The 57443-nt window shown below is 36.2% G+C and carries 75 protein-coding genes, 3 pseudogenes, 1 riboswitch and 1 other annotated feature (1 of these 80 only partly in view); of the genes and pseudogenes, 76 read left to right on the top strand and 2 right to left on the bottom strand.

Annotated elements, in window-relative coordinates; genetic code table 11:
• From sigH to SPD45_RS07430, 68 genes and pseudogenes are all read left to right on the top strand, one after another.
• Positions 1–505, top strand: partial view of an RNA polymerase sporulation sigma factor SigH gene (gene sigH, locus SPD45_RS07755; RefSeq protein ID WP_336267186.1) — the 3' portion only. The gene continues 134 nt to the left of window position 1, outside the view; only the last 505 of its 639 coding nucleotides appear in the window; its start codon lies beyond the left edge, outside the window; the stop codon is at positions 503–505.
• A gap of 175 nt (positions 506–680) precedes the next feature.
• A complete protein-coding gene (gene rpmG / locus SPD45_RS07750) occupies positions 681–845 on the top strand; it encodes a 50S ribosomal protein L33 (protein ID WP_336267168.1) in 165 nt (54 codons plus the stop codon).
• 27 nt (positions 846–872) lie between these two features.
• Positions 873–1055 carry a preprotein translocase subunit SecE gene (gene secE / locus SPD45_RS07745; protein ID WP_336267167.1) on the top strand — a complete coding sequence of 61 codons (183 nt, stop codon included), beginning with the start codon at positions 873–875 and terminating at the stop codon, positions 1053–1055.
• A gap of 124 nt (positions 1056–1179) precedes the next feature.
• Entirely contained in the window at positions 1180–1716 is a 537-nt protein-coding gene (gene nusG, locus SPD45_RS07740; RefSeq protein WP_336267166.1) for a transcription termination/antitermination protein NusG, read from the top strand.
• Between the two features lie 185 nt (positions 1717–1901).
• Positions 1902–2327, top strand: coding sequence for a 50S ribosomal protein L11 (gene rplK / locus SPD45_RS07735; protein WP_336267165.1), 426 nt, complete (start codon positions 1902–1904; stop codon positions 2325–2327).
• 67 nt (positions 2328–2394) lie between these two features.
• Positions 2395–3087 (top strand): 50S ribosomal protein L1, encoded by a 693-nt coding sequence (rplA, locus tag SPD45_RS07730; protein WP_336267164.1) that lies wholly within the window; start codon positions 2395–2397, stop codon positions 3085–3087.
• A gap of 45 nt (positions 3088–3132) precedes the next feature.
• Positions 3133–3271 (top strand) — a sequence feature (ribosomal protein L10 leader region).
• 51 nt (positions 3272–3322) lie between these two features.
• Complete coding sequence (gene rplJ / locus SPD45_RS07725) at positions 3323–3820, top strand: 50S ribosomal protein L10 (RefSeq protein WP_336267163.1); 498 nt, start codon at positions 3323–3325, stop codon at positions 3818–3820.
• A 41-nt stretch (positions 3821–3861) separates the two neighbouring features.
• Positions 3862–4227, top strand: coding sequence for a 50S ribosomal protein L7/L12 (gene rplL, locus SPD45_RS07720; RefSeq protein ID WP_336267162.1), 366 nt, complete (start codon positions 3862–3864; stop codon positions 4225–4227).
• A 105-nt stretch (positions 4228–4332) separates the two neighbouring features.
• Entirely contained in the window at positions 4333–4944 is a 612-nt protein-coding gene (locus tag SPD45_RS07715) for a class I SAM-dependent methyltransferase (protein WP_336267161.1), read from the top strand.
• 385 nt (positions 4945–5329) lie between these two features.
• Positions 5330–8866: a DNA-directed RNA polymerase subunit beta gene (gene rpoB, locus SPD45_RS07710; protein WP_336267160.1), complete on the top strand. Its 3537-nt coding sequence runs from the start codon at positions 5330–5332 to the stop codon at positions 8864–8866.
• 133 nt (positions 8867–8999) lie between these two features.
• The gene (gene rpoC, locus SPD45_RS07705) at positions 9000–12605 is read left to right on the top strand and encodes a DNA-directed RNA polymerase subunit beta' (protein WP_336267159.1); all 3606 of its coding nucleotides are present in this window, start codon (positions 9000–9002) and stop codon (positions 12603–12605) included.
• A gap of 202 nt (positions 12606–12807) precedes the next feature.
• Complete coding sequence (locus SPD45_RS07700) at positions 12808–13062, top strand: ribosomal L7Ae/L30e/S12e/Gadd45 family protein (protein ID WP_336267158.1); 255 nt, start codon at positions 12808–12810, stop codon at positions 13060–13062.
• Positions 13063–13190: 128 nt separating this feature from the next.
• Positions 13191–13601 (top strand): 30S ribosomal protein S12, encoded by a 411-nt coding sequence (rpsL, locus tag SPD45_RS07695; protein ID WP_336267157.1) that lies wholly within the window; start codon positions 13191–13193, stop codon positions 13599–13601.
• Positions 13602–13644: 43 nt separating this feature from the next.
• Positions 13645–14115: a 30S ribosomal protein S7 gene (rpsG, locus tag SPD45_RS07690; protein WP_336267156.1), complete on the top strand. Its 471-nt coding sequence runs from the start codon at positions 13645–13647 to the stop codon at positions 14113–14115.
• A gap of 39 nt (positions 14116–14154) precedes the next feature.
• Positions 14155–16233: an elongation factor G gene (gene fusA, locus SPD45_RS07685; protein ID WP_336267155.1), complete on the top strand. Its 2079-nt coding sequence runs from the start codon at positions 14155–14157 to the stop codon at positions 16231–16233.
• A gap of 82 nt (positions 16234–16315) precedes the next feature.
• A complete protein-coding gene (gene tuf / locus SPD45_RS07680; protein ID WP_336267154.1) occupies positions 16316–17506 on the top strand; it encodes an elongation factor Tu in 1191 nt (396 codons plus the stop codon).
• 424 nt (positions 17507–17930) lie between these two features.
• A complete protein-coding gene (gene rpsJ / locus SPD45_RS07675) occupies positions 17931–18260 on the top strand; it encodes a 30S ribosomal protein S10 (RefSeq protein ID WP_336267153.1) in 330 nt (109 codons plus the stop codon).
• 26 nt (positions 18261–18286) lie between these two features.
• Positions 18287–18919, top strand: coding sequence for a 50S ribosomal protein L3 (gene rplC, locus SPD45_RS07670; protein WP_336267152.1), 633 nt, complete (start codon positions 18287–18289; stop codon positions 18917–18919).
• Positions 18920–18945: 26 nt separating this feature from the next.
• Complete coding sequence (gene rplD / locus SPD45_RS07665) at positions 18946–19572, top strand: 50S ribosomal protein L4 (RefSeq protein ID WP_336267151.1); 627 nt, start codon at positions 18946–18948, stop codon at positions 19570–19572.
• The gene (gene rplW, locus SPD45_RS07660) at positions 19572–19859 is read left to right on the top strand and encodes a 50S ribosomal protein L23 (RefSeq protein WP_336267150.1); all 288 of its coding nucleotides are present in this window, start codon (positions 19572–19574) and stop codon (positions 19857–19859) included. The genes rplD and rplW overlap by 1 nt, the downstream gene beginning before the upstream one ends.
• Positions 19860–19888: 29 nt before the next feature.
• Positions 19889–20719, top strand: coding sequence for a 50S ribosomal protein L2 (gene rplB / locus SPD45_RS07655; protein WP_336267149.1), 831 nt, complete (start codon positions 19889–19891; stop codon positions 20717–20719).
• Between the two features lie 41 nt (positions 20720–20760).
• On the top strand, positions 20761–21039 hold the full coding sequence (rpsS, locus tag SPD45_RS07650) for a 30S ribosomal protein S19 (protein ID WP_336267148.1): 279 nt from the start codon (positions 20761–20763) through the stop codon (positions 21037–21039).
• A 20-nt stretch (positions 21040–21059) separates the two neighbouring features.
• Positions 21060–21422: a 50S ribosomal protein L22 gene (gene rplV, locus SPD45_RS07645; protein ID WP_336267147.1), complete on the top strand. Its 363-nt coding sequence runs from the start codon at positions 21060–21062 to the stop codon at positions 21420–21422.
• Positions 21423–21425: 3 nt separating this feature from the next.
• The gene (gene rpsC, locus SPD45_RS07640) at positions 21426–22067 is read left to right on the top strand and encodes a 30S ribosomal protein S3 (RefSeq protein WP_336267146.1); all 642 of its coding nucleotides are present in this window, start codon (positions 21426–21428) and stop codon (positions 22065–22067) included.
• Between the two features lie 17 nt (positions 22068–22084).
• Entirely contained in the window at positions 22085–22519 is a 435-nt protein-coding gene (gene rplP / locus SPD45_RS07635) for a 50S ribosomal protein L16 (protein WP_336267145.1), read from the top strand.
• Positions 22509–22709, top strand: a complete 201-nt coding sequence (gene rpmC, locus SPD45_RS07630) for a 50S ribosomal protein L29 (protein ID WP_336267144.1) — start codon at positions 22509–22511, stop codon at positions 22707–22709. Before rplP ends, rpmC begins: the two co-directional genes overlap by 11 nt.
• Positions 22710–22733: 24 nt before the next feature.
• The gene (rpsQ, locus tag SPD45_RS07625; RefSeq protein WP_336267143.1) at positions 22734–22997 is read left to right on the top strand and encodes a 30S ribosomal protein S17; all 264 of its coding nucleotides are present in this window, start codon (positions 22734–22736) and stop codon (positions 22995–22997) included.
• Positions 22998–23033: 36 nt separating this feature from the next.
• Entirely contained in the window at positions 23034–23402 is a 369-nt protein-coding gene (rplN, locus tag SPD45_RS07620) for a 50S ribosomal protein L14 (RefSeq protein WP_336267142.1), read from the top strand.
• Between the two features lie 52 nt (positions 23403–23454).
• Positions 23455–23766 (top strand): 50S ribosomal protein L24, encoded by a 312-nt coding sequence (rplX, locus tag SPD45_RS07615; RefSeq protein WP_336267141.1) that lies wholly within the window; start codon positions 23455–23457, stop codon positions 23764–23766.
• A gap of 22 nt (positions 23767–23788) precedes the next feature.
• Positions 23789–24328, top strand: coding sequence for a 50S ribosomal protein L5 (gene rplE / locus SPD45_RS07610; protein ID WP_336267140.1), 540 nt, complete (start codon positions 23789–23791; stop codon positions 24326–24328).
• A 30-nt stretch (positions 24329–24358) separates the two neighbouring features.
• Positions 24359–24544, top strand: a complete 186-nt coding sequence (locus SPD45_RS07605; protein WP_336267139.1) for a type Z 30S ribosomal protein S14 — start codon at positions 24359–24361, stop codon at positions 24542–24544.
• A gap of 29 nt (positions 24545–24573) precedes the next feature.
• Positions 24574–24972, top strand: a complete 399-nt coding sequence (rpsH, locus tag SPD45_RS07600; protein WP_336267138.1) for a 30S ribosomal protein S8 — start codon at positions 24574–24576, stop codon at positions 24970–24972.
• Positions 24973–25003: 31 nt separating this feature from the next.
• Positions 25004–25543, top strand: a complete 540-nt coding sequence (rplF, locus tag SPD45_RS07595; protein WP_336267137.1) for a 50S ribosomal protein L6 — start codon at positions 25004–25006, stop codon at positions 25541–25543.
• A gap of 33 nt (positions 25544–25576) precedes the next feature.
• Positions 25577–25939: a 50S ribosomal protein L18 gene (gene rplR / locus SPD45_RS07590; protein WP_336267136.1), complete on the top strand. Its 363-nt coding sequence runs from the start codon at positions 25577–25579 to the stop codon at positions 25937–25939.
• A 21-nt stretch (positions 25940–25960) separates the two neighbouring features.
• Complete coding sequence (rpsE, locus tag SPD45_RS07585) at positions 25961–26464, top strand: 30S ribosomal protein S5 (RefSeq protein WP_336267135.1); 504 nt, start codon at positions 25961–25963, stop codon at positions 26462–26464.
• A gap of 13 nt (positions 26465–26477) precedes the next feature.
• Positions 26478–26660: a 50S ribosomal protein L30 gene (gene rpmD / locus SPD45_RS07580; protein WP_336267134.1), complete on the top strand. Its 183-nt coding sequence runs from the start codon at positions 26478–26480 to the stop codon at positions 26658–26660.
• A 27-nt stretch (positions 26661–26687) separates the two neighbouring features.
• The gene (gene rplO, locus SPD45_RS07575) at positions 26688–27128 is read left to right on the top strand and encodes a 50S ribosomal protein L15 (RefSeq protein ID WP_336267133.1); all 441 of its coding nucleotides are present in this window, start codon (positions 26688–26690) and stop codon (positions 27126–27128) included.
• The gene (gene secY / locus SPD45_RS07570; protein ID WP_336267132.1) at positions 27128–28420 is read left to right on the top strand and encodes a preprotein translocase subunit SecY; all 1293 of its coding nucleotides are present in this window, start codon (positions 27128–27130) and stop codon (positions 28418–28420) included. The genes rplO and secY overlap by 1 nt, the downstream gene beginning before the upstream one ends.
• 39 nt (positions 28421–28459) lie before the next feature.
• Positions 28460–29101 carry an adenylate kinase gene (locus SPD45_RS07565; protein WP_336267131.1) on the top strand — a complete coding sequence of 214 codons (642 nt, stop codon included), beginning with the start codon at positions 28460–28462 and terminating at the stop codon, positions 29099–29101.
• Positions 29102–29127: 26 nt separating this feature from the next.
• Complete coding sequence (locus SPD45_RS07560; RefSeq protein WP_336267130.1) at positions 29128–29448, top strand: KOW domain-containing RNA-binding protein; 321 nt, start codon at positions 29128–29130, stop codon at positions 29446–29448.
• On the top strand, positions 29441–29659 hold the full coding sequence (gene infA, locus SPD45_RS07555; protein WP_336267129.1) for a translation initiation factor IF-1: 219 nt from the start codon (positions 29441–29443) through the stop codon (positions 29657–29659). The genes SPD45_RS07560 and infA overlap by 8 nt, the downstream gene beginning before the upstream one ends.
• A 34-nt stretch (positions 29660–29693) precedes the next feature.
• The gene (rpmJ, locus tag SPD45_RS07550; protein ID WP_110396535.1) at positions 29694–29807 is read left to right on the top strand and encodes a 50S ribosomal protein L36; all 114 of its coding nucleotides are present in this window, start codon (positions 29694–29696) and stop codon (positions 29805–29807) included.
• 23 nt (positions 29808–29830) lie between these two features.
• Positions 29831–30196 carry a 30S ribosomal protein S13 gene (gene rpsM, locus SPD45_RS07545; RefSeq protein ID WP_336267128.1) on the top strand — a complete coding sequence of 122 codons (366 nt, stop codon included), beginning with the start codon at positions 29831–29833 and terminating at the stop codon, positions 30194–30196.
• 21 nt (positions 30197–30217) lie between these two features.
• A complete protein-coding gene (gene rpsK, locus SPD45_RS07540) occupies positions 30218–30610 on the top strand; it encodes a 30S ribosomal protein S11 (RefSeq protein ID WP_336267127.1) in 393 nt (130 codons plus the stop codon).
• Positions 30611–30783: 173 nt separating this feature from the next.
• A complete protein-coding gene (locus tag SPD45_RS07535; protein ID WP_336267126.1) occupies positions 30784–31728 on the top strand; it encodes a DNA-directed RNA polymerase subunit alpha in 945 nt (314 codons plus the stop codon).
• Between the two features lie 37 nt (positions 31729–31765).
• The gene (gene rplQ, locus SPD45_RS07530) at positions 31766–32170 is read left to right on the top strand and encodes a 50S ribosomal protein L17 (protein WP_336267125.1); all 405 of its coding nucleotides are present in this window, start codon (positions 31766–31768) and stop codon (positions 32168–32170) included.
• 222 nt (positions 32171–32392) lie between these two features.
• Positions 32393–33229 (top strand): energy-coupling factor ABC transporter ATP-binding protein, encoded by an 837-nt coding sequence (locus SPD45_RS07525; protein WP_336267124.1) that lies wholly within the window; start codon positions 32393–32395, stop codon positions 33227–33229.
• Positions 33205–34059, top strand: coding sequence for an energy-coupling factor ABC transporter ATP-binding protein (locus SPD45_RS07520; protein ID WP_336267123.1), 855 nt, complete (start codon positions 33205–33207; stop codon positions 34057–34059). The genes SPD45_RS07525 and SPD45_RS07520 overlap by 25 nt, the downstream gene beginning before the upstream one ends.
• A 15-nt stretch (positions 34060–34074) precedes the next feature.
• Positions 34075–34872, top strand: coding sequence for an energy-coupling factor transporter transmembrane component T family protein (locus tag SPD45_RS07515; RefSeq protein ID WP_336267122.1), 798 nt, complete (start codon positions 34075–34077; stop codon positions 34870–34872).
• A gap of 15 nt (positions 34873–34887) precedes the next feature.
• Positions 34888–35637 carry a tRNA pseudouridine(38-40) synthase TruA gene (gene truA, locus SPD45_RS07510; RefSeq protein WP_336267121.1) on the top strand — a complete coding sequence of 250 codons (750 nt, stop codon included), beginning with the start codon at positions 34888–34890 and terminating at the stop codon, positions 35635–35637.
• 138 nt (positions 35638–35775) lie between these two features.
• Positions 35776–36213: a 50S ribosomal protein L13 gene (gene rplM / locus SPD45_RS07505; protein ID WP_336267120.1), complete on the top strand. Its 438-nt coding sequence runs from the start codon at positions 35776–35778 to the stop codon at positions 36211–36213.
• 18 nt (positions 36214–36231) lie between these two features.
• Positions 36232–36624 carry a 30S ribosomal protein S9 gene (gene rpsI, locus SPD45_RS07500; RefSeq protein WP_336267119.1) on the top strand — a complete coding sequence of 131 codons (393 nt, stop codon included), beginning with the start codon at positions 36232–36234 and terminating at the stop codon, positions 36622–36624.
• 314 nt (positions 36625–36938) lie between these two features.
• Positions 36939–37001, top strand: a complete 63-nt coding sequence (locus SPD45_RS14410) for a tetracycline resistance efflux system leader peptide (RefSeq protein ID WP_012779615.1) — start codon at positions 36939–36941, stop codon at positions 36999–37001.
• A 33-nt stretch (positions 37002–37034) separates the two neighbouring features.
• Complete coding sequence (gene tet(L) / locus SPD45_RS07495; RefSeq protein ID WP_001574277.1) at positions 37035–38411, top strand: tetracycline efflux MFS transporter Tet(L); 1377 nt, start codon at positions 37035–37037, stop codon at positions 38409–38411.
• A gap of 435 nt (positions 38412–38846) precedes the next feature.
• Entirely contained in the window at positions 38847–39443 is a 597-nt protein-coding gene (locus SPD45_RS07490; RefSeq protein ID WP_336267118.1) for a hypothetical protein, read from the top strand.
• 51 nt (positions 39444–39494) lie between these two features.
• Complete coding sequence (locus SPD45_RS07485; RefSeq protein WP_336267117.1) at positions 39495–40289, top strand: SMI1/KNR4 family protein; 795 nt, start codon at positions 39495–39497, stop codon at positions 40287–40289.
• A gap of 306 nt (positions 40290–40595) precedes the next feature.
• A complete protein-coding gene (locus SPD45_RS07480; RefSeq protein WP_336267116.1) occupies positions 40596–40781 on the top strand; it encodes an antitoxin VbhA family protein in 186 nt (61 codons plus the stop codon).
• Positions 40782–40784: 3 nt separating this feature from the next.
• On the top strand, positions 40785–41489 hold the full coding sequence (locus tag SPD45_RS07475; protein WP_336267115.1) for a Fic/DOC family protein: 705 nt from the start codon (positions 40785–40787) through the stop codon (positions 41487–41489).
• A gap of 527 nt (positions 41490–42016) precedes the next feature.
• Positions 42017–42778, top strand: a complete 762-nt coding sequence (gene aadD1, locus SPD45_RS07470; RefSeq protein ID WP_001014230.1) for an aminoglycoside O-nucleotidyltransferase ANT(4')-Ia — start codon at positions 42017–42019, stop codon at positions 42776–42778.
• 216 nt (positions 42779–42994) lie between these two features.
• On the top strand, positions 42995–43399 hold the full coding sequence (gene bleO, locus SPD45_RS07465) for a bleomycin binding protein (RefSeq protein WP_001242578.1): 405 nt from the start codon (positions 42995–42997) through the stop codon (positions 43397–43399).
• 411 nt (positions 43400–43810) lie between these two features.
• Positions 43811–44539 carry a Fic family protein gene (locus tag SPD45_RS07460; protein ID WP_336267114.1) on the top strand — a complete coding sequence of 243 codons (729 nt, stop codon included), beginning with the start codon at positions 43811–43813 and terminating at the stop codon, positions 44537–44539.
• Between the two features lie 126 nt (positions 44540–44665).
• Positions 44666–45553, top strand: a complete 888-nt coding sequence (locus SPD45_RS07455) for a helix-turn-helix transcriptional regulator (protein WP_336267113.1) — start codon at positions 44666–44668, stop codon at positions 45551–45553.
• A 473-nt stretch (positions 45554–46026) separates the two neighbouring features.
• A complete protein-coding gene (locus SPD45_RS07450) occupies positions 46027–46293 on the top strand; it encodes a CPCC family cysteine-rich protein (RefSeq protein WP_336267112.1) in 267 nt (88 codons plus the stop codon).
• Positions 46294–46673: 380 nt separating this feature from the next.
• Positions 46674–46844: a hypothetical protein gene (locus tag SPD45_RS07445; RefSeq protein WP_336267111.1), complete on the top strand. Its 171-nt coding sequence runs from the start codon at positions 46674–46676 to the stop codon at positions 46842–46844.
• Between the two features lie 157 nt (positions 46845–47001).
• Complete coding sequence (locus tag SPD45_RS14405; protein WP_442962003.1) at positions 47002–47163, top strand: hypothetical protein; 162 nt, start codon at positions 47002–47004, stop codon at positions 47161–47163.
• Positions 47164–47649: 486 nt separating this feature from the next.
• Positions 47650–48237: a hypothetical protein gene (locus SPD45_RS07440; protein WP_336267110.1), complete on the top strand. Its 588-nt coding sequence runs from the start codon at positions 47650–47652 to the stop codon at positions 48235–48237.
• Between the two features lie 123 nt (positions 48238–48360).
• The gene (locus SPD45_RS07435) at positions 48361–48921 is read left to right on the top strand and encodes a hypothetical protein (RefSeq protein ID WP_336267109.1); all 561 of its coding nucleotides are present in this window, start codon (positions 48361–48363) and stop codon (positions 48919–48921) included.
• A 152-nt stretch (positions 48922–49073) separates the two neighbouring features.
• Positions 49074–49253, top strand: a pseudogene (locus SPD45_RS07430) (IS30 family transposase); the annotation flags it as partial.
• 14 nt (positions 49254–49267) lie between these two features.
• Here the strand turns inward: SPD45_RS07430 and SPD45_RS14400 are convergent.
• Positions 49268–49525, bottom strand: a complete 258-nt coding sequence (locus SPD45_RS14400) for a hypothetical protein (protein WP_442962001.1) — start codon at positions 49523–49525, stop codon at positions 49268–49270.
• Between the two features lie 643 nt (positions 49526–50168).
• Here SPD45_RS14400 and SPD45_RS07420 point away from each other — a divergent pair.
• Genes SPD45_RS07420 through SPD45_RS07410 form a run of 3 tightly spaced genes read left to right on the top strand, consistent with a single transcriptional unit; the run spans position 50169 to position 52961 of the window.
• Complete coding sequence (locus SPD45_RS07420) at positions 50169–51152, top strand: dipeptidase (protein WP_336267108.1); 984 nt, start codon at positions 50169–50171, stop codon at positions 51150–51152.
• Between the two features lie 5 nt (positions 51153–51157).
• On the top strand, positions 51158–52387 hold the full coding sequence (locus tag SPD45_RS07415) for a DUF819 family protein (RefSeq protein WP_336267107.1): 1230 nt from the start codon (positions 51158–51160) through the stop codon (positions 52385–52387).
• Positions 52388–52421: 34 nt separating this feature from the next.
• On the top strand, positions 52422–52961 hold the full coding sequence (locus SPD45_RS07410; protein ID WP_336267106.1) for a helix-turn-helix domain-containing protein: 540 nt from the start codon (positions 52422–52424) through the stop codon (positions 52959–52961).
• A 224-nt stretch (positions 52962–53185) separates the two neighbouring features.
• Here the strand turns inward: SPD45_RS07410 and SPD45_RS14395 are convergent.
• Positions 53186–53305, bottom strand: a pseudogene (locus SPD45_RS14395) (hypothetical protein); the annotation flags it as partial.
• Positions 53306–53719: 414 nt separating this feature from the next.
• Here SPD45_RS14395 and SPD45_RS07405 point away from each other — a divergent pair.
• The 5 genes and pseudogenes from SPD45_RS07405 (at position 53720) to SPD45_RS07385 (ending at position 57443) form a co-directional block, all read left to right on the top strand.
• The gene (locus SPD45_RS07405; protein WP_336267105.1) at positions 53720–54118 is read left to right on the top strand and encodes a disulfide bond formation protein DsbD; all 399 of its coding nucleotides are present in this window, start codon (positions 53720–53722) and stop codon (positions 54116–54118) included.
• Between the two features lie 465 nt (positions 54119–54583).
• A riboswitch (SAM riboswitch) is annotated at positions 54584–54683 on the top strand.
• A gap of 108 nt (positions 54684–54791) precedes the next feature.
• Complete coding sequence (locus SPD45_RS07400) at positions 54792–55901, top strand: 5-methyltetrahydropteroyltriglutamate--homocysteine S-methyltransferase (RefSeq protein WP_336267104.1); 1110 nt, start codon at positions 54792–54794, stop codon at positions 55899–55901.
• Between the two features lie 225 nt (positions 55902–56126).
• Positions 56127–56310, top strand: a pseudogene (locus tag SPD45_RS07395) (transposase); the annotation flags it as partial.
• Positions 56311–56374: 64 nt separating this feature from the next.
• Positions 56375–56530 carry a hypothetical protein gene (locus tag SPD45_RS07390; protein WP_336267103.1) on the top strand — a complete coding sequence of 52 codons (156 nt, stop codon included), beginning with the start codon at positions 56375–56377 and terminating at the stop codon, positions 56528–56530.
• A 385-nt stretch (positions 56531–56915) separates the two neighbouring features.
• Positions 56916–57443 (top strand): hypothetical protein, encoded by a 528-nt coding sequence (locus tag SPD45_RS07385; protein WP_336267102.1) that lies wholly within the window; start codon positions 56916–56918, stop codon positions 57441–57443.

Raw genomic sequence — 57443 nt, 5'->3', positions numbered from 1 at the left:
GAATGCGTATTTTTTAGTCGGTAGTGAACGAGAAGATGTCGTACAAGAAGGATTTATCGGATTATTTAAAGCGATTTATGATTACGATAAAAATAAACGCTCCTCATTTAAAACATTTGCAGAATTATGTATTACGAGACAAATTATTACGTCGATAAAGTCAGCTACACGAATGAAACATTCACCATTAAATTCGTACATATCGATTTATAAACCAGTTTCGGATGATGAACAAGACCGTACATTGCTTGATACGATCGTCGATGATGGGGCATATGATCCGAAAGATTATGTATTGACAAAAGAAAAACTACGGACATTAAAAGTCGAATTATTGAAAGCGCTAACTAAATTGGAGTGGAGTGTTTTGACACTTTATTTACAAGGATTTTCGTATGAAGAAATCGCATCTGCTTTGACGCGGACAGAGAAATCGATAGACAATGCATTGCAGCGTGTAAAAAAGAAAGTCGAACAAATAGAAGCAATACGAGAAAAAGAATAATTGTTTATTTTATGTACAGAAGCGTTTGTTATAGTGGAATGTATATAGCAAAAATTTTTCACAAATAATACAAGCCATTTTTCATACTATACTACATATACGAAACGAGGGCCGCACCCATTATTTCGTTGACAATGATTGCAATATCGTGCTACATTGGAATAAGAAAAAGCTTATGTTGGTGAGTAAAATGAATAGTAAAGTGATCTTAGCATGTACAGAATGTTCAAGTAGAAACTATACAACGAACAAAAACAAATTGACAAGCCCTGAAAGACTCGAAGTAAAAAAGTATTGTAAACAATGTAAAAAACATGTTTTACATAAAGAAACGAAATAGTGGCTTAGTTGGAGGAAGAAAGCGAATATGGTTAATTTTTTAAAAAACGTCTCACGTGAAATGAAAAAAGTTACATGGCCGAAAGGACCTGAACTAGTTAGTTATACAATAACGGTTATCGTAACGGTAGCGTTTGTCGCATTGTTCTTCGCAGTAATTGATCTAGGTATTACACAGTTATTAAATAATGTACCTTTTTTTAATAAATGATGATAAAACTGTGCTATAATATAAATATTGATGATGACGCATGTAAAACCCGGCTCTAAGAACGGGTTTTTAATATGGTCTTTTTTTGTATTTCATCAAATGTTGAAAGGAGGAAACAAAAACAATGGAAGCAAATTGGTATGTAATCCATACTTATTCAGGTTATGAAAACAAAGTGAAAATGAATTTAGAAAAACGAGTAGAAACGATGGGAATGGAAGATAAAATCTTCCGAGTCATTATACCTGAACAAGAAGAAACGGAAATTAAAGATGGTAAAAAGAAAGTGTCGATGAAAAAATCATTCCCTGGTTATGTATTAGCAGAGATGATTATGACGGATGACTCTTGGTATGTTGTGCGAAATACACCGGGTGTAACAGGGTTTGTCGGGTCAAGTGGACAAGGGACAAAACCAACACCACTTTTACCACATGAAGTAGATGAATTATTGAAGAAAATTGGCATGGACAAAAAAGTAGTGAAAGTTGATTTTGAATTAAAAGAAAATGTTAAAGTAACAGCTGGTCCATTCGCAGATAGTATGGGAACTATAGAACATATTGATGCAGATAAACAGACATTAAAAGTTCATGTAAATATGTTCGGTAGAGAAACACCTGTAGAATTAGAATTTTCTCAAGTTGAAAAATTAACTTAATTTCCTTTTAATTCTTGCATTACATCTATATATATGGTATAGTTTTTTGGGTATATAAAAGATACTTACATTTTAAGTATATGGCATCATCAATTAATGTGATGCCTTTACCTGAGTGGGAGGGAACTTCTTTTATAAAGAGCGACCCAATTACCACATCACGGACTAGTTAGGAGGTGTGTTTCGTGGCTAAAAAAGTAATCGATATTGTTAAATTACAAATCCCTGCTGGAAAAGCAAACCCGGCACCACCGGTAGGACCTGCATTAGGTCAAGCTGGTATTAATATCATGGGATTCTGTAAAGAGTTCAACGCACAAACACAAGATAAGGCTGGTTTAATTATTCCAGTTGAAATTACGGTGTTTGAAGATCGTTCGTTTACATTTATTACAAAAACTCCACCAGCTGCAGTTTTATTAAAGAAAGCAGCAGGGATTGATAAAGCATCAGGAGAACCGAACAAAACGAAAGTTGCGACGGTTAAACGTGATACTGTAAAAGAAATCGCAGAATCAAAAATGGAAGATTTAAACGCTGCTGATGTTGAAGCAGCTATGCGCATGGTTGAAGGTACTGCTCGTAGTATGGGAATTACGATCGAAGACTAATTCGACGTATCAGTGCCTGAAACGTGGGAGGTATAACCGTTACTACCACATTGAAGGAGGAAAAACATTGAAAAAAAGAGGAAAAAGATATCAAGAAGCTGCAAAGCTTGTTGACAAATCGAAACAATATGATATTGCTGAAGCAGTAACTTTATTAAAAGAAACTGCAAAAGCTAAATTTGACGAAACTGTTGAAGTTGCTTTCCGTTTAGGTGTAGACCCTAAGCATGCTGACCAAAACATTCGTGGTGCTGTTGTGTTACCACACGGTACTGGTAGAACTCAGCGAGTTTTAGTTTTCGCTAAAGGTGAAAAAGTTAAAGAAGCTGAAGCTGCAGGAGCAGATTACATTGGGGATGCAGATATCATCCAAAAAATCAATGATGGTTGGTTCGATTTTGATGTGATCGTTGCGACACCAGACATGATGGCTGAAGTTGGTAAATTAGGACGTGTATTAGGACCAAAAGGTTTAATGCCAAACCCTAAAACTGGAACAGTGACATTTGAAGTTGAAAAAGCTGTTCAAGAAATTAAAGCTGGTAAAGTTGAATACCGCGTAGATAAAGCGGCTAACTTACATGTACCAGTTGGAAAAATTTCTTTCGACAACGACAAGTTAGTTGAAAACATTGAAACAATCATTGAGACGATCGTTAAAGTGAAACCTCAATCTTCAAAAGGTACTTACTTACGTAACGTATCTATTACATCTACAATGGGCCCTGGCTTAAAAGTAGATGCATCTAGCTTTATGTAAAAGTTGTTGACAATGGACAGAAATTAGTATATATTAATTTTTGGTACAATAAAATATGTTATACCGTAGACAGTAGGTGCGATGTTGCTTAATTTCCTACCGAGGTGTTTTATTACTTTTTATGAATATTTGCTCATAAATAATAATGCCTCCATGTCTAAATGGAGGCTTTTTCTATAGTAAGAAACAAAAGGCTAACGTGTATAACGTGAAGAAAATAATAGGAGGTGTAGCAATGTCAGTTATCGAAGCGAAGAAACAAATCGTGGAAGAAATTTCAGAGAAGTTTAAAGATAGTCAATCAGCTGTTTTAGTTGATTACCGTGGTTTAAACGTTGCTGAAATCACGGCATTAAGAAAAGAGTTACGTGATAACAACATCGAATATAAAGTGTACAAAAACACTTTAACTAGACGTGCAGTAGAAAGTGCTGAATTAAGTGAGTTAAGCGAACAGTTAGTTGGGCCTACTGCTGTAGCGTTCGGTAAAGATGATGTTGTAGCTCCAGCGAGAATTCTTCACAACTTCTCTAAAGATCATGAAGCTTTAGAAATTAAAGGTGGAGTAATCGAAGGTAAAGTTGCGACACTTGATGAAATCAAGGAATTATCAACATTACCAGATCACGACGGACTTGTATCTATGTTACTAAGCGTGTTACAAGCGCCAATCAGAAACTTAGCGTACGCTACAAAAGCGATCGCAGACCAAAAAGAGGAAGCAGGAGAGTAATTCTCGCTTCGTAAAAAAACATTATTAGGAGGAAATAACAGATGACTAAAGAACAAATCATTGACGCGGTTAAAGAAATGTCTGTTTTAGAATTAAACGAATTAGTTAAAGCAATTGAAGAAGAATTTGGAGTAACAGCTGCAGCTCCAGTTGCAGTAGCAGGTGCAGCAGGCGGTGCTGAAGCTGCTGAAGAAAAAACTGACTTTGACGTAGTATTAAAAGACGCAGGTGCTTCTAAGATCAAAGTTGTTAAAGCAGTACGTGAAATTACTGGTCTTGGATTAAAAGACGCAAAAGACTTAACGGACTCAGCTCCTAAAGCTATCAAAGAAGGCGTAGCGAAAGAAGAAGCTGAAGAAATGAAAGCTAAATTAGAAGAAGCTGGAGCAACAGTAGAATTAGCGTAATTTAAAAAGAAAAGCTCGTCATATTATTGGCGGGCTTTTCATTTCTATTAAAACCTCACATAATTATTTCTCCACAAAATTATATGTAAGTAGGTGTTCAAGCGAATGTCTGATCACTATTATTCAAATCACCCACAATCAGAAGTAATAACAGAGACGAAAGAATATCGTTTACGTCATCATACGCTAAAGTTAACGTCTGGCACTGGTGTGTTTTCTAAAAAAGGTATTGACTTCGGTTCACAAGTGTTAATGGAAACATTTGAACCGCCGTCTATTTCTGGTGACTTTCTAGATTTAGGGTGTGGGTATGGACCGATAGGGTTAACGATTGCAAAGGAGTTTACAGACCGTCACATATATATGGTCGATGTAAATGACCGTGCGATACAATTCGCGAGGGAAAACGCAAAGCAAAACAACATTTCAAATGTAACAATCCAACAAAGTGATGGTTTCGAGACGATTTCAGATAGGCGTTTTGCATCTGTTATAACAAATCCACCAATTCGGGCTGGGAAAAAAGTAATATTCACTTTTTTTGAAAAAAGTTTTGAACAATTAGATGACGGTGGGGAACTATGGGTTGTCATTCAAAAAAAGCAAGGTGCACCATCGACGATAAAACATTTAGAAACGATGTTTCAACAAGTTGATGTGGTAGCGAAGAAAAAAGGTTATTTTATTATTCGAGCACATAAAGGGAAGCTTGACTAGGGTTTGTATATATGGTAAAATGTGTAGATGCTACCATGCTTTTCTTTATGTCAAGTGTATATGTATAAAGCATTGGAAAGTTGTTAATAATGGTGCGAGTAAGTAAATTTACTCTATATGTTAAGGAAAGTTAATTGTTTATATGATAATAAAAAAGGATTTTCATGATCATAGAGGATCTTTTCTATTTTTGTATAAATAGAGAACTTTCTTTTGTCGTGCCTATTGCATAGGTGTGGCATGTCTTTTATAGAAGGAATGTTCGTATATTTACTAAAAAAATAATAACGCACATTACAAAAAAAGACAAGTTTTAAATATTTTTTGTAAGTTTTAAGGTTTTAATCCTTTTTAAATAAAATGTTTGATTTTAGGGGTGAAGCAGTTGGCAGGTCAACTAGTTCAGTATGGACGTTTTCGTCAGCGTAGAAGTTATGCACGTATTAGTGAAGTGTTAGATTTACCGAATTTAATTGAGATTCAAACAGCTTCTTATGAGTGGTTTTTACAAGAAGGTTTGAAGGAAATGTTTGAGGACATTTCTCCAATTGAAGATTTTGCAGGAAATCTATCGCTAGAGTTTATCGATTATAGTTTAGGTGAATCGAAGTACCCGATTGAAGAGTCGAAGGAAAGAGATGTGACGTACAGTGCGCCACTTCGTGTGAAAGTTCGACTGATTAACAACCAGACTGGTGAAGTAAAAGAACAAGAAGTATTCATGGGTGATTTCCCGCTTATGACGGATACTGGTACTTTCGTTATTAACGGGGCGGAACGTGTTATCGTTTCACAGTTAGTTCGTTCGCCAAGTGTGTATTATAGCGATAAAATTGATAAAAACGGAAAACGTGGATTAACAGCGACGGTAATTCCCAACCGTGGAGCATGGTTAGAATTTGAAACAGACGCAAGAGATGTCGTTTACGTACGAATTGATCGAACTCGTAAACTTCCTGCAACTGTATTGCTTCGTGCGCTTGGAATGAATACAGACCAAGAGATTATCGATTTATTCGGTGATAACGAGTATTTAAGAAACACATTAGAAAAAGACAATATTGAAACGACGGAAAAAGCGTTATTAGAAATTTATGAGCGTTTACGTCCTGGTGAACCACCAACGGTTGAAAATGCAAAAAGCTTATTAATTTCACGCTTCTTTGATCCAAAGCGTTATGATTTAGCGCATGTCGGTCGTTATAAAATGAACAAGAAATTAAGCATTAAAAACCGCTTATTTAACCAAACGTTAGCAGAAACAGTCGTCGATACGGAAACAGGTGAAGTGTTAGGAGAAAAAGGCGATAAAATCGACCGTAAATTACTAAACACATTAATTCCGTATTTAGAACGAAATGAAAACAAATTAAATCAAGAAGAAATAACATTATACAACGGAGTAATGGATGAAGAATCTGAAGTCCAAGTTGTGAAAATCGTTGACCCGACAGATAGTGAAGGGGAAAGAGTGTTACATGTTGTCGGAAATGCAGATGTTTCAAATGATGTGAAACATATTACGACAGCAGATATTCTATCTTCAATGAGTTATTTCTTTAACTTATTACATGATGTTGGTCACACAGATGATATCGATCACTTAGGAAACCGTCGTTTACGTTCGGTTGGTGAACTATTACAGAACCAATTCCGTATCGGTTTATCGAGAATGGAACGAGTGGTACGCGAACGTATGTCAATCCAAGATACATCAAGTATTACGCCACAACAATTAATTAATATTCGTCCAGTTATTGCGTCCATTAAAGAGTTCTTTGGTAGTTCGCAATTATCTCAGTTTATGGACCAAACAAACCCGTTAGCGGAATTAACGCATAAACGTCGTTTATCTGCATTAGGGCCTGGTGGTTTAACGAGAGAACGTGCTGGAATGGAAGTTCGTGACGTACACTACTCCCACTATGGAAGAATGTGTCCGATCGAAACGCCTGAGGGACCAAATATCGGTCTTATTAACTCATTATCGAGTTACGGAAAAGTAAATGCGTTTGGATTTATTGAAACACCGTATCGTCGAGTTGATGTAGAGGAAAATCGTGTCACAGAACAAATCGACTACTTAACAGCAGATGAAGAAGATAACTACGTTGTAGCACAAGCGAACGCGCCGTTAGACGAAAATGGTCACTTCTTAAATGATGAAGTTATTGCACGTTTCCGTGGGGAGAACATTGTTGTACCACGCGAACAAATTGATTATATGGATGTTTCGCCGAAGCAAGTAGTATCAGCGGCGACAGCTTGTATTCCTTTCTTAGAAAATGATGACTCGAACCGTGCGTTAATGGGAGCGAACATGCAACGTCAAGCAGTACCTTTATTAGAGCCAGAAGCGCCTACGGTTGGTACTGGAATGGAGTATGTAGCAGGAAAAGACTCAGGTGCAGCGATTATTTGTCGACATGGCGGAATCGTAGAAAGAGTTGAGGCGAAAGAAATTGTGATTCGTCGTATTGCTGAGGTAGATGGAAAAGAAGTACAAGGCGATACAGATACGTATCGTTTAAGTAAATATATTCGTTCGAACCAAGGTACTTGTTACAACCAACGTCCAATCGTTCATCAAGGAGACCGCGTTGTTAAAGGAGAAGTTTTAGCAGATGGACCTTCGATGGAAAAAGGTGAATTAGCTTTAGGACGTAACGTTTTAGTCGCATTTATGACGTGGGAAGGATACAACTACGAGGATGCGATCATTATGAGCGAAAAATTAGTTAAAGACGATGTATTCACATCGATTCATATTGAAGAATATGAAGCTGAAGCTCGTGATACGAAGTTAGGACCTGAAGAAATTACACGCGATATTCCTAACGTTGGGGAAGATGCATTAAAGAACTTGGACGAAGATGGAATTATTCGTATCGGTGCAGAAGTAAAAGACGGCGATATTTTAGTAGGAAAAGTAACACCTAAAGGGGTAACAGAATTATCTGCTGAAGAACGTCTATTACATGCAATTTTTGGTGAAAAAGCTCGTGAAGTACGTGATACTTCTTTACGTGTACCACACGGTGCAGGAGGGATTATCCACGACGTTAAAATCTTCAACCGTGAAGATGGTGACGAATTAAAGCCAGGTGTGAACCAATTAATTCGTGTTTACATCGTTCAGAAGCGTAAGATTTCTGAAGGGGATAAGATGGCAGGTCGTCACGGAAACAAAGGGGTAATTTCTAAATTATTACCAGAAGAAGATATGCCTTATTTACCAGACGGTACACCAGTTGATATTATGTTAAACCCATTAGGGGTACCATCTCGTATGAACATTGGACAAGTGTTTGAGCTCCATTTAGGAATGGCAGCACGAGAGTTAGGTATTCATGTTGCATCACCAGTATTTGACGGTGCATCTGAAGAAGACGTATGGGAAACATTACAAGAAGCTGGCATGGCAGAGGATGCAAAAACAATCCTTTATGATGGTCGAACTGGGGAACCATTCGATAACCGTGTGTCTGTAGGGGTTTCTTATATGATTAAACTATCACATATGGTAGACGATAAGCTTCACGCGAGATCTACTGGACCATACTCATTAGTTACACAGCAACCATTAGGTGGTAAAGCACAATTTGGTGGACAGCGATTTGGAGAGATGGAAGTGTGGGCACTTGAAGCATATGGTGCGGCATATACATTACAAGAAATCCTAACGGTGAAATCAGACGATATCGTCGGACGTGTTCAGACATATGAATCTATCGTAAAAGGTCATAACGTACCAGAACCGGGTGTACCTGAATCGTTTAAAGTACTTATTAAAGAGTTACAAAGTTTAGGTATGGACGTTAAAATGTTATCGAGTGACCAAGAAGAAATAGATTTACGTGCTTTAGAAGAAGATGATTCAGATATGGAAGACACGTTAAACTTAGAAATTAAACAAGACTAAGGACGTAATAAGTAGTTGAGCGGCTTCGGTCGCTCACCACTTTCTAAAGCAGTTTTAAACAGAATTGCTTGTCCTATATTTTATATAAATGTTTGAATAATTTAGAGCGGATAAAAAATGGGAGGTAGAGCCCTTGCTAGATGTAAATAACTTTGAGTATATGAAAATCGGTTTAGCTTCGTCAGAGAAGATTCGTTCTTGGTCTTATGGAGAAGTGAAAAAGCCAGAAACAATCAACTACCGAACTTTAAAGCCGGAAAAAGATGGCTTGTTCTGTGAACGTATTTTTGGGCCGCAAAAAGACTGGGAATGTCATTGTGGAAAATATAAAAGAGTAAGATACAAAGGTGTTGTTTGTGATCGATGTGGAGTAGAAGTAACGAAGTCGAAAGTACGTCGTGAACGAATGGCTCACATTGAATTAGCTGCACCAGTATCACATATTTGGTATTTCAAAGGAATTCCAAGCCGTATGGGGCTTGTGTTAGATATGTCTCCGCGTGCTTTAGAGGAGATTTTATACTTTGCAGCTTATGTTGTAACAGATTCTGGAGATACTCCATTAGAGAAGAAACAACTTCTTTCTGAAAAAGAATATCGTGAGCTATATGGTAAATATGGTAATACGTTTAAAGCAGAAATGGGCGCAGAAGCTGTACGTAAACTATTACAAGATATTGATTTAGAAGCTGAAGTACTTGAATTAAAAGAAGAGTTAAAAACAGTTCAAGGACAGAGAAGAACGAGAGCAATTCGTCGTTTAGAAGTAATGGAAGCATTTCGTCATTCTGGAAACAAACCTGAATGGATGGTATTAGATGTACTTCCAGTTATCCCACCTGAAATTCGTCCGATGGTACAGTTAGATGGTGGACGTTTTGCAACATCTGATTTAAACGATTTATACCGTCGTGTTATTAACCGAAATAACCGTTTAAAACGTTTATTAGATTTAGGTGCACCGAGCATCATCGTACAAAACGAAAAACGTATGTTACAAGAAGCAGTAGACGCATTAATTGATAATGGTCGCCGAGGACGTCCGGTTACAGGTCCTGGAAACCGTCCATTAAAATCCTTATCACATATGTTAAAAGGGAAACAAGGTCGTTTCCGTCAAAACTTACTAGGAAAACGTGTAGACTACTCTGGCCGTTCGGTTATCGTTGTAGGACCGAGCTTAAAAATGTATCAGTGTGGACTACCAAAAGAAATGGCGTTAGAGTTGTTTAAGCCATTTATTATGAAAGAACTAGTGAATAGAAATATTGCACATAATATTAAATCGGCAAAACGTAAAATTGAACGTGTACATCCTGAAGTATGGGATGTATTAGAAGAAGTTATTAAAGAGCATCCAGTTTTATTAAACCGTGCTCCAACATTACACAGATTAGGGATTCAAGCGTTCGAGCCGACTTTAGTTGAAGGTCGTGCGATTCGTTTACACCCATTAGTTTGTACAGCTTATAATGCTGACTTTGACGGGGACCAAATGGCTGTTCACGTACCACTATCTGCAGAAGCACAAGCAGAAGCGCGTATTTTAATGTTAGCAGCTCAAAATATTTTAAACCCGAAAGATGGAAAGCCAGTAGTGACACCTTCACAAGATATGGTTTTAGGTAACTACTACTTAACATTAGAAATTGCTGGGGATGTTGGCGAAGGTAAAGTGTTTAAAGATACGAGCGAAGCATTTATTGCTTATCAAAACGGTCATGTACATTTGCATTCACGTGTGGCAATTAAAGCATCTAGCTTAAATAACCCAACATTTACAGAAGAACAAAATGAGAAATTATTAATGACAACAGTTGGAAAGTTAATATTCAATGAGATTATTCCATCATCATTCCCGTATATTAATGAACCGACACGTCAAAACTTAGAAATTGAAACTCCAGATAAATACTTTATCGATAAAGGTCAAGATGTGAATGAGGCGATTCAAAACGCCGAAATCGTTCTACCGTTTAAGAAAGGTATTTTAGGAGATATTATCGCAGAAGTTTTCAAGAAGTATCATATTGCTGAAACATCAAAAATGTTAGACCGCTTAAAAGATTTAGGGTTCAAATATTCTACAAAAGCTGGAATGACAGTAGGTATTTCGGATATCGTTGTTTTAGCGGAAAAAGAAGAACTATTAGAAGAAGCACAGAAAAAAGTGGACCAGGTGTTAAAACAATTTAAACGTGGATTAATTACAGATGAAGAACGTTATAGCCGTGTTATTTCTATCTGGTCTGATGTAAAAGACGTAATCCAAGATAAATTAATGGCTTCTTTAGATAATACGAACCCAATTTATATGATGAGTGATTCAGGTGCCCGAGGTAACCCATCTAACTTCACGCAGTTAGCAGGAATGCGTGGACTAATGGCGAACCCGGCTGGACGTATTATTGAATTACCGATTCGTTCGAGCTTCCGTGAAGGATTAACAGTATTAGAGTACTTCATCTCTACGCACGGTGCACGTAAAGGGTTAGCGGATACGGCACTGAAAACGGCTGACTCTGGTTACTTAACGAGACGTTTAGTAGATGTTGCTCAAGACGTCATCGTAAGAGAATCAGATTGTGGAACAGACCGCGGCTTAAAAGTAACAGAGTTATCTGTTGGGGCTGAAGTTGTCGAACCACTTATTGACCGTCTTGTAGGAAGAACTGCGTTTGAAAATATTGTACATCCGGAAACAGGAGAAATAATGGTTCATGCGAACGAAATTATTTCAGAAGATCAGGCGAAAGAGGTTGTAAATGCAGGAATTGAAGAAGTAATGATTCGATCTGTATTTACGTGTAATACAAAACATGGTGTATGTAAGAAGTGTTATGGTCGTAACTTAGCGACAGGCGCAAACGTCGAAGTAGGAGAAGCAGTAGGAATTATTGCTGCACAATCTATCGGAGAGCCTGGTACACAGTTAACGATGCGTACATTCCACACAGGTGGAGTTGCAGGGGACGATATTACACAAGGTTTACCGAGAATCCAAGAGCTATTTGAAGCGAGAAACCCGAAAGGTCAAGCGGTTATCAGTGAGTTTGACGGATATATTCAAGAAGTTCGTGAAACGAAAGATAAACGTGAAATTATCGTTGAAAATGATGTGGAGAGTGTTGCGTACACAGTACCATACAACGCAAGATTAAAAGTAACAAAAGGAGACGAAGTAATTGCAGGTCAAGAATTAACAGAAGGTTCTATTGACCCGAAAGAATTACTACGTGTTCAAGGTGTGGAAGGTGTTCAAGCATATTTATTACGTGAAGTACAACGAGTTTACCGTATGCAAGGGGTAGAAATAGGTGACAAACACGTAGAAGTTATGGTTCGCCAAATGTTACGTAAGATTAAAGTGTTAGAGTCTGGAGATACAAACGTACTACCAGGAACATTAATCGATGTACACCAGTTTAAAGAAGTGAATAACGAAATTTTACTGGAAGGTAAAGAACCGGCAGTCGGAGAACCAGTACTACTAGGTATTACGAAAGCTTCGTTAGAAACAGATTCCTTCTTATCGGCAGCATCATTCCAAGAAACGACGAGAGTTCTTACGGATGCAGCTATTAAAGGGAAAACAGATGAATTACTCGGATTGAAAGAGAACGTCATTATCGGGAAATTAATTCCAGCTGGAACAGGTATGCAACGTTACCGCAAAATGGAAGCAGAATTAGTGACCGAAGAAGAAATTGATGAAGAAGAAGTCGAAGTAGAACAATAAGTAATGAAAAGGTTGGAGCAATTTTCAAAAGAAAACATGAAAGAAGAACAAAGTAGTTTAAAGCGTGTTTTCTACTCCTTGTATTTGTTCCAACCTTTTCTTTTATATAAAAGTTGTGAAATCTATTGACAACTTCCATCGTAAATGATATTCTATTTGAGGTGTTTCCGTCATATTGATTTTTTTAATGGAGGAGTAAGGAATGGCTTACGAGCGTATCACACAGCTTCATTCAAAGTTAATAATCGGAACCAAACAAACGATAAAAGCGATGAATAATGGAGAAGTAAGCGAATTGTTTGTTGCAACAGATGCGGCAGAACATATTACGAATAAAGTAATAAACGTAGCCCGAAAAAACAATATAGTTTATACGATGGTCGATTCGAAAGCAACGCTTGGAAAAGCATGCGAAATTGATGTCGATGCATCCGTTGTCGCAATAAAACGTACATAGATTTATTCTATGTCATTACTTTTACCTGAAAATGAACCACCTGGTAATGTGGGTAAAGAAACTTATGTTGCCGTGGCAATTTACATTCATTACAAATGAACATTATTTTATAGAGAGGGGGAAAACAAATGCCTACAATTAACCAACTAATCCGTAAAGGTCGTGTGAGCAAACCTAAGAAATATGACTCACCAGCATTAGGCCGTGGATATAATAGCTTCAAAAAGAAGTTTACAAACGTGAACTCACCACAAAAACGTGGAGTATGTACACGTGTTGGAACATTAACTCCTAAGAAACCGAACTCGGCACTTCGTAAATATGCACGTGTTCGTTTATCAAATAATATGGAAGTTACTGCGTACATCCCAGGAATTGGACATAACTTACAAGAGCACAGCGTAGTTTTACTACGTGGTGGACGTGTAAAAGACTTACCAGGGGTACGTTACCATATCGTTCGTGGTGCACTTGATACTGCAGGAGTAGAAGGACGTAAACAAGGTCGTTCTAAATATGGTGCAAAAAAAGGTAAATAATTATAAAGAATAAATTAAGAATGTAGAGAGAGGAGGAAGACATATGCCACGTAAAGGACCAGTTGCAAAAAGAGACGTATTAGCAGATCCGATTTACGGTTCAAAGTTAGTAACACGTTTAATTAACCAAATTATGGTTGATGGAAAACGCGGGAAAGCTGAAAAGATTTTATATAATGCGTTTGAATTAGTACAAGAGAAAAGCGGTCAGAATCCAATGGAAGTTTTTGAAGAGGCAATGAAAAATGTAATGCCTGTTCTTGAAGTTAGAGCACGCCGTGTTGGTGGATCAAACTATCAAGTTCCAATGGAAGTTCGTCCAGAACGTCGTCAGGCATTAGGTCTTCGTTTCATCGTTAACTACTCACGCCTACGCGGAGAGAAAACAATGGAAGAAAGATTAGCTTACGAAATCATTGATGCTTCAAACAATACAGGAGCTTCAGTTAAAAAACGCGAAGATTTACACAAAATGGCAGAAGCGAACAAAGCGTTTGCTCACTACCGTTGGTAATATAATAAAATCAATAAGCGAAAGGAAGGAGAAGAATACATGGCTAGAGAGTTCTCCTTGGAAAAGACGCGAAATATTGGGGTTATGGCGCATATCGATGCAGGTAAAACGACAACAACTGAGCGTATTCTTTTCTATACAGGACGTATTCATAAAGTAGGGGAAACACATGAAGGTGCTTCAACAATGGACTGGATGGAGCAGGAGCAAGAGCGTGGAATCACGATCACATCTGCTGCTACAACAGCTCAGTGGGAAGGCCACCGTATCAATATTATTGATACACCAGGTCACGTAGACTTTACTGTTGAAGTTGAACGTTCATTACGTGTACTTGACGGTGCTATTACAGTACTTGATGCTCAATCAGGTGTTGAGCCACAAACTGAAACAGTTTGGCGTCAAGCTACAACATATGGTGTACCAAGAATTGTACTTATTAACAAAATGGACAAAATTGGTGCAGACTTCTTATATGCAACAAATACATTAAGAGAGCGTTTAGATGCAAACGCACATCCAGTACAGCTACCAATTGGTGCGGAGGATGAGTTCGAAGGGATTATCGACCTTGTTCAAATGCATGCTATCTTCTATAAAGATGATTTAGGTACAATGCATGAACCACAGGAAATTCCTGAAGAATATAAAGAGCAAGCAGAAGAATTACGTGGAAACTTAATCGAAGCTGTTGCGGATTACGATGAAGATATTATGATGGCTTATCTTGAAGGGGAAGAAATTTCTGTTGAAGATTTAAAAGCTGCTATTCGTAAAGCAACATTAGATGTTGAGTTATACCCAGTATTCTGTGGATCAGCATTCAAAAACAAAGGTGTTCAATTAATCCTTGATGGAGTAATTGATTACTTACCAGCTCCGACTGATATCGAAGCTATTAAAGGAATTGTACCAGATTCAGAAGAAGAAGTTACACGTCCAGCAGACGACAAAGAACCATTCTCAGCATTAGCGTTCAAAGTAATGGCTGACCCGTTCGTTGGTAAATTAACATTCTTCCGTGTATACTCTGGAATTTTAAAAGCAGGTTCATACGTATTAAACACTGCTAAAGGTAAAAGAGAACGTATCGGACGAATTCTACAAATGCACGCGAACTCACGTGAAGAGATTGCTGAAATTCACTGTGGAGAAATCGCAGCCGCAGTTGGCTTGAAAGATACTGCAACAGGTGATACACTTTGTGATGAAAAACATCCAGTTATCTTAGAATCAATGGAATTCCCTGAGCCAGTTATTTCGGTTGCTATTGAGCCGAAAACAAAAGCTGACCAAGACAAAATGGGTGTTGCTTTAGGTAAATTAGCTGAAGAGGACCCGACATTCGTAACAGAAACGAACTCTGAAACAGGTCAAACGATTATTTCAGGTATGGGTGAATTACACTTAGACGTTATCGTAGACCGTTTAAAACGTGAGTTCAAAGTAGAAGCAAATGTTGGTGCACCACAAGTTGCTTACCGTGAAACATTCCGTAGTTCTGCTGAAGTTGAAGGTAAATTTATCCGTCAATCAGGTGGACGTGGACAGTACGGTCATGTTTGGGTTAAATTTGAACCAAACGAAGAAGGTGCAGGATTTGAATTTGAAAACAAAATCGTTGGTGGGGTAGTACCACGTGAATACATCCCTTCAGTTGAGCAAGGTATTGAAGAAGCTCTAGAAGGTGGAGTATTAGCAGGATACCCAGTAATCGACGTTAAAGCTTCATTATATGATGGAAGCTACCACGACGTTGACTCGAACGAGATGGCGTTCAAAATCGCTGGTTCATTAGCTGTTAGAGAAGCTAAGAGCAAGTGTAATGCTGTTTTATTAGAGCCGATGATGAAGGTTGAAATCGTCATTCCTGAAGAGTACATGGGAGACATTATGGGAGATGTAACTTCACGACGCGGCCGTGTTGATGGCATGGAAGCACGTGGAAATGCACAACTTGTAAGAGCTTTTGTACCATTAGCAGAAATGTTCGGTTATGCAACTGCATTACGTTCGAACACACAAGGACGCGGTACGTACACAATGGTATTTGACCATTATGAAGAAGTACCAAAAGCAATTTCTGAAGAAATTATTGCTAAAAACGCTGGTAACTAATTGAGTATCAGCAAATTAAACTTTGAAAAACTAAGCTAGCTTAGTTAAAATAAAAAACATTCTTTTAGGGAGGAATTTAAAAATGGCTAAAGAAAAATTCGATCGCTCGAAGCCACACGTAAATATTGGAACATTAGGTCACGTTGACCATGGTAAAACTACTTTAACAGCTGCTATTACAACTGTTATGCACAAAACTCAAGGTACTGAAGGAGCTATGGCGTACGATCAAATCGACGGTGCTCCAGAAGAGAGAGAGCGTGGAATTACAATCGCTACATCTCACGTTGAGTACGAAACAGACAACCGTCACTATGCACACGTTGACTGCCCAGGTCACGCTGACTATGTTAAAAACATGATCACTGGTGCTGCACAAATGGACGGAGCTATCTTAGTAGTATCTGCTGCAGATGGTCCTATGCCACAAACTCGTGAGCACATCCTTTTATCACGTAACGTTGGAGTACCTGCATTCGTAGTATTCTTAAACAAAGTTGATATGGTAGATGACGAAGAATTATTAGAATTAGTTGAAATGGAAGTTCGTGAATTATTATCTGAATATGACTTCCCTGGAGACGATATCCCAGTAATCGCTGGATCTGCTCTTAAAGCATTAGAAGGAGTAGAAGAATACGAACAAAAAATCATCGAGCTTATGGCTGCTGTTGATGAGTACATTCCTCAGCCAGAGCGTGACACTGATAAGCCATTCATGATGCCTGTTGAGGACGTATTCTCTATTACAGGACGTGGAACAGTTGCTACAGGTCGTGTTGAGCGTGGACAAGTTAACGTTGGAGACGAAGTTGAAATTATCGGACTTACAGAAGCTCCTTCAAAAACTACAGTTACTGGAGTTGAAATGTTCCGTAAGTTATTAGACTTTGCTGAAGCTGGAGACAATATTGGTGCTTTATTACGTGGTGTTGCACGTGAAGACATTAGCCGTGGTCAAGTATTAGCTAAACCAGGTTCAATCACTCCACACACTAAGTTTAAATCAGAAGTTTACGTTTTATCTAAAGAAGAAGGTGGACGTCATACTCCATTCTTCGCTAACTACCGTCCTCAGTTCTACTTCCGTACTACGGACGTAACTGGTGTTATCCAATTACCAGAAGGTGTTGAAATGGTAATGCCTGGAGATAACATTGAAATGACAGTAGAATTAATTTCACCTATCGCTATCGAAGAAGGAACTCGTTTCTCAATTCGTGAAGGTGGACGTACAGTAGGATCAGGTGTTGTTACTAGCATCGAAGGGTAATTCCTTTCTTACGTATTAATTTATTAGTCGATAAGCCACTTGAGTATTTGCTCAAGTGGCTTATTTTTATGAAACATGTCTATATGAAAACGAAAAAACCACGAATAAATAACCGCATAAAAACAAGTTGATTTTTATAAACATACAAGAATTTTTCCGTGGAAAATTGTTATAAATAATTATGAAAAACTTTCGTTAAAGGGTTGCATTTATAACAGTTTGTTAGTATAATATATAATCGTGCAATCACATATTTGGATTGTGCAAATCAATGAAAAAATGAGAAGAAACGTACAGTTTCACCTCGGGAATTCATTGAGCGATGATGTGAGAGGTTGTTAATGAAAAATTACGCCATAATTTTTCATTAAGGAATTTTCACGGAGCGAGTCTATTACAAAATGGGCGAAAGGGAGGGGAAAACATGGCGAACGAACAAAACAAACAAACGATTAGAATTCGTTTAAAAGCATATGATCACAGAGTGTTAGATCAATCAGCTGAAAAAATCGTAAACACAGTAAAACGTGCTGGAGCAAAGGTGTCTGGACCAATTCCATTACCAACAGAAAGAAACGTATTTACAATTTTACGATCAGTGCACGTAAACAAAAAGTCTAGAGAACAGTTTGAAATGCGTACACATAAACGTTTAATCGATATTCTGAATCCTACACAACAAGCTGTAGATCAGTTAATGAAACTTGATTTACCATCAGGTGTAGATATCGAAATTAAAGTTAAAGCTAACTAATATATATAATCAGGAGGTGTATACGGATGACGAAAGGAATCTTAGGTCGCAAAGTCGGCATGACACAAATTTTCTCGGAAAATGGAGAGTTAATTCCAGTAACGGTAGTGCAAGCTGCACCAAACGTTGTTTTACAAAAGAAAACAGTTGAAACGGACGGTTATAACGCAATCCAATTAGGATTTGACGATAAGAAAGATTCACGTACAAACAAAGCGGAAAAAGGACATGCTGAAAAGGCTGGAACTACTCCTAAGCGCTACGTTCGTGAAATCCGTGACGCAAAAGTTGACGAATATGAAGTAGGTCAAGAAATCAGCGTTGAAATTTTTGAAGCAGGAGACAAGATCGACGTAACAGGAGTTTCAAAAGGTAAAGGATTCGCTGGTTCAGTTAAGCGTCATAACTACACAATCGGAGCTATTAGCCACGGTTCACGTTTCCACAGATCATCAGGTTCTATGGGAGCAGCAGCAACACCGTCACGTGTATTTAAAGGGAAAAAGTTACCAGGTCAAATGGGTGCAACACAAGTTACAATCCAAAACTTAGAGGTTGTTAAAGTGGATGCAGAAAACAATGTTTTATTAATTAAAGGAAACATTCCTGGTGCGAAAAAATCACTTGTAAAAGTACAAACGGCAGTAAAAGGGAACTAATCATATAAGTGAAAGGAGGAAATATCGTGCCTAAAGTAGCGTTATTTAATCAAGATGGAACAGAAGCAGGAAATATTGAATTAAATGAAACTGTTTTTGGTATTGAACCAAACAATCATGTAATTCACCAAGCAGTAGTTATGCAACGTGCTGCAAAGAGACAAGGAAATCACGCGGTTAAAAATCGTTCACTAGTTAGTGGTGGGGGAGCTAAGCCGTGGAGACAAAAAGGAACAGGTAGAGCACGTCAAGGTTCAATCCGTTCGCCACAGTGGGTTGGTGGAGGAGTAGTATTCGGACCAACAAACGAAAGAAATTACAAACAAAAATTACCTAAAAAGGTACGTCGTTTAGCACTTAGATCAGCTTTATCTTCTAAAGTACAAGCGGAAGATGTTATTGTTTTAAGCGAGTTACAATTCGAAGCTCCTAAAACAAAAGCATTCGTTCAAGTTTTAGATGCATTAAAAGTTGAAGAAAAGGCGTTAATCGTTACAGCTGAGAAGAATGAAAATGCAATTCGTTCAGCAAACAACCTTCCAAATGTAAAAGTGATTACAGTTGGAGAAATCAATGTGTTAGATTTAGTTGCATTCGATAAGTTAGTTTTAACGAAAGAAGCAGCTGAAAAAGCAGGGGAGGTGCTTGCATAATGAGAGACTTACGAGACATTATTAAACGCCCTGTCATTACAGAAAACTCTGCAGATTTAATGGCTGAAAAGAAATATACATTCGAAGTTGATACGAAAGCAAATAAAACTGAAATCAAACAAGCGGTTGAAACAGTTTTTGGCGTGAAAGTTGAAAAAGTAAACACGATGAATGTAAATGGTAAGTTAAAAAGAATGGGACGTCACGAAGGATATCGTCCAAACCGTAAAAAAGCAATTGTGCAACTATCTGAGGATAGTAAAGACTTAGACTTTTTTGAAGCATAATCAATTAATATTAAAAGGAGGGGAATAACGTGTCCATTAAGAAGTATAAAGCAATGACAAACGGTACTCGTAACATGTCTGGTTTAGACTTTTCAGAGATCACTACTGATACACCTGAAAAATCATTATTACGTCCATTACCAAAACGTGCTGGTCGTAACAACCAAGGTAGAATTACTACTCGTCATCACGGTGGCGGACATAAACGTCAATATCGTGTAATTGATTTCAAACGAAACAAAGATGGCATACCAGGACGCGTTGCCACGATCGAATATGATCCAAATCGTACGAGCAACATCGCTCTAATTCACTATGCAGATGGTGAAAAAAGATATATTTTAGCTCCAAAAGGGCTTACAGTAGGAATGACAGTTGAATCAGGAGAAGGTGCTGATATTAAAGTAGGTAATGCTTTACCATTAGCAAACATTCCTGTTGGTACTGTAATTCATAACATTGAATTAAAACCAGGATTAGGTGGCCAATTAGCACGTTCAGCTGGTGCAGAAGCACAAGTTTTAGGACGTGAAGGTAAATACACATTAGTTCGTTTAGCTTCAGGAGAAGTTCGTTTAATCTTAACTACTTGCCGTGCAACAATTGGTCAGGTTGGTAATGTTGAACACGAATTAGTACGTGTAGGTAAAGCTGGTCGCTCACGCTGGTTAGGTAAGAGACCTACAGTTCGTGGTTCTGCAATGAACCCAGTTGATCACCCACATGGGGGAGGGGAAGGTCGTACGCCTATCGGACGTCCATCACCAGTATCACCTTGGGGTAAACCAACACTTGGTAAGAAGACACGTAAGATTAGTAAAGCTTCAAACAAATATATTGTTCGTAAGCGTAAAAAGTAAGATAATAGCGTAATTTTGAATAAGCGAGAGGAGGCTTACTTATGGGTCGTAGTTTAAAAAAGGGACCTTTTGCAGATGATCATCTGTTAAAAAAGGTTGACGAATTAAATGAATCGGACAAAAAACAAGTAGTGAAGACTTGGTCAAGACGTTCAACAATTTTCCCATCATTCATTGGTCATACATTTGCTGTACATGACGGACGCAAACATGTACCTGTATATGTAACAGAGGATATGGTTGGACACAAACTAGGTGAATTTGCACCTACAAGAACTTATAAAGGTCACGCTAGTGACGACAAGAAAACAAAACGATAATATGAGAGGAGGCGCTAAAAATGGCAGAAGCTCAAGAGTTAAAAGTAGCTAAAGCAGTAGCTAAACAAGTTCGTATCGCTCCTCGTAAAGTACGTTTAGTTGTCGACTTAATTCGTGGGAAGGAAGTTGGCGAAGCAACTGCAATTTTACGTCACACACAACGTGGGGCATCACCTGTTGTAGAAAAAGTATTAAACTCAGCAATCGCAAACGCTGAACATAACTATGAAATGGACCCTGACAATTTAGTCATTTCAGAGGCATATGTGGACGAAGGAATTACGTTAAAAAGATTTAGACCACGTGCAAAAGGACGTGCAAGTAAAATCAACAAACGTACTAGCCACATTACAATCGTAGTATCAGAAAAGAAGGAGGGATAGTCTGTGGGTCAGAAAATTAATCCAACGGGTCTTCGTGTTGGAATCATTAAAGATTGGGAATCAAAATGGTATGCAGACAAAGATTATGCAGATCTTTTACATGAAGACATCAAAATTAGAGAATTTTTAGAAGATCGTTTACAAACAGCAGCTGTCTCAACTGTCGAAATTGAGCGTGCAGCAAACCGTGTAAACATTACAATCCACACAGGTAAACCAGGAATGGTTATCGGTAAAGGTGGATCTGAAGTAGAAAAATTACGTAACGAGTTAAATAAATTAACTGGAAAGAGAATTCATATCAACATTGTTGAAATTAAGAAAGTGGATCTTGATGCGAAATTAGTAGCAGAAAGTATCGCTCGTCAATTAGAAGGACGTGTATCTTTCCGTCGTGCACAAAAACAAACAATCCAACGTACAATGCGTGCGGGAGCGTTAGGAATTAAAACACAAGTATCTGGTCGTTTAGGTGGAGCAGATATCGCAAGAGCAGAACATTATAGTGAAGGAACTGTACCACTACACACATTACGTGCTGACATTGATTACGCACATGCAGAAGCAGACACTACTTACGGTAAATTAGGTGTTAAAGTGTGGATCTATCGTGGGGAAGTCCTTCCAGAAAAACCTAAAAAATAAGGAAGGGGGCAAAACATATGTTAATGCCAAAACGTGTTAAATATCGTAGACAACACAGAGGACGTATGAAAGGTAACGCTAAAGGCGGTACAGAAGTAACATTCGGAGAATACGGATTAAAAGCTACAGAGTCAACTTGGATTACGAGCCGCCAAATTGAGGCTGCACGTATTGCGATGACTCGTTATATGAAACGTGGTGGGAAAGTATGGATCAAAATTTTCCCAGACAAACCATACACATCTAAGCCCCTAGAGGTTCGAATGGGTTCAGGTAAAGGAGCTCTAGAAGGATGGGTAGCGGTAGTTAAGCCAGGTAAAGTATTATTTGAAATTGCGGGAGTTGAAGAGGAAGTTGCTCGTGAAGCATTACGTTTAGCTTCTCATAAACTACCGATTAAGACTAAGTTTGTTAAACGTGAAGAAATTGGTGGTGAAATCAATGAAGGCTAAAGATATTAGAGAATTAACCACTGCCGAAATTGAACAAAATGTCAAGTCGATGAAAGAAGAGCTGTTCAACCTACGATTCCAGTTAGCTACTGGTCAATTAGAGAACACTGCTCGTATTAATGATGTAAAAAGAACGATCGCTCGCTTAAAAACAGTTGCTCGTGAACGTGAAATAAGCGTTAATAATTAACCTTGAGAGGAGGTCACCTCAACCATGAGTGAACGAAATAATCGTAAAGTATATACAGGACGTGTTGTATCTGACAAAGGTGATAAAACAATCATCGTTGCTGTAGAATCATATAAAGTACACCGTTTATACGGTAAACGTGTTAAGCATACGAAGAAAATGGTTACACATGATGAGAACAATGTTGCAAAAGTAAATGACGTTGTACGTATTATGGAGACTAAACCACTTTCTAAGACGAAACGCTACAGACTTGTAGAAGTTGTAGAAGAAGCAGTAATTATTTAATGCAGTAAAAGTTTCGGTAAAGGGAGGTAAATAAGAATGATCCAACAAGAATCTCGTTTGAAAATCGCAGACAACTCTGGTGCTCGTGAAGTAATGGCGATTAAAGTATTAGGTGGAACTGGGAAGAAAACAGCTAATATTGGTGATGTAATCGTATGTTCAGTCAAACAAGCAACACCAGGAGGCGTTGTCAAAAAAGGTGAGGTAGTTAGAGCTGTTATCGTAAGAACGAAAACAGGTGTACGTCGTAAAGATGGTTCATACATCCGTTTCGACGAAAACGCGGCAGTTATTATTCGTGATGACAAGAGCCCGCGAGGCACACGTATTTTTGGTCCAGTAGCACGTGAACTGCGTGATGCTAAATTCATGAAAATCGTATCTCTAGCTCCAGAAGTACTATAAAAATAATTTTAAAGAGCGCAAGTATATTGTGTAAACAGGAGGTGCGTTATTAATGCATGTTAAAAAAGGTGACAAAGTTAAAGTGCTTTCTGGTAAAGACCGTGGAAAGCAAGGGACAGTTTTAGAAGCATATCCTAAAAAAGAACGTGTACTTGTTGAAGGAGTAAACATGGTGAAAATCCATGCTCAACCTTCACAAGATAATCCACAAGGTGGAATTTTAAATCAAGAAGCTCCAATTCATGTTTCAAATGTTTTACCTATCGATCCAAAATCAGGTGAACCGACAAGAGTTGGATATAAAGAGGTTGACGGAAAGAAAGTTCGTATCGCTAAAAAATCTGGTGAACCTTTAGATAAGTAAAGCGAAAGGAGGGTAACTTGTAATGAACGAATTAAAGCAGATTTATCAAGAAAAAATCGTACCATCTATGATGGAAAAGTTTAACTATAAATCAGTAATGGAAGTACCAAAAATCGAAAAGATTGTTATTAACATGGGTGTAGGTGACGCAGTTCAGAACTCTAAATTATTAGATAACGCTGTGGAAGAACTTACATTAATCGCTGGACAAAAACCAGTTGTTACACGTGCTAAAAACTCAATCGCAGGATTCCGTTTAAGAGAAGGAATGCCAATCGGAACGAAAGTTACTTTACGTGGCGAGAGAATGTATGAGTTTTTACAAAAGCTTGTACGTGTTGCATTACCACGAGTTCGTGACTTCCGTGGAGTATCGAACAAAGCGTTTGACGGAAGAGGTAACTACACTTTAGGTGTGAAAGAGCAACTAATTTTTCCAGAGATTGACTATGATAAAGTAAACAAAGTACGTGGAATGGATATCGTTATCGTAACGACGTCTAATACGGATGAAGAATCTCATGAGTTATTAACTCAGTTCGGAATGCCGTTCCAAAAATAAGTACGGAATTTGAATTAAGGAGGAAAAATTGTGGCTAAAAAATCGATGGTAGCGAAACAACAACGCCCACAAAAATACAAAGTACGTGAATATACACGTTGTGAACGTTGTGGTCGTCCACATTCAGTAATTCGTAAATTTAAACTATGCCGAATTTGTTTTCGTGAACTTGCCCATAAGGGTCAAATTCCTGGTGTTAAAAAAGCTAGTTGGTAATCGTAAATTCAGGAAGGAGGTAATGTTAAATGGTTATGACAGATCCAATCGCAGATATGTTAACACGTATTCGTAACGCTAACGTAGTTCGTCACGAGAAATTAGAACTACCGTCTTCTAAAGTGAAAGTAGAAATTGCTGACATTTTAAAGCGTGAAGGTTATGTACGTGATTATGAAGTAATTGAAGATAATAAACAAGGTGTATTAAGAGTATTCTTAAAGTACGGAGCAAACGATGAGCGAGTGATTACTGGCTTAAAAAGAATTAGTAAACCAGGCCTACGTGTGTACGCAAAAGCTGATGAGGTACCAAGAGTGCTGAACGGATTAGGTACTGCTATCGTATCAACATCAAAAGGTGTTTTATCTGATAGTGAAGCACGCGCACAAGCTGTTGGTGGAGAAGTATTAGCGTATATTTGGTAATATACATTGTTAATTTAGGAGGTGGAATAGAATGTCACGAATCGGTTTAAAAGTAATCGAGATCCCTGCAGGCGTTGAAGTAAACGTGGATGATAACAACACGGTTACAGTTAAAGGTCCTAAAGGTGAATTAACTAGAACAATTAGCTCAGTAATGGAAGTTAACGTAGAAGGAAACGAAATTACTGTAGCGCGTCCGAACGACGAAAAAGAGAACCGTTCATTACACGGAACTTCACGTAGTTTAATCGCAAACATGGTTGAAGGTGTATCGAAAGGTTTCCAAAAAGAACTTGAAATTATCGGGGTAGGTTATCGTGCGCAAATGCAAGGTAATAAATTAGTAATCAACGCTGGTTACTCACACCCTGTTGAAATAGAAGTAGAAGAGAACATGGAATTTGAAGTACCTAAAAACACTGAAATCATTGTTAAAGGTATTGATAAAGAACGTGTTGGTGCAGTGGCAGCAAACATTCGCGCTATCCGCTCACCTGAACCATATAAAGGAAAAGGTATTCGTTACAAAAGCGAATATGTACGTCGTAAAGAAGGTAAGACTGCTAAGTAATAGACTACTTAGGTTGAAAGGAGTGGCAATTACATGATCACAAAACCTAGCAAAAACGCAATTCGTAAAAGAATTCATGGACGTGTTCGTAAGAAAATCTCTGGTACTGCAGAGCGTCCTCGTTTAAACGTATTCCGTTCTAACAAAAATATGTACGCTCAGTTAATCGATGATGAACAAGGTGTTACATTAGTTAGTGCGAGTACACAAGATAAAGGATTAAACCTTGATTCAACTAGTAATGTTGAAGCAGCTGAACAAGTAGGAAAGCTTATCGCTGAACGTGCGATTGAAAAAGGACATAAAGAAGTAGTATTTGACCGTGGTGGATATATTTATCATGGACGAGTAAAAGCTTTAGCTGAAGCAGCTCGCGAAGCTGGCTTAGACTTTTAATAAGAAGGAGGGACCTATACGTTGAATAACAAAGCTGACACTAACAAAAATGAATTAGAAGAACGTGTTGTTACGATTCGAAGAGTAGCAAAAGTTGTAAAAGGTGGTCGTCGTTTCCGTTTCGCTGCTGTTGTAGTAGTAGGAGACAAAAATGGTCGCGTAGGTTTCGGTACTGGTAAAGCACTAGAAGTACCTGAGGCGATTAAAAAGGCTATCGAAAACGCACAAAAGAATTTAATCGAAGTACCTATCGTAGGTACAACTATTCCACATGAAATTAACGGACGTTTTGGATCTGGTAACGTATTAATGAAACCTGCTGCAGAAGGTACAGGAGTTATCTCTGGTGGACCTGTTCGTGCGGTATTAGAATTAGCAGGAATCGGTGATATTTTAACGAAGTCATTAGGTTCAAACAATCCGGTTAATATGATTCGCGCAACGATTAATGGATTAGAGAACTTAAAGACTGCAGAAGACGTTGCGAAATTACGTGGGAAATCTGTTGAAGAGTTATTAGGATAAGGAGGGAAACACAATGTCTAAACAATTAGAAATTACCCTCAACCGTAGTGTAATTGGTCGTAAAGAAAACCAAGTTAAAACAGTTCAAGCGTTAGGACTGAAAAAAATTAACGATACTGTTACAAAAGATGATTCAGCTGCAATTAGAGGAATGATCAACACAGTATCACATTTAGTATCAGTAAAAGAACTGTAATCAGTAACGTATAAAGGAGGCGCGACAATGAAACTTCATGAGTTAAAGTCAAATGAAGGAAGTCGAAAAGCTCGTAAACGTTTAGGACGTGGAATGGCTTCAGGATTCGGAAAGACTTCTGGAAAAGGACATAAAGGTCAAAACGCTCGTACAGGCGGCGGAGTTCGTTTAGGTTTCGAGGGTGGTCAAACACCTTTATTCCAACGTTTACCAAAACGTGGATTCACGAACATTAACCGTAAAGAGTTTGCTATTGTAAACTTAGACGCATTCAATCGTTTTGAAGATAATACAGAAGTAACACCTGAGTTATTAATTGAAACTGGTGTTGTAAGTAACTTAAAATCTGGAGTAAAAGTTTTAGGGAACGGAACTCTTGAAAAGAAACTAACTATTAAAGCTCATAAATTTTCTAATGCAGCTAAAGAAGCAATTGAGGCAGCAGGCGGAAAAATCGAGGTGATTTAATGTTTCGTACAATCTCAAACATCATGCGTGTAGCAGACATTAGGAAGAAGGTTGTCTTTACATTGCTAATGCTCGTTGTTTTCCGTATAGGAACTTTCATTCCTGTGCCATATACAAATAAAGAAGCAATCGACTTTATGAACCAACAAAACGTATTTGGATTTCTAAATACGTTTGGTGGTGGAGCTTTACAGAACTTCTCCATTTTAGCTATGGGAATTATGCCATATATTACTGCATCTATTATTATGCAGTTATTACAAATGGATGTTGTCCCAAAGTTTACTGAATGGAAAAGTCAAGGTGAAATGGGTCGTAAAAAGATTGCGCAAGTTACACGGTACGGAACAATTGTATTAGCATTTGTTCAAGGAATTGCAATGTCGATTGGATTTAACGCGATGGCTGGTGGCCTTTTAATTATAGATCCAAACTTCGTGAAAATCTTAGTAATTGCGATTGTTTTAACTAGTGGAACTGCGTTCTTAATGTGGTTAGGGGAACAAATTACAGCGCATGGCGTAGGAAATGGTATTTCAATTATCATTTTTGCGGGGATTGTAGCAGGTGTGCCAAATGGAGTAAAACAGCTTTATGGCCAATACTTCATGAACCCTGGAGATGATTTGTTTATTAATATCGTTATTGTTGCATTAATTGTGCTAGTTATTATCGCTGTTATTGTAGGAGTTATCTACATCCAACAAGCAGAGCGTAAAATTCCAATTCAATATGCACAACGTTTAGTAAATAGATCACCAGTTGGTGGACACTCTACACATTTACCATTAAAGGTTAACGCAGCAGGTGTTATTCCAGTTATTTTTGCTATCGCATTTATCGTAGCACCTAGAACAGTTGCAAGTTTCTTTGAAGGAAGTAAGGCTGCATCATATATCGAAATGGTATTTGATTACACGCAACCGATTGGAATGGTCTTATATGTCGTTCTAATTATTGCATTTACTTACTTCTATACATTTGTTCAAGTAAACCCTGAACAAATGGCTGAAAACTTACAAAAACAAGGTGGATATATACCAGGCATTCGTCCAGGTCAGAACACTGAAACGTATTTAACACGTGTTATGTATCGTTTAACATTCGTCGGATCTATCTTCTTAGCAACTGTGTCTGTTATGCCTATTTTATTAGGTGGTTTAGCGAATCTTCCGCAAGCAGTACAGATTGGTGGAACGAGCTTGCTAATCGTTGTAGGTGTAGCATTACAAACGATGAAACAATTAGAAGGACAATTAGTTAAACGTCATTATAAAGGATTTATTCGTTAAATCTTTTAAAACGTGAAACGTGAGAGTGAGGCGAAGAAAGTGCATTTAATTTTAATGGGACTTCCTGGTGCCGGAAAAGGTACGCAAGCAGAACAGATTAAGGAAAAATATCATATTCCACATATTTCAACTGGAGATATGTTCCGTTTAGCTATTAAAGAGCAGACAGAACTTGGTAAACAGGCAAAGAAATATATGGATGAAGGTGCATTAGTTCCTGATGAGGTAACGAACGGTATTGTGGAAGAACGTTTAGCAATGAAAGACTGTGACACAGGATTTTTATTAGACGGTTTTCCAAGAACGATTCCTCAGGCGGAAGCACTGGACGAGATTACGAATAAATTAAGTAAGAAAATAGATTATGTCATTCATGTAGATGTTCCTGTTGAAAAACTTTTAGAGCGATTAACAGGAAGACGTGTTTGCCCAACTTGTGGAGCAACATATCATGTAGTCTATAACCCACCGGAACAAGAAGGGATCTGTAATAAAGACGGTGCGGCACTTATACAACGTGAAGATGATACGGAAGAAACAGTTCAAAAACGCTTATCAGTGAATATTGAACAACAGAAGCCGTTACTTGATTACTATGAGTCTAAAGGTGTACTAATCACTGTAGATGGTGATCAAGATATTGATAAAGTTTTTGCAGATATTGTTGAAAAGCTTTCTTAATATAAACATAAGTGTAGGTGAACGCTTTGTCAGAGGATCATAATGTTCCACAATTAGGACAGATTGTTCGAATAACGCGAGGTCGAGAGACAGGTCGGTTCGCTATCGTTATAAAACATATCAATGATCGATTTGTTTTACTTGCAGATGGTGACAAACGGAAGTACGATCGACCTAAGAAGAAAAATATACATCACTTTGAAGAAACACCATATATTTCAAGCGAAGTGAGAAAAAGTCTTTTGGAGACTAATCGTGTCTCCAACGGAAAGTTGCGATTTGCTATAGCGAAATACGCAAGTGAAGTTGTGGCTGATTTAGAGAGGGGAGACAGGAACGATGTCTAAAGACGATGTAATTGAAGTTGAAGGTGTTGTTACCGAAACATTGCCGAACGCAATGTTCAATGTAGAGCTTGAAAACGGACATACGGTGCTTGCACATGTTTCAGGTAAAATCCGTATGCATTTCATCCGCATCTTACCAGGAGATAAAGTAACAGTAGAGTTATCACCTTACGATTTAACGAAAGGTCGAATTACTTACCGTTACAAATAGTAAGTAAGCTCCGATATCGAAGGAGGTAAATTAGATGAAAGTAAGAGCATCAGTAAAACCAATTTGTGAAAAGTGCAAAATTATTAGACGTAAAGGGAAAGTAATGGTTATTTGTGAAAACCCTAAACATAAGCAAAAACAAGGATAATCCTTTTGGAGGTGAATGGACGTATGGCACGTATTGCAGGTATTGATATCCCAAGAGATAAACGAGTTGTAATTGGATTAACATCTATTTATGGTATCGGTAAAACAAGTGCACAAGCTATTTTAGCTGAAGCAGGAGTTTCTGAAAACACTCGTGTTCGTGACTTAACTGAAGAAGAATTAACAAAAATTCGTCAAGCAGTAGATAGTTACACAACTGAAGGGGATTTACGTCGTGAAGTTTCTTTAAACATTAAACGTTTAACAGAAATTGGATCTTACCGTGGAGTTAGACACCGTCGTAAACTTCCAGTTAGAGGTCAAAATACGAAGAATAATGCTCGTACACGTAAAGGACCACGTGTTGCGATCGCTGGGAAGAAAGACTAATAAAGGAGGTAACCGAATAATATGGCTCGTAAAACAAATGCACCACGTAAACGTCGTGTGAAAAAGAATATCGAATCAGGTATTGCGCATATCCATTCTACGTTTAACAACACAGTTGTTACAATTTCAGACCAACAAGGTAACGTTTTAGGATGGAGTTCAGCTGGAGCGCTTGGGTTTAAAGGTTCTCGTAAATCAACTCCTTTTGCAGCACAAATGGCAGCTGAAACAGCAGCAAAATCTGCTTTAGAAGCAAACATGAAAAACTTAGAAGTATCTGTTAAAGGACCAGGTGCTGGTCGTGAAGCAGCAATCCGTTCTCTGCAAGCAGCAGGATTAGAAATTACTGCTATCCGTGACGTAACACCTGTACCACATAACGGATGTCGCCCACCAAAACGACGTCGCGTATAATTTACCGTTTAGAATTGTTTACTCTGTCAATAATGTTATAAAGAATGCTTTGTTTTGTTGAGGTCAACAAAACAATTGCTCTTTATATTTTTAACGTACGGATCAAGACAAAAAGGTATAATGATTAACCTTTTATAAGGTTAGGCGTTAGTTTTAAAGGAGGGCTTAATGGAATGATTGAGATCGAGAAACCAAATATAGAACTGGTGGAAATTAGTGATGATGCTACATTCGGTAAATTCGTAGTAGAACCACTTGAAAGAGGATATGGTACTACGTTAGGTAACTCTTTACGCCGTATCCTTTTATCCTCACTTCCAGGTGCCGCAGTTACATCTGTTCAAATCGATGGTGCCCTACATGAGTTTTCAACGATTGATGGTGTGGTCGAAGATGTAACGACGATTATTTTAAACTTAAAGAAATTAGCACTCAAAATTTACTCAGAAGAAGTAAAAGTTCTTGAACTTGATGTTCAAGGGGAGGGTGTTATCACAGCCGCTGATCTAACATATGACAGTGATGTAGAAGTTTTAAATCCTGAACTTCCTATTGCAACATTAAATGGTACTGGTAAATTGTATATGAAACTTACAGCAGAACGTGGTCGTGGTTATCGTCCTGCTGAAGAAAACAAAACTGAAAATCAGCCGATTGGAGTTATTCCAATCGATTCAATTTTCACTCCTGTATCTCGTGTTTCTTATCAAGTAGAAAACACGCGTGTAGGGCAAATTACCGACTATGATAAGTTAACGTTTGATGTTTGGACGAATGGTAGCATCCGTCCAGAAGAAGCTGTTTCTTTAGGGGCTAAAGTCTTCACAGAACATCTAAACATTTTTGTTGGATTAACGGATGATGCACAAAAAGCTGAAATAATGGTCGAAAAAGAAGAGGATCAAAAAGAAAAAGTTCTTGAAATGACTATTGAAGAACTAGACTTATCTGTTCGTTCATACAACTGTTTAAAACGTGCGGGAATTAATACAGTTCAAGAATTAACGACAAAGTCAGAAGAAGATATGATGAAAGTGCGTAATTTAGGTCGTAAATCACTAGATGAAGTGAAAAACAAGCTAGCTGAATTAGATTTAAGCTTACGCAATGACGAATAATTACGAAATCGTCATGTAGTGAAAAGGAGGGATACTCATGGCAAGAAAGTTAGGTCGTAGTACGGAAACTCGTATGGCTTTATTACGAAATTTAACAACAGACGTAATCGTTCACGAACGAGTAGAAACAACTGAAGCGAAAGCAAAAGAGTTAAGATCTACTGTAGATAAAATGATTACATTAGGTAAGCGTGGAGATTTACACGCTCGTCGTCAAGCAGCTCAATTCTTATACAAAAAGAAAGTACTTGATGGTGAATTAATCGATGCAAACAAAGAGCTTGTGAAAGAAGAAAGAGATGCAGTTGAAACTGTATTAGATAAGCTTTTTGGGGAGCTTGCAGAACGCTATGAGGATAGACAAGGTGGATATACTCGTGTTCTTAAAGTAGGTCCTCGTCGTGGTGACGGTGCAAACATCGCTATCATCGAGTTAGTATAAATAATAGGAAGGGCAGGGAAGTTCTCTTTTATAGAGAATGAACCAGGCCCTTTTTTGTTTATCCACGTCCTCTTCTTCAGTTAAAAAATGATCAACCCCCGTTACTCCTCAAACAAATACGTTAATCTTCACCCATTCATCATGTGTTATACTATTCATACACATTTTCACTATGAATCATGTATAATGAAAGAAGAAAAAAGCCCATGGAGGCATCGAAAAATGAATCAAGTAGTACAATTTAAAAACGTATCATTTAAATATGAGCAAGACGGACCGTGGGTGTTGAAGGATGTATCTTTTACGATTTACGATAATGAATCTGTCGCTATAATCGGGCATAACGGTTCTGGAAAATCGACTATTGCTAAACTAATGAATGGTCTTTTATTTCCTCAAGAAGGTGAAATATTCGTAAATGGCATTGCTTTAACAGAAGAGTCCATTTGGGATATTCGTAAAGAAGTAGGGATGGTCTTTCAAAATCCTGACAATCAATTTGTCGGTGCTACTGTACAAGATGATGTTGCTTTTGGAATGGAAAATCGTGGTTTCGAACGTGAACTTATGGTTGAACGTATCGCTTCATCGTTGGAAGCAGTTAATATGACAGATTATCGTTTGACCGAGCCACACCGACTATCAGGGGGTCAAAAGCAACGTGTTGCCATCGCAGGTGTTATTGCAGTCTCACCACAAGTTCTAATTTTGGATGAAGCGACCGTTATGTTAGACCCACTAGGACGCATGGAAATAATGGAGACGATAAAACATCTCCAGGAAAAAGACCAATTATCACTCATTACGATTACACACGATTTACACGAGGTCATCCAAACAGATCGTGTAATTGTATTAAATAAAGGGGAAATTTGGGAAGAAGGTACCCCACGTCATGTATTGAATCATGGAAAGGCACTACAACATATTGGCTTAGATATCCCATTCATTTCGCAGCTATATGAGAAATTGAAGGAGAAGGGTATCTATTTAGAAAAGGCCCCATTAACTATGAAGGAAATGATGGAGGAACTATGGACATATCATTCGAACATGTAACATACGTGTATCAAGAAAATACGCCGTTTGCACATAAAGCATTAAATGATGTTTCGTTTCGTATAAAAGAAAAATCATTTACAGCAATTATCGGGCATACAGGTTCTGGAAAATCAACATTGATTCAACATTTAAACGGACTAATACGCCCGACAAAAGGTAAAGTATCAATTGGCCCTTATACTTTGTCAAAAGATGAAAAAGAAAAGGAAATGAAGAAATTACGTAGTGAAGTCGGTGTTGTATTCCAATATCCAGAGCATCAATTATTTGAAGAAACAGTAGAAAAGGATATTGCGTTTGGCCCGATGAACTTTGGGGTGTCAGAAACAGATGTAAAAGAACGTATTAAACAAGTGACACCATTAGTTGGCTTAGATGATGCACTATTAACACGCTCCCCATTTGAATTAAGTGGAGGGCAAATGCGTCGTGTAGCAATTGCAGGGGTGCTTGCAACAAGACCGAAAGTATATGTTCTAGATGAACCAACTGCTGGGCTTGATCCAAAAGGACAAAAAGAAATGATGGATATGTTCTACGATATTCATCAAGCAGAAAACGCTACTACTATTCTCGTTACACACAGTATGGAAGATGCGTTAAAATATGCCGACTATATTATTATATTAAATCAAGGTGAACTATATATGGAGGGGAAACCAGAAGAAATTTTTGTACAGAAAGAAGCAATTGAAAAAGTACATCTGCAAGTCCCCGAATCTATTCAATTCATCCAAAAATTTAACGAACAATTTGGGACAAGCTTTCCACTTACTAACGATTCGATAGATACAATGGCGGAAAAGATTGTATCTGTCTTAAAATAAGGAGATTTATGCTCAATGGGTAATTCGATGATTATCGGACAATATGTACCAGGAAATTCATTTATTCATAAATTAGATCCACGTACAAAAATGATCATTATTTTCTTTTACGTCATTTTTGTTTTTTTCGCAAACAATACATATAGTTACACACTGTTAACGTTATTTGTTTTATTTGTCATTTTAACGACACGGATTCCTTTTCGTTTTATTATAAAAGGTTTATTACCAATTTGGTTTTTAATCGTTTTCACCTTCTTATTACATGTGTTTTTAACGAAGACAGGACCTGTTTTATATGAGTTTATGGCAATAAAAATTCACTTAGGTGGAGTGATTCAAGGACTTGTCATTTCATTACGATTTTTATTACTCGTTTTAATGACGTCGCTATTAACTTTAACGACGACTCCGATAGAAATAACAGACGCAATCGAGAGTTTGTTACATCCATTAAATAAAGTGAAGTTTCCTGTACATGAGCTTGCATTAATGATGTCTATTTCTTTACGGTTTATTCCGACATTAATGCAGGAAACAGATAAGATCTCTAAAGCGCAAGCTTCACGGGGGGTAGACTTTCGTACAGGGCCATTTAAAGAACGTTTAAAGGCAATCATTCCGTTGTTAGTTCCATTGTTCGTCAGTGCGTTTAAACGAGCTGAGGAGCTTGCAATGGCAATGGAGGCTAGAGGATATCAAGGTGGAGAAGGTCGAACGAAATTACGAGAATTAGCGTATGAAAAGCGTGATTATATAAGTTTTGTTTTATTTACATTCGTCATTGTAGCACTCTTTTTTGTGCGACAGTAAAGGAAGGTACATGGCATGCAGAAAATAAAATGTACATTTAGTTATGATGGAACGAATTTTTCGGGGTCTCAAATACAACCGAATAAACGAACTGTCCAAGCTGAAATGGAAAAAGCCTTATCGAAAATACATAAAGGCAATCCAGTTCGGCTTTATCCTTCTGGAAGGACCGATAGTGGTGTTCATGCAAGAGGACAAGTAGCACATTTTGATACGAGGTTGCAAATGCCGCCAGAAAATTGGCAAAAGGCATTAAATGCGCTTTTGCCAAATGATCTATTTGTCGTTCATGTAGAGGAAGTGGAGGCCAATTTTCATGCACAATTTGATGCGATGGAAAAAGAGTATCGTTATATCGTTTTAAACAAAAAAGAGCGAGACGTTTTTAAACGAAATTATATGTACTACTATCCATATCCATTACAAATAGAGAAAATACAACAAGCTTGTAAGCTGTTTGAGGGCACACATGATTTTACATCTTTTTGTTCTGCAAGATCCACGGTAAAAGGAAGTAAAGTGAGAACGTTAAATGAAGTTCGTTGTGAAGAAAATGATGACGAAATTACATTTATTTTGCGCGGGAACGGTTTTTTATATAATATGGTGCGTATTATCGTCGGAGTGTTGTTAGAAGTTGGTAGTGGAAAGACGACTGAAAGAGATATTGAACAAATGTTTGCTGCAAAAGATCGTACATTTGCAGGGAAAACAGCTCCTCCCGAAGGACTCTATTTATGGCATGTAAAATATGAAAATAATTAGCATAAACCATTGACAAATGTGGGGTTTTTAGTGTATGATGGTCATTGGTAAATTATTTCTAATCCATAATTAGCCCCGGAAACTAATTGTGTGAATATAGATGAATAATGAATGAGGAAACAATTTGGAGGGAAAACAATGCGAACTACTTTTATGGCAAATGATAACACTGTAGAACGTAAGTGGTATGTAGTTGACGCAGAAGGCGAAACTTTAGGACGTTTAGCTTCTGAAATTGCTTCAATCTTACGCGGAAAGCATAAGCCAACATATACACCACATGTTGATACTGGTGATAACGTAATTATCGTAAATGCAGAGAAGATTCAATTAACTGGAAACAAATTAAACGACAAAATGTATTACCGTCACTCTGGTCACCCAGGTGGATTAACAGAGCGTAATGCATATGACATGGTAACAAAAGATCCAGAAAAAATGATTGAAATTGCAATCAGAGGTATGTTACCAAAAGGATCTTTAGGACGTAAAATGTTCAAGAAGTTACACGTTTACCGTGGAGCAGAACATAACCATGCAGCACAAAAACCAGAAGAATACGTATTAAAGGGATAATAAAGGGAGGTTAAACCATTGGCTCAAGTACAATACTATGGAACAGGTCGCCGCAAAACGTCTACAGCACGTGTACGTTTAGTACCGGGATCTGGTAAAGTGATCGTAAACAAACATAATGCGGAAGATTATTTCCCATATGAAACTCAACTTTTAATTGTGAAGCAACCTTTAGTTGCTACAGAAACAGAAGGATCGTATGACGTTTTAGTTAACGTTCAAGGCGGTGGATTTACTGGTCAAGCTGGAGCAATCCGTCACGGAGTAGCTCGTGCTTTATTAGAGGTAGATCCTGATTACCGTAAGACATTAAAGTCTGAAGGTTTCTTAACTCGTGACTCTCGTATGAAAGAACGTGAAAAATACGGTCTTCGTGGAGCACGTCGTAAACCACAATTCTCAAAACGTTAATACGATCCTATCAGATCAACGTTTGTAGGCGATTTGATGCAAATGTGGTGCAAATATCAAAATTTGTATATGAATTATCAGAGGTACTAGCAGAAATGCTAGTACCTTTTCTGTGCGTTAAATTTTCCTCAGTAGATAATAAAAGAGGTTTTATGAAAGCACGGAAATATGATACAGTGGACTTAAGTATAGTTTCAAAGGAATTTTATTGTTCAGTAAACGCGCCATATTGTTGTATAAGTGATGAAATACTGAATTTAAAACTTAGTTTATATGTGGTAAAATGTTTTAATCAAGTTTAGGAGGAATTAATTATGAAGTGTAATGAATGTAACAGGGTTCAATTAAAAGAGGGAAGCGTATCATTAACCCTATAAACTACGTCTGCCCTCATTATTGGAGGGTGAAATGTGAATACATCCTATTCACAATCGAATTTACGACACAACCAAATTTTAATTTGGCTTTGCATTTTATCTTTTTTTAGCGTATTAAATGAAATGGTTTTGAACGTCTCATTACCTGATATTGCAAATGATTTTAATAAACCACCTGCGAGTACAAACTGGGTGAACACAGCCTTTATGTTAACCTTTTCCATTGGAACAGCTGTATATGGAAAGCTATCTGATCAATTAGGCATCAAAAGGTTACTCCTATTTGGAATTATAATAAATTGTTTCGGGTCGGTAATTGGGTTTGTTGGCCATTCTTTCTTTTCCTTACTTATTATGGCTCGTTTTATTCAAGGGGCTGGTGCAGCTGCATTTCCAGCACTCGTAATGGTTGTAGTTGCGCGCTATATTCCAAAGGAAAATAGGGGTAAAGCATTTGGTCTTATTGGATCGATAGTAGCCATGGGAGAAGGAGTCGGTCCAGCGATTGGTGGAATGATAGCCCATTATATTCATTGGTCCTATCTTCTACTCATTCCTATGATAACAATTATCACTGTTCCGTTTCTTATGAAATTATTAAAGAAAGAAGTAAGGATAAAAGGTCATTTTGATATCAAAGGAATTATACTAATGTCTGTAGGCATTGTATTTTTTATGTTGTTTACAACATCATATAGCATTTCTTTTCTTATCGTTAGCGTGCTGTCATTCCTGATATTTGTAAAACATATCAGGAAAGTAACAGATCCTTTTGTTGATCCCGGATTAGGGAAAAATATACCTTTTATGATTGGAGTTCTTTGTGGGGGAATTATATTTGGAACAGTAGCAGGGTTTGTCTCTATGGTTCCTTATATGATGAAAGATGTTCACCAGCTAAGTACTGCCGAAATCGGAAGTGTAATTATTTTCCCTGGAACAATGAGTGTCATTATTTTCGGCTACATTGGTGGGATACTTGTTGATAGAAGAGGTCCTTTATACGTGTTAAACATCGGAGTTACATTTCTTTCTGTTAGCTTTTTAACTGCTTCCTTTCTTTTAGAAACAACATCATGGTTCATGACAATTATAATCGTATTTGTTTTAGGTGGGCTTTCGTTCACCAAAACAGTTATATCAACAATTGTTTCAAGTAGCTTGAAACAGCAGGAAGCTGGTGCTGGAATGAGTTTGCTTAACTTTACCAGCTTTTTATCAGAGGGAACAGGTATTGCAATTGTAGGTGGTTTATTATCCATACCCTTACTTGATCAAAGGTTGTTACCTATGGAAGTTGATCAGTCAACTTATCTGTATAGTAATTTGTTATTACTTTTTTCAGGAATCATTGTCATTAGTTGGCTGGTTACCTTGAATGTATATAAACATTCTCAAAGGGATTTCTAAATCGTTAAGGGATCAACTTTGGGAGAGAGTTCAAAATTGATCCTTTTTTTATAACAGGAATTCAAATCTTTTTGTTCCATTAAAGGGCGCGATTGTGGCATAGTGTTATTCAAAGATAAGGCACGTTTGTTTAATAAATAGTTAAGTATCTAATTAACAACTATATTTCTAATGATGCAGAAAGATGGGAATTAAAAGAATATGAGTCCAAGTATATCCTTATCAATCCATTTTCAGTAAATGAAGATATTGATAGAACGGGATTCAGATGGATGGCTTATCCATAAATTAGAAGTTGATAAAACTCAAAACGTTAATCTTACATTATCGTATATCAAACCCTTTTCCATTTATGTGGGAGAGGGTTTTTTCTATGTAAAAAATATAAAACGTTATATAATTTAAAAATCAAACAAAAGTGAGTAGGTATGAAAAATGTATTCTAATGAGCAGTTACAAGCTTTTATTAAGGGAGAAATCATTGGTAAATCTTATCCTTATGACACGCACAATGTGGAAGAAATTGAAACATATATTAAACAGTTATATTACCGGATCAAGCGTATTCCGAATATAATTTGTGAAGCAGAATTTGATCATTATGGAAGTGGCTATGCGTCTTTTGTCAAGTTTTTCTGCTATCGTAAAGAAGATGTCCTAGTCGTAAAGGATAAAGAAGAGCACGGTGTTTTAGAATATGAGAAAACAGGTGTTTTACTTAATGTGAGTCGTTTAGCGCCAGTATTTATTTATGGTGAAGATGAACGATCTGAGACAGTTCGTGTTGAAACAAATGAAGTCATTGGTGGTGGCTATAGTCCCTTACCAGGACAGATAAATATCTTTAATAGGCATAAGAAATTTGACGAAATGATGTACCAACTGTACCAAGTGTTAACAGAATTCGGTTATGAATCATTAGATAAAGAATATGCCAATCAACCCCTTCCATTTGAAGCTGACCTTCCGACATTTTACCGTGAACCCTATGAATATAGAGTGTTAGATACGCTTTTTTATTGGGAAGATTAAATAGTTTTACAACACTAATAAATAATGATTATTTGGAGGTAAAAAATAGGTATGAATTTTAATGATTTATGGGAAAATAAAATGGATGCACTCGATTCATTTGATTATGAAACAATAGCTATTGTTGAAGAAAAGTTACAATTAAAATTGCCGGCAGACTATGTTAATTTAATGAAAATACAAAATGGCGGGTATCTTAGAAAAGATACTTTTAAAATGAAAGATGAAGAAATAACTGTTGAAGAACTTTATGGAATTAGCGCTAATGAAGAAAAAGGTATTTTAACAACAATTGAGATGCGTGAAGAATGGGAGCTTCCCGAGGATATTATTTTATTAAGTGGTGATGGGCACACATGGGTATTTTTGGATTATAGAAAGAACCATGTATGCCCATCTGTATCTTATATAGATTTAGAATTGGAAATAGATCATGTGTTAGCTACAAATTTCACAGATTTTATTGATGGGTTATATGAAGATGATTCGCTTGAAGTAATTGAGTTTGAATCAGAAGAAGTATATACCGAAGAAGAGTTTGAAAGGATTGTTGAAGAAGCTGATAGTCCATTTGCTTTAACAGACGGTGTCTTATACTTTACTGAAGTTGATTGTGTTATGGCATGGCTTGTTACACAGGTGAATCGGATCATGGATATTGATAATGAAGAGAGTGAATTTGTATTACCAGAGGTACTATACTATTTGCTTAATCGTATTTCAGAGATCGACTTGAATGATGAAGTGAGGGAGGCATTAGACTTATTAGGACATAAAGTAAAAGAGCATAAAATAATAGAAGTTCGGAAGTATTACAAAAGGATTAAAGAAATTATTGAATGGTGATAGACACCTGAAGAACTTGATCAGGTAATCAAATGATAGAAAAGGATGTAAAGCAAAAAGGTCTGAGTCCATTGAAGTCCTCACCTATCTATTTCGTATGAATGAAAATATAGATGGAGCGGGATTCAGGTAGATAGGCTATCTATAAAGCAAAGCCTGATAAAACTCAAAACGTTAATCTTACATTATCGTATATCAAACCCTTTTCTACTTATGTGGGAAGGGGTTTTTGTGTTTATGTATATTCAAAGCTAAAATACATATGATATAATGGATATATAGAATTAAAAAAAAGAGGTGTTTAATATGCAGGTAACATCACGTTCAAAACGTAAAAGTGAAATAGAATTTGCTGTTGGTATGGCCGCAATTGATGGTGGAAAACCAAGCGTATTTACACAAGTATTATTAAAAAAGTATGAAGAAGGCCTCATTACTTCAAAAGAATTAAAAGAAGCTATTATAAAAAAGTATGCGAAAGAAGAAGCGTAATCAATGGATCCTTATGTATATGAAGGAACAGATGTATTAATAAACAAGATGAACATTCGAAATGCAGAAAAATTAATTGATGTAGAAGCACAGTTTTTTATTGCAAATGTATTAGATGTACAATCCATTGTGCAACAATTAAACTTTCAATATCATAAGAGTTTGCTAATAATTCACCGGCATCTATTTGAAGAAATATACACTTGGGCTGGAGAATATCGCACTGTAAATATTTATAAATCTGAGCAAGTTCTTAATGGATTATCAATCAACTATTCGGAGAAAAAACAAATAATTGATGATTTACAAAAAGTATTTAATTGGGCAAATCAGATTCAATGGAATAATGATAATCCTAATTTAGAAGAGGATTTTGCAAGATTGATGATTGATCTTTGGCGTATACATCCATTTAGGGAAGGTAATACACGTACAGTATCGATATTTATGAAGTTGTTTGCAGAAATAAATCATATCTATTTTAAACATGAAATTCTTGCTAATCATCCAGGTTACTTAAGAAAAGCACTTGTTTTGGCTGCTGTAGATGAATCCCCTGAACCTGTCTATTTATTTAGAATGTTAGGTGATGCTTTGAATGAGTCCAGTAGCTATAGGGTGTCTGATGAAGAAAGGGCTAATAAGTACAAGGTTATTAAACAATACGACGTATCAAAATATAACGAAAAGCCATTTGAGACAGAATAAATGGATGCACAAAGATGGAAATCAAAAGAATATGAGTCCAAGTATATCCTTATCAATCCATTTTCTATAAATGAAAATATTGATAGAGCGGGATTCAACTGGACTGACTATACATAAAGTCCAACTTGCTAAAACTCAAAACGTTAATACGGCCTTGTTATATCAATGTTTGTGGACGATTTGATGCAAATGTGGTGTAAATATTAAAATTTGTATATGAATTATCAGAGGTGCTAGTAGAGATGCTAGTGCCTTTTTCGTGTTCTAAATTTCCCATTGATTATAATAAAAGAGGCTTAATTAAAAGCACGGAAATATGATACACTGAGATTAAGTAAAGTTACAAAGGAAATTTATTGTTCAGCAAACGGGCCAGTTTGTTGAAGATTAGATGCTATAATTGTTATTAAAAGGATTGAAGGATGCTTAGGAAGACGAGTTATTAATAGCTGAATAAGAACGGTGCTCTCCAAATATTCTTATTTAGAAAAGCAAATCTAAAATTATCTGAAAAGGGAATGAGAATAGTGAATGGACCAATAATAATGACTAGAGAAGAAAGAATGAAGATTGTTCATGAAATTAAGGAACGAATATTGGATAAATATGGGGATGATGTTAAGGCTATTGGTGTTTATGGCTCTCTTGGTCGTCAGACTGATGGGCCCTATTCGGATATTGAGATGATGTGTGTCATGTCAACAGAGGAAGCAGAGTTCAGCCATGAATGGACAACCGGTGAGTGGAAGGTGGAAGTGAATTTTGATAGCGAAGAGATTCTACTAGATTATGCATCTCAGGTGGAATCAGATTGGCCGCTTACACATGGTCAATTTTTCTCTATTTTGCCGATTTATGATTCAGGTGGATACTTAGAGAAAGTGTATCAAACTGCTAAATCGGTAGAAGCCCAAACGTTCCACGATGCGATTTGTGCCCTTATCGTAGAAGAGCTGTTTGAATATGCAGGCAAATGGCGTAATATTCGTGTGCAAGGACCGACAACATTTCTACCATCCTTGACTGTACAGGTAGCAATGGCAGGTGCCATGTTGATTGGTCTGCATCATCGCATCTGTTATACGACGAGCGCTTCGGTCTTAACTGAAGCAGTTAAGCAATCAGATCTTCCTTCAGGTTATGACCATCTGTGCCAGTTCGTAATGTCTGGTCAACTTTCCGACTCTGAGAAACTTCTGGAATCGCTAGAGAATTTCTGGAATGGGATTCAGGAGTGGACAGAACGACACGGATATATAGTGGATGTGTCAAAACGCATACCATTTTGAACGATGACCTCTAATAATTGTTAATCATGTTGGTTACGTATTTATTAACTTCTCCTAGTATTAGTAATTATCATGGCTGTCATGGCGCATTAACGGAATAAAGGGTGTGCTTAAATCGGGCCATTTTGCGTAATAAGAAAAAGGATTAATTATGAGCGAATTGAATTAATAATAAGGTAATAGATTTACATTAGAAAATGAAAGGGGATTTTATGCGTGAGAATGTTACAGTCTATCCCGGCATTGCCAGTCGGGGATATTAAAAAGAGTATAGGTTTTTATTGCGATAAACTAGGTTTCACTTTGGTTCACCATGAAGATGGATTCGCAGTTCTAATGTGTAATGAGGTTCGGATTCATCTATGGGAGGCAAGTGATGAAGGCTGGCGCTCTCGTAGTAATGATTCACCGGTTTGTACAGGTGCGGAGTCGTTTATTGCTGGTACTGCTAGTTGCCGCATTGAAGTAGAGGGAATTGATGAATTATATCAACATATTAAGCCTTTGGGCATTTTGCACCCCAATACATCATTAAAAGATCAGTGGTGGGATGAACGAGACTTTGCAGTAATTGATCCCGACAACAATTTGATTAGCTTTTTTCAACAAATAAAAAGCTAAAATCTATTATTAATCTGTTCAGCAATCGGGCGCGATTGTGGCATAGTGATATTCAAGGATAAGGCACGTTTGTTTAATAAATAGTTAAGTATCTAATTAACAACTAGATTTCTAATGATGCAGAAAGATGGAAATCAAAAGAATATGGGTCCAAGTACATCTTTATCAATCAATTTTCTATAAATGAAAATATTGATATAACTGGATTCGTATGAATAGGCTACCCATAATTCGATAGCCGATAAAACTCAAAACGTTAATTTTATATTATTCGTTTCAAACCCTTTCTCACTTTGGTGGGAGAGGGTTTTTGTATGGAAAATTTTATAATAGGTCTATATTATAATAAATGGTACAATAATAAGATAAATATAACGCCATGGATAGTCGAATTAAAAAGAGGTGATACACTTGTTAAATGATATTTTAAAAAAGAAAGAACAGTTAGATGCAGTACGTCCACTACCAAAGCACACTTTACGAACGCTTCAAGAAAAGTTGTTTTTAGAATGGACATATCACTCAAACGCAATAGAAGGAAATACATTAACGCTGAATGAAACCAAGGTTGTATTAGAAGGTATAACAGTTGGTGGGAAAACATTACGTGAGCATTTAGAAGTGATTAATCATCAAGAAGCGATTTTATATGTAGAAGAAATAGTTAAAGATGAAGATCCTCTTACAGAATGGCAAATAAAGAATATCCACAGACTTGTCTTAAAAGGAATAGATGATTCTAATGCTGGTGTATACAGAGAAGAGCAAGTATTTATTTCAGGTGCAAAACACGTACCACCAGCAGCTGTTTTGATTCCGGAAAAAATGGAAGCTATGATAAATTGGTACAAAAATGAAAGCAGTCATTTAAATGCAATTGAACGTGGTGCAATGTTACATGCTATTTTTGTAGGAATTCATCCATTTATCGATGGGAACGGAAGAACAGCAAGGCTCTTACTTAATCTAGAATTAATGAAGGACGGATATCCGCCAGTTATTATTAAAGTAGAAAACCGATTAGCTTATTATGAAGCATTAGATGAAGCACATACAACACAAGATTACAAGGATTTTATTTCTTTAGTAGCAACTGAAGTAAAAGACTCACTGGATCTCTACTTAAAGGCGATAAAATAGTATAAATGAAATGAGAGTATAAATCATACACGATTTATACTCTTTTTTAACATAGCACAAAAAATCAAATATGATATCCAAGAGATAGATATACTAAAGTTGTTAGTGGAAAGGAAGTGAAATAATGTGTATAAAGATTACGAAAGAGCGATTCAAAAAGCACTTGAACATATTGAAAATCATTTAACAGCAGAAATTGACGTACTTGCTTTATCTAAACAAGTAGGTTATTCACGTTTTCATTTTCAGCGCATATTTAGAAAAGTTACAGGTAGATCAGTTTCGGCATACGTTAGAGAACGACGTATGACTGAAAGTGCAAAGACATTAATTAGGACAGATATTCGTATCATTGATCTTGCTATCTTATACCACTTCCAATCCCACGAAGCTTTTACAAGAGCATTTAAAAAGATATATCTTATGACACCAGCCCAATATAGGCGATTGTTGAGAGACATTTACAGGGAAAGGAATGAAATCGTTATGAAAAAAGGAGTTCCAAATGGTTGGATTATGACGGGTGACTCCCCGTCTAATTATGAGGCAGGTTTAGATCATCACACTGTACATAGTGGACAACGGTCAGCATATTTGAAATCAAACAATAGTAATGCAAATGGTTTTGCTACATTGATGCAACATATAAAGGCTGCTCATTATAGAGGGGAAAGAGTTAGATTTTCAGGTTTTGTTAAAACAGTAGATGTGAAAGAGACTGCTGGCCTATGGATGCGAGTTGATCATTCTTCAGGAGAAGTACTGGCATTTGATAATATGATGAATCGACCAATAGAGGGGACAAATGAGTGGAACCACTATAGTGTCGTATTAGATGTGCCATTAAAAAGTGAAGCTATCGCCTTTGGAATGTTGCTAAATGGGTCGGGACAAGTTTGGATAGATGAACTTTGTTTTGAAGTTGTAGACGAGAGTGTTCCAGTGACCGAACAAAGAGGCCCAACCCATTTAGCAGATCAACCTGTGAATTTAGACTTTGAAAGTAAAGAATAAAGGAGGAATGAGATCTTGCTGAAAAATATTTCGAGTAAACTATTAATTGTTGTGAATTTCCTAACGTTCTTAATTGGACTTGGATTTTTGTTTGGAAGTGACGAGTAGATAGTGCAGTCGAAAGATATCTAACAAAATGTTTATATAATGATGCAGAAAGATGGAAGTCAAAAGAATATGGGTCCAAATACATCCTTATCTATCCGTTTTCTATAAATGACGACATTGATATAAAGGGATTCGTATGGATAGGCTATCCATAAATTGATAGCCAGTAAAACTTAAAACGTTAATATTTACAGTGATTTTATATCATGTATTCAAACCCTTTCTCACTTTGGTGGGAGAGGGTTTTTGTGTTCATAGGGAATAAAAAGTTGTATAATTTACAAATAAATGTGTGTAGGTGAGAAGGATGTACTCTCATTAACAGTTGCTTGGATAGATTAGGAAAAGAATAGGGTGATAATGATATGAAGTACACTTGTCCATGTTGTGGCTACCAAACATTAGACGAAAACCCACCAGGGAGCTTTGACATTTGTGAAATATGTTACTGGGAAGACGACAATGTTCAATATGACGATCCAGACTATGATGGTGGAGCAAATATTCCATCTTTGAAACAAGCACAAAGAAACTTTCTAGAATTTGGTGCTTCTGAAAAAGGGTGTATTGAATATGTTAGAAAACCAAATGAAACGGACATAAAGGATATAAACTGGAGCCCTTTTTTGTGACATAGGCTTATTAAATGATGCAAAAAGATGTAAATCAAATGAAGATGAGTCCGTTTATATCCTTGTCAATACATTTTCAGTAAATGAAGATTTTGATAGAATGGGATTCAACTGGACATGTTATCCACAAATCAAAGATTGATAAAACTCAAAACGTTGATCTTATATTATTGCGTTTAAAACTCTTTTCCACCTATGTGGGAGAGGTTTTTTTTGGTGTGAAGAAGGGAAAGATGCGAATAAATAGAAGCGGTTATAGAGAGAATTTAAGCTTTTAAAGAAAATAAAAGTGACTATATATATTTTCAAAAAAATTGAACATTTATGTTATCGTAAAAATAAGGTATAATAAATATATATAGTAATCGGAGGTGACTCATATGTCTATTCCTGATAAAATCTTAAAAGAAATTGATATGTTAAGTGAGCAAGAGCGTCAAAAGGTACTTAAGAAAATTAAAGAAAAATATATGGCTAAGGACGTTGTTTTACTGGGTGAAAACTATACTTGGTGGGATAACGAAGAGGATGATATATACAATGAGCAGTAAATTTGAACAGGGTGAAGTTTGGTTGGCAGATGTCTTATTTAAAGGTACACGGTAAACTAAACAGCGCCCTGTTGTTATTGTCGGAAATGAATTAGCTTTGGATATAGATGTTATTGTTGCACCAGTTACTAGTTAGAAACCAAGAAATCAATTTGACATTGTCTTGGAGTATTGGGAAGAAGCAGGATTATTAAAACCGTCAGTTGTACGTACTTCCAAAATCACTTCCATTCACGGTACAGAATTGAAACGTTATTTGGGAGAATTACATAGCGAAGATCTTGAAAACGTATTAAACATGTGTAGAAAATTATTTTAATGTTTAATGCAAAAGTGTTAATATTGCTTTTCGCATTCTATTGTTAATAACAATTTTTATTTAAATGATGTTTCCAAATATCGGAGTATATAAGTATGACGAGGATCTATTAGTTGACGCGATTGTTGAATAAGAAGATAAGTATCTAACAAAGTGTTATCTATAAATGATGCAAAAAGATGTAAATCAAATACACCTGTATCCATCTGGACCTACTTCTATCCACTCGTAAAGAATAGAAATATTGATTTAATGGGATTCAGATGGATTGATTATCCATAAGGAGGAGCTTTCTAAAACTCAAAACGTTAATTTTATATTATTCGTTTCAAAACCTTTTCTCATCTTGGTGGGAAAGGGTTTTGTGCTTTGAAAAGTTATTTTTATTTTGACGAATGTGAACTATGTTATAATGACAAAAATAGTATTGTTGATAAAGGATGGTTTTTGACAGCTGGTTGAATAGTAAAGGGAGGTCGTTTATTTATGGATAGGATTATAAACAAAGTTCTTCTCGGGCCAAAGATAATCGGACTGATGTTTATCATGTTACTTATAGGTTGTACAAATGAAAATGAATTTAATGAAATTGAATCTAATGAAATTGAATTTGTTGAAGAAGGACCTTTTGTAAAATTAGAATTATATTCGGCCTCATCAGGTACATATTTAGATCATTTTCCAAAAATAATTACAATATCAAATGATGGAAATGTTCAAGTGTTTACTAAAGAAATGGTTAGTACGAATGGCAGAATCGAAATGGAAGTAGGAGACAACCCCCCAACAATTGAAAAGAAAATTTCATCAAAACAAGTGGAAGAAATAAAACAAGTTATCGAGAAAAATCGATTCTTCTCTATACCGAAAGATGTGACAGATTATGATGTAATGGATGGTGACGGTAGTAGAATTACGGTTTATGAAAAAGAAGAAAAGCGAACAGTCAGGGGAGAAAATTCTAGTCATCAAGAATATAATGAAATCGAAGAGGTTATATTCAATCAAGTGGAAGATGAATACGATGATTGGGTCAAAGAAACGGAAGATTATTTATTTGAACTCAATGAATAAATCGTTATTTTTATATAAATACAATGAACATAATAGAAAAGGTGGCAGACTATCAACTGGGGTTAGAATTTGATTAATTTAAACATTCTAAAGTTTAATGATGCATAAGGGGTGAAAATCAAAATGACACATTCAACAAGTGAAGAAAAAAAGGAGAAAGGTTTTAATAAATCAGCATTGAAAATATTTCTTTTCTTTTATTTATTCTTTTCTTTATTTAGATTCTTTATTTATGGTGACTCGATTTTGTCTAAGGATCCGACTGTTATTTTGACAGCTATTAGTATCGTTGTCTTCTTAATAGTAAACTCTTGGCTAAAATCATTGTTAACTATTAATATGAACAAGAAAAAGTATCGCTATTTAATCAGTCCAATAAAATCTGCAATAGCGACGTACATAATTATTTCCTTAATTCGTTACGCTATATTGCAAGACTCTTTTGTAGCAAATAACATAGAAGTGATTATGTTTTCTATAATGGTCGGTATAATGGAAAGTGTAGGAGCTAAAATTGATGATGTATCGCCCCGTGACCCAAAGAAAGAACCAGACCGACCATTGAAATATTACATAGACAAATTTATTATTAACGCAAAGCCTTTTCATAAAGTAATGTTTTTGGTTTATGGATCCTGTATTTCCCTTCTAATTTTTATTTTTATATTAATGATGTTTGAATAGCATTGTGTAGATCCTATAATTTGAAGAGCTAGCATAAAGAACTCTTCGTTAAATTATATTTTCCCTGATTTACACAGGGATATCTAACTTATACCAACCCTTAAAATGATGCAAAAAGATGTAAATCAAAAAAAGTTGAGTCCATTGGTCTAAATAGTCTACTTCAAAAAAGTCGATTACCAAAGGAAAAGGATTTTAATTCAGTTACACAAGCATATATTTTGAGCGTTTCTTCTAGAAGAAACAACATTCCAAGAAAATCATTAAAATATCAAACGCCAATTGAATGTTTCATGGAACATGCAGGAAAAGATACTTTGTCTTGCTTAATTTGGCAAATCAAACGTTATAAAAGCAATAGTACCATGATACCAACTATCCAGTCTCCACCATCATCTTTTGCCCAGTCTGGCGCATGATTCCGATAAGATGTTTTATATGGAAGAGTAATGTCTTTTTCTTCCATTTCTTCTATCGAAAGCGTACTCGTATCCTTGATGGCTGGTTCGTTTGATTTCATCTCTGTACCACATCCCTCTAAACCAATGATACTTGCACCTAGAAAAATTGGAGCGATTTTTTTCCTTATACTTGTCTTTACCATTTTTCTTTTACCTCATGTTGTTTTTGTTGTTTTTTTGCATTATTCCTTGGCATTAACTATATCAATCGACTGTTAAATTTATATAAAGCAGTCGTAAAAATAATGTATAGATCTTGGAAATAGATGGAAACCAATAAAGGTGGATGAACAATTTAGTTACGTTTTTAAAGCAATTTTAATAGAAACATTTCAATGATGATTTTAGGAAGAGTCTTGTTAATATAAATCGTATGGATCTTTCAATTAAAGAACTATGTAGTGAATATAGTGTTTTTGAAGTAATTATTTATGTAGGAATTGGAAAATTTAATCTAGTAAAGTTATGGCTGCCCCATTCCGATGCTTCAGACGATTGTGCAAAGGGGGTAAAATGATAGAATTAAAATCTATACGAGTTCATATACATACAAATTCATTCGTTTTATTAAATTGAAATTATTGATATAAACGGATTCGGATAGACAGACTATTTATGAAACAAAACTCGATAAAATCATATAGACTACAGCCACGGTGAACATTTTTACCGATATTTATAATTTTATTTCAAAATCGGCTTGTTTTCTTTTGTGAAATAATTTATACTATATGAAAATGTAAGGGCTTTCTTTAGGGGGAATGAATTGAGTGTTTTTTTTTTGATTTGCATACAGATATATTAACAGATATAGCTATTAGAAGAGAGACGGGGGAAAAAAGCGTATTTGATTCCAGGCATTATCCTATTTTAAAGCGCAATCATATCGATACACTAATTTGTGTTATTTGGGTTGAGCCTAAGTATAAAGATAATAAATTAGAACGTTTCAATGATTTAGTATCTTATGCTTTAGCGGATTTTAATGAATCCGCACATGTTCATTTATGTACCTCTTCACTTGATATGAAACAAAACAGTGACAAAATTAATATCTTTTTAGGTATAGAAGGGATGAGTTTCTTAAAGGAGGCAGTGTCCCCGTTAACGAAGAATACGATATCCAGTTATTTTGATAAGCTCCATCATATTGGATTTCGTACTGGTATTCTAGCATGGAATGAGATTAATGACTTGGCAAGTGGAAGTACTGCATATAATGCTGACAAACAAGTTGCAAAAGGACTGACAGATATAGGAACGCTAGTGGTGCAAAAGATGATGGAACTTCGTTGGCTCGTAGATGTCTCACATTTAGATGAAAGGACTTTTTGGGATATTTATCATTTAAAAGAGTATCCGATTTTCGCATCTCACAGTAATGCGAAAGCTTTATGTAATCATGAACGCAATCTTACTGACCAGCAACTGAAAGCAATTGCTAAAAGAAATGGTCTAATCGGCATCAATGCATATGCGGGATTCCTAAACAAAGGAAAAGCTAGCATTGATGATTATATCGATCACATAGAATATATTGCTAATCTAATCGGTATGGAATATGTAGCACTTGGATTTGACTTTATGAATTATTTGGAGCCGCATGATCTTGGAACTAGTTTTTCCGAAAGGACAGATATGCTCACAAGTGCTGATGATGTGCAAGAGCTAATAAGTAGGCTAAAAAGACTGAACTGGGACCAAAAGGCGATACAAATGATTACAGAAGACAATGCAAAACGTTTTATTAAAAATATGGATAAAGGGTGATTTAGATGGATAATAGTTTAATAAAACCAGATGATTATATAACTCTATGGGGAATTATCGTAGTATGGGCAGCAGCTAGTATTTATTTAGAACAAAGGTTTCAATGGGCAGCCAAAGTATCAGGCGCTATCCTTGCATTAGTTGGCGCAATCATTTTATCAAACACAGGCGTCATCCCCGTCGAGTCGCCTGTGTATGATGCTATTTGGGAATTTATTATTCCACTTGCAATTCCATTATTGTTATTTCATGTGAATTTTAAAAAGATTTTCAAAGAAAGTGGCAGGATGCTATTTATTTTTTTGATTAGTTCGATTGGTACTGTCGCAGGTACGATGATTAGTTTCTTTTTATTAAAGGACAAAATTCCTTTTCTTGATAAAATCGGTGCAATGATGAGTGCCTCTTATGTCGGTGGTGGGGTTAATTTTGCCGCAATGGCTGCGAAATTTGAAGCACCTGGTGAAATGGTCTCTGCAACTGTAGTAGCCGATAACCTAATGATGGCATTATATTTCGTTATTTTAATGCTAATCCCAAGTTTGACATTTTTTAGAAAGCGCTTTACTCATCCACATGTATTGGAAGTTGAGCAGCAGAATACAAATGGCGAAGGAAACTCTACTTTAGCGGAAAGTTTTTGGAGGCGTAATGAAATTTCCCTTAAGGATATTGCCTTGTCTGTAGGGACGGCATTCCTGCTCGTAATTGTTTCTTTTAAAATTGCTGGATTTTTGGGAGAGCTTATCCCGAGCGGTGAGGATGTTTCATTTGCTTTAAATCTTGTAAATGCCCTGTTTGGCGATAACTATTTAGTTCTTACTACTATTACCTTTACAGCATTAGCGTTATTTCCAAAATACTTCGCATCGATTAACGGTAGCCAGGAGCTTGGTACATTTCTAATCTACTTATTCTTTGTAGTCATCGGTATACCCGCGTCCATTCCGTTAATTGTGGAGAATGCACCACTGTTATTGGTGTTTGTCGCCATTATTGTTTTTGTAAATATGTTAGTATCTCTTGTTGGTGGAAAACTCTTTAAATACAATTTAGAGGAAATACTACTTGTAAGTAATGCAAATATAGGTGGCCCGACAACCGCGGCAGCAATGGCAATAGCCAAAGGATGGAAAAATTTAATTGGACCAATTTTAGTCGTTGGAACATTAGGTTATATTATCGGCAACTATATCGGTACAACCTTAGGATTATGGTTCAGCACATTTATGTAAAATAAATTCTAATTATGATAAAGATGGTGATGACATGTTTGATGGGGGTAAAATTAGACGATTGCGAATGGAAAGGGAGTATTCGTTAAAAGTGCTTGCTGAAAAGGCTGGTGTCAGCACTAGTATCATCAGTAAGGTGGAAAGAAATAATGTAGACCCTTCTATTACATTGCTGTATAAAATATGTAATGGTCTTAATGTTTCTATTACAGAATTGCTGGGAGAGTCAACGAATACACCATCTGTACTGCGTAAAGAAGATAGAAAAGTAGTATCCTTTCCAAAATCAAATTCAAAGTATGAATTTTTAACTCCAATACACAATGGCGAACTGGAAATGATTCAGATTATTCTTGAGGCAGGGCAATCTGACAAAAAACTAGTGAGCCATACTGGTGAGGAATGCGGTGTAGTGCTGAAGGGTGCCATGACTGTTATTTTAGACCAGGAAGAGCATATCTTGCATGAAGGAGATTCTATTTGTTTTAATAGTCAAATACCACACCGCTTTATTAATCATACTGAAAAACAATCAATTTCAATTTGGTCTATGAATAATCAGCAGCAAAAATAAATCTTGAAAATAGTAATGTTTTTAAAGCAGACATATATTAAGTGACTAGCACCTTTGCTGTAGGTAGTTTAATTCAAGAAGATTGTGGCAAATAAAGTCAAATAACCGTAAATCTGATTAAAAAATCAATATTTTTACGGTTATTTGACATGCGACCTGAAAAGGTACTTTTTTGTAGTTTTGGCTTACAGTCATTCTAGCTGAACACCTTAATAAATTTATCTTCATTTATTAAGGTTCATTTTACATAAATAATATTTGTTATAATACAATTGTTTAAAATCACTATTAATTTTACTAGGTACCAATTGTATTGTTTCCAAGTTATTAAGCACATGCCAGGTATATTTATTATGATGTCACCATTCAGCTACATCATCTATTGTCCATTTTCCATCTGGTATACTCCACATTTAGCCAATTCTTCATCAGCAGTCAAAAGTTTGATACTCTATCATTCGTCATGTTTTCTAATTTTATTACATAGTTCTTGTCGGGGATAAATAACGACTATGCTCCTTCATTACTCCAATCACCTTTATTAATAGGGGATTTTTTACCTTCGATTGATATGTTTATCTAAACAGGAGGCGCTAAGTTTTATATACGTTGTTTGATTACGGACTTACGCTATTACTCTCATTGCGCATAGATGAATTTTGTTATTTAAATGTTTAAAACCTTATGATAACATGTACTTAAGAGTGGATGATGATTCAATAAAGAGATCGTTTCGCGGTATAATTAGGAGTGTTTATATGTGTAAAAAAACTTTTAATGCGCTAGGTTGGATTATACTTTTGGGAATGGGAATTTCATGGATAGTGTTTGGTTATTCTAATTGGTACTTATTATTACTTCCAATTGCTTACATATTCTTTTTAGTGAATGATGGAAGTATTAAAGAGTTAAAGAGGATAAGAAAAATGTCCATATTTCAAGTAATTTTAATGCTGTTTGCATTGGTTGTGTCAGTGGCTATTGTATTTAGTCTTATTCAATTATCTAGTTACTTAATAAATGATGTATTATACCTAACTGGTGGGATAAAAACATTTAGCGAGATTATGGCAATAATTCTATCCTTATACCCTGTTAAAATTACTTTTGGTACTGTGGTTTATAGGGTAGCAAATGATTTGAAAGGTACAGGATAAGGAAGCCTAAACTTTGTAGAATGAAAAATGAATTCTACTTTGTTCAGATAGATAGACTATCTATAAATAAATCAAAGTTCGATAAAACTAAGGGATGTTTTGGTATATTAACGCATATTATCAATTACTTACATTTATGGAAGAAAAAATTGCGTTGCGAAGTGGTGGATGAATGTGTTCTAGTAACTGTGTAAAGAGTTTTAACTAATTTAGCTAATCAACGTCTGAAGTTAAATTTACCAAAATCAAGTGAGTCGTTATTGAAAAATATTTTATAGAAATGATTATTACTTGTAAATATTTTTATACTTGTTATGGGTCTTGTATTTCTTTTCAGAAATGACGAGGAAGTAGAGCGTTTATAAAATATATAAGTATATGTCTAAATTACAAAAAACAAGTAATTAATTGACTTCTTCAAATAAATAATGTATTCTAAATATTAACATTTTAAATAATATAGTTTTCTTATCAAGAGAGGTGGAGGGACTGGCCCTTTGAAGCCTCGGCAACAGACTGTTTTGTACTGTGCCAATTCCAGAGCAAGAATGCTTGAAGATAAGAAGAGTGAAAAACTACAGAAATGTATCCTCTTCTTGATTCGAGAAGGGGTTTTTTGATGTTAAAAACCTTGAAGAACAAATAACGAAAACAAACAAAAGGAGAATAGGAAATGTCAATTACTTTAACAAGAGCACCGTTCAAGGCAGATCATGTAGGAAGTTTGCTACGAACAGATACGATTCATCAAGCTAGAAAGGACTTTCAAGATGGAAGCATTTCAGCAGATCAATTATATGATATTGAAACAGAAGAGATTAAACGCATAGTCGATAAGCAGATAGAAGTTGGACTTTCAGCAGTTACAGACGGAGAGTTTAGACGTAGATTTTGGCATACAGACTTTTTAGAGCATCTAAACGGTGTAGAAGGATATGTGCCAGAGACTGGATATATCTTTAATGAAAATGAAGAAACGGAAAGATATGATGTACGTAATATTGGAAAAATCTCATTTAACCACGATCATCCACATATTAAAGACTTTAAATTATTCAACAAAATAGTGGATGGACGTGCTGTTGCTAAGCAAACCATTCCAAGCCCAAATCAGTTATTTAACCAAGGGATTCGTAATGAAACAATTTATCCGGATATTGAAGAGTATGCAGAGGATGTTATTCAAACATATCGTGATGCAATACAAGCATTTTATGATGCGGGTGTTCGTTACCTTCAGTTTGATGATGTTTATATTGCCGGTCTGTCGTCACCAGACATTCCATTTAATGATGGAAAATATCCAAGAGAGTATTTGATTGAACTTGCATTAAAGGTTGTGAATGAAGTACTGGAAGGTAAACCAGAAGATTTATATGTTACAACACATCTTTGCCGTGGTAACTATAGATCGAATTGGGCATTTGAAGGTAGCTATGGATTAATTGCACCTACGTTATTTGCCAAAGAAAAAGTAGATGGATTTTTCTTGGAGTATGACGATGATCGCTCAGGTGATTTTAAACCACTTGATTATATTCCGAACGGAGGTCCGCAAGTGGTGCTTGGTTTATTTACTTCTAAAACGGGAGAGTTAGAAGATAAAGCATTAATAAAAGCGCGTATCGAAGAAGCGGCACAATTTATTCCACGAGAACAAATCTGCCTTAGTCCTCAATGTGGATTTGCCTCGACTCATCATGGAAACAAATTGACAGAGGAAGAGCAATGGGAAAAGTTAAAATATATTGTTGACATTGCAAAAGAAGAATTAGGTTATTAAACTATTTTTCAATAAAAAAATAATGAACCTGTGAAAAAAGTCTATTTGGGGTTATCTACCAAATAGGCTTTTGTGCATTTGAAAACCCCTAGTTCTGCCGGGGGTTCTAAATAGCTTTTAGCGTGGTATTAAAAATACCTCTTTCTCTTGTAAGATGAAGATAGTTTCCCGACCACCATATTTTTAACAGAAGGAGACAATCCTAGTGTAGGATAAGAAAAGACATTGTGGAGATGTAAGTATCGTATTGTAATTGATCCAAAATACAGACGACAAATTATTTATGGAAAATACAAAAAGAACATAGGAGAAATTATCAGAAGTCTTTATGATAGAAAAAATGTAGAAATTCATGAAGTAAATGCTTGTAGGTATTCCACCAAAATTAAGTGTCTCTCAATTTATGGGTTAGAGTTGCCTAATGATTGTTGATCGTCATGCGAATTTAAAATACAAATATGGAAACTAGGTAGTTGCAAGAATACGAGTCGAAGTTGCAAGAATGCGAGTCAAAGTTGCAAGAATATGGGTCGAAGTTGCAAGAATGCGAGTCAAAGTTGCAAGAATGTGGGCCGAAGTTGCAAGAATACGGGTCGAAGTTGCAAGAATCCAACCTCAAACCCGTATGAACGCAACCATAAAGCTAATCACCACCCCACAAAATGGAAATAGGAAGTTTTGATTATTTTAATGTAAATACAAATTATATATTTTTTCGTGATTTTTATTATGAATAATCTGAAAAGAAAGAGATAATGGTTGTGATTGTATTTCACAGATGAAAGATGAACCACTTCACTATTGAATATAGTATTTTTTAATCATCTTTCATTTGATCGTTTACCCATGTCGTTTACAAAATTATTTGGTACATATTTAACGCCTAACACGAAAATTCCACAGTGCTTTTCATATGTAACCTTAAAAAATAATGTGAAAACCACATCGAATATATTACATTGATATTGTATTATAATAAGTTAAGAATCAATTTAGCGAGAAAAGGGTGTTTGTATGCGAAAGCTTTTTTTATTATTGTTTTATATTATTATTTCCTTATTGTTCATGAGTTCTTGTGGGAAAGAAAAGGAGAATCAGGAAATTAATTTAGGAGAAAAATTTATAAAAGAACTTTACAATGTTGATGAACCTAGTGTTGATATTAATGATTCAAGTCCCGAGGATTTAATAGAATTCCAAAATAAGTTTTCAAGTTATTTCACGGAAGATGAATTTACAAATTTAGCAAGCATAAGATTTTTTCTGTTGCCACAAGAGGTATCAAATAAACAAAACAGCAAAATTTCTGTAGAAAATATTTCATTTACAAAAAGGACCGATCATCAAAATGAAAGAACAACGAATTTTGATTTTACTTTCACATTGATTCTCACAAATCATAATAAAGATATAATAGATAAATTTGAAGTGAAGGGACAAATGTCTATTATAGAATCAAATAATGAGCTAAAAATTAATCGATATTATGATCATGAGCCTCTCAAAGATGTGCTCTATAGAAATGAGGATACGACGAACTAA

The sequence above is a fragment of the Pseudogracilibacillus sp. SO10305 genome (assembly GCF_037072005.1).
GTDB lineage: Bacteria > Bacillota > Bacilli > Bacillales > Amphibacillaceae > Pseudogracilibacillus > Pseudogracilibacillus intestinigallinarum.
This window is presented reverse-complemented; position numbering and strand designations above follow the sequence as displayed.

Coding starts and splice junctions, on each gene's coding strand:
- nusG (WP_336267166.1), top strand. CDS start 1,180: ATGGAAGCAAATTGGTATGTAATCCATACTTATTCAGGTTATGAAAAC.
- SPD45_RS07715 (WP_336267161.1), top strand. CDS start 4,333: ATGTCTGATCACTATTATTCAAATCACCCACAATCAGAAGTAATAACA.
- SPD45_RS07700 (WP_336267158.1), top strand. CDS start 12,808: ATGGCTTACGAGCGTATCACACAGCTTCATTCAAAGTTAATAATCGGA.
- truA (WP_336267121.1), top strand. CDS start 34,888: ATGCAGAAAATAAAATGTACATTTAGTTATGATGGAACGAATTTTTCG.
- SPD45_RS07480 (WP_336267116.1), top strand. CDS start 40,596: ATGCAGGTAACATCACGTTCAAAACGTAAAAGTGAAATAGAATTTGCT.
- infA (WP_336267129.1), top strand. CDS start 29,441: ATGTCTAAAGACGATGTAATTGAAGTTGAAGGTGTTGTTACCGAAACA.
- rpsL (WP_336267157.1), top strand. CDS start 13,191: ATGCCTACAATTAACCAACTAATCCGTAAAGGTCGTGTGAGCAAACCT.
- rplP (WP_336267145.1), top strand. CDS start 22,085: ATGTTAATGCCAAAACGTGTTAAATATCGTAGACAACACAGAGGACGT.
- SPD45_RS14400 (WP_442962001.1), bottom strand. CDS start 49,525: ATGGTAAAGACAAGTATAAGGAAAAAAATCGCTCCAATTTTTCTAGGT.
- rpmJ (WP_110396535.1), top strand. CDS start 29,694: ATGAAAGTAAGAGCATCAGTAAAACCAATTTGTGAAAAGTGCAAAATT.
- rpsJ (WP_336267153.1), top strand. CDS start 17,931: ATGGCGAACGAACAAAACAAACAAACGATTAGAATTCGTTTAAAAGCA.
- SPD45_RS07525 (WP_336267124.1), top strand. CDS start 32,393: ATGAATCAAGTAGTACAATTTAAAAACGTATCATTTAAATATGAGCAA.
- SPD45_RS07410 (WP_336267106.1), top strand. CDS start 52,422: ATGTTTGATGGGGGTAAAATTAGACGATTGCGAATGGAAAGGGAGTAT.
- SPD45_RS07450 (WP_336267112.1), top strand. CDS start 46,027: ATGAAGTACACTTGTCCATGTTGTGGCTACCAAACATTAGACGAAAAC.
- SPD45_RS07535 (WP_336267126.1), top strand. CDS start 30,784: ATGATTGAGATCGAGAAACCAAATATAGAACTGGTGGAAATTAGTGAT.
- SPD45_RS07405 (WP_336267105.1), top strand. CDS start 53,720: ATGTGTAAAAAAACTTTTAATGCGCTAGGTTGGATTATACTTTTGGGA.
- secE (WP_336267167.1), top strand. CDS start 873: ATGGTTAATTTTTTAAAAAACGTCTCACGTGAAATGAAAAAAGTTACA.
- rpsM (WP_336267128.1), top strand. CDS start 29,831: ATGGCACGTATTGCAGGTATTGATATCCCAAGAGATAAACGAGTTGTA.
- fusA (WP_336267155.1), top strand. CDS start 14,155: ATGGCTAGAGAGTTCTCCTTGGAAAAGACGCGAAATATTGGGGTTATG.
- rpsG (WP_336267156.1), top strand. CDS start 13,645: ATGCCACGTAAAGGACCAGTTGCAAAAAGAGACGTATTAGCAGATCCG.
- rplL (WP_336267162.1), top strand. CDS start 3,862: ATGACTAAAGAACAAATCATTGACGCGGTTAAAGAAATGTCTGTTTTA.
- rpmG (WP_336267168.1), top strand. CDS start 681: ATGTTGGTGAGTAAAATGAATAGTAAAGTGATCTTAGCATGTACAGAA.
- rpsH (WP_336267138.1), top strand. CDS start 24,574: ATGGTTATGACAGATCCAATCGCAGATATGTTAACACGTATTCGTAAC.
- rplM (WP_336267120.1), top strand. CDS start 35,776: ATGCGAACTACTTTTATGGCAAATGATAACACTGTAGAACGTAAGTGG.
- rplW (WP_336267150.1), top strand. CDS start 19,572: ATGAGAGACTTACGAGACATTATTAAACGCCCTGTCATTACAGAAAAC.
- rplO (WP_336267133.1), top strand. CDS start 26,688: ATGAAACTTCATGAGTTAAAGTCAAATGAAGGAAGTCGAAAAGCTCGT.
- SPD45_RS07490 (WP_336267118.1), top strand. CDS start 38,847: ATGTATTCTAATGAGCAGTTACAAGCTTTTATTAAGGGAGAAATCATT.
- SPD45_RS07515 (WP_336267122.1), top strand. CDS start 34,075: ATGGGTAATTCGATGATTATCGGACAATATGTACCAGGAAATTCATTT.
- rpsQ (WP_336267143.1), top strand. CDS start 22,734: ATGAGTGAACGAAATAATCGTAAAGTATATACAGGACGTGTTGTATCT.
- rpmC (WP_336267144.1), top strand. CDS start 22,509: ATGAAGGCTAAAGATATTAGAGAATTAACCACTGCCGAAATTGAACAA.
- rplQ (WP_336267125.1), top strand. CDS start 31,766: ATGGCAAGAAAGTTAGGTCGTAGTACGGAAACTCGTATGGCTTTATTA.
- rpmD (WP_336267134.1), top strand. CDS start 26,478: ATGTCTAAACAATTAGAAATTACCCTCAACCGTAGTGTAATTGGTCGT.
- rplC (WP_336267152.1), top strand. CDS start 18,287: ATGACGAAAGGAATCTTAGGTCGCAAAGTCGGCATGACACAAATTTTC.
- rplR (WP_336267136.1), top strand. CDS start 25,577: ATGATCACAAAACCTAGCAAAAACGCAATTCGTAAAAGAATTCATGGA.
- SPD45_RS07440 (WP_336267110.1), top strand. CDS start 47,650: ATGGATAGGATTATAAACAAAGTTCTTCTCGGGCCAAAGATAATCGGA.
- SPD45_RS07385 (WP_336267102.1), top strand. CDS start 56,916: ATGCGAAAGCTTTTTTTATTATTGTTTTATATTATTATTTCCTTATTG.
- rpsS (WP_336267148.1), top strand. CDS start 20,761: ATGGGTCGTAGTTTAAAAAAGGGACCTTTTGCAGATGATCATCTGTTA.
- rplV (WP_336267147.1), top strand. CDS start 21,060: ATGGCAGAAGCTCAAGAGTTAAAAGTAGCTAAAGCAGTAGCTAAACAA.
- rplF (WP_336267137.1), top strand. CDS start 25,004: ATGTCACGAATCGGTTTAAAAGTAATCGAGATCCCTGCAGGCGTTGAA.
- SPD45_RS07415 (WP_336267107.1), top strand. CDS start 51,158: ATGGATAATAGTTTAATAAAACCAGATGATTATATAACTCTATGGGGA.
- rplE (WP_336267140.1), top strand. CDS start 23,789: ATGAACGAATTAAAGCAGATTTATCAAGAAAAAATCGTACCATCTATG.
- rpsK (WP_336267127.1), top strand. CDS start 30,218: ATGGCTCGTAAAACAAATGCACCACGTAAACGTCGTGTGAAAAAGAAT.
- SPD45_RS07485 (WP_336267117.1), top strand. CDS start 39,495: ATGAATTTTAATGATTTATGGGAAAATAAAATGGATGCACTCGATTCA.
- SPD45_RS07520 (WP_336267123.1), top strand. CDS start 33,205: ATGGACATATCATTCGAACATGTAACATACGTGTATCAAGAAAATACG.
- SPD45_RS07475 (WP_336267115.1), top strand. CDS start 40,785: ATGGATCCTTATGTATATGAAGGAACAGATGTATTAATAAACAAGATG.
- SPD45_RS07445 (WP_336267111.1), top strand. CDS start 46,674: ATGTCTATTCCTGATAAAATCTTAAAAGAAATTGATATGTTAAGTGAG.
- rplJ (WP_336267163.1), top strand. CDS start 3,323: ATGTCAGTTATCGAAGCGAAGAAACAAATCGTGGAAGAAATTTCAGAG.
- SPD45_RS07400 (WP_336267104.1), top strand. CDS start 54,792: ATGTCAATTACTTTAACAAGAGCACCGTTCAAGGCAGATCATGTAGGA.
- rplX (WP_336267141.1), top strand. CDS start 23,455: ATGCATGTTAAAAAAGGTGACAAAGTTAAAGTGCTTTCTGGTAAAGAC.
- secY (WP_336267132.1), top strand. CDS start 27,128: ATGTTTCGTACAATCTCAAACATCATGCGTGTAGCAGACATTAGGAAG.
- SPD45_RS07435 (WP_336267109.1), top strand. CDS start 48,361: ATGACACATTCAACAAGTGAAGAAAAAAAGGAGAAAGGTTTTAATAAA.
- tuf (WP_336267154.1), top strand. CDS start 16,316: ATGGCTAAAGAAAAATTCGATCGCTCGAAGCCACACGTAAATATTGGA.
- rplN (WP_336267142.1), top strand. CDS start 23,034: ATGATCCAACAAGAATCTCGTTTGAAAATCGCAGACAACTCTGGTGCT.